Source organism: Caulobacter sp. DWR1-3-2b1 (assembly GCF_049895765.1).
Classification (GTDB): Bacteria; Pseudomonadota; Alphaproteobacteria; order Caulobacterales; family Caulobacteraceae; genus Caulobacter.
This window is the reverse complement of sequence record NZ_JAFCSZ010000011.1, coordinates 1-55740: the sequence shown is the minus strand read 5'-3', so window position 1 is coordinate 55740 and position 55740 is coordinate 1. Positions and strand designations below refer to the sequence as shown.

Here is a 55740-nt window from a genome sequence, read left to right as displayed (position 1 = left end):
CGCCTGGGCGACCTCGGCACGGTCGAGGATCACTGGGCCGAACCCCGTTCCCGCGCCCGTTATGACGGCCAGGAAGTCGTGACCTTCAACATGGTCCGCTCGCGCGGCGCCAGTGAGGTGAAGACCGCCGAGAAGGTGCGCAAGGCCGTCGAGAAACTCGACAAGGCCCACCCTGAGCTCGAGATCAACGAGATCACCTCGAACGTGAAATATATCGAGGACAGCTACCTTGCCTCGATGGAAGCCCTGATCGTCGGCGCGGTCCTGGCCGTGCTGGTGGTGCTGCTGTTCCTGCGCGACTGGCGGGCGACCTTCCTGGCCGCCGTGGCCATTCCGATGTCTCTGCTGCCCACCTTCGCGGTGATGGCGCCGCTGAATCAGTCGCTGAACGGCATCACCCTGCTGGCCCTGTCTCTGACCGTGGGCATCCTGGTCGATGACGCCATCGTCGAGATCGAGAACATGGTCCGCCACATGCGGGGCGGTAAAACGCCCTATGCGGCCGCCATGGAAGCTGCGGATGAGATCGGTCTGGCCGTCGTGGCCACCACCTTCACCATCGTGGCGGTGTTCGCACCCGTCGGGTTCATGCCGGGCGTCGTCGGCCAGTTCTTCAAGGCCTTCGCCCTGGCCGCCTGTATCTCGGTGCTGTTCTCGCTGGTCGTGGCCCGCCTGCTGACGCCGCTGATGGGCGCCTACATGCTCAAGCCCAATCCCAAGCACGAGGACAAGGACCCGCCCTGGATGGGTCCCTATCTGAAGAGCCTGAACTGGGGTCTGAACAATCGCTGGAAAGTCCTCGCGATGGGCATTCCGATGTTCCTGATCTCGGGCTTTCTGGCCACCCGCCTGCCCTTCGAATTCTCGCCCGCGGCCGACCGTGGCCGCGCGCCGTTCTCCGTCGAGCTTCCGCCGGGCGCCACGCTCGACGAGACCGACGCCATCGTCCAGCGCATGGCCAAGGAGCTGCAGGCTCGTCCCGAAGTGGCCGGTGTCTACGCCTCGGTCGGCTCCAACAACGCCGTCAACACCGCGACCCTGAACGCCGACCTGGTGGAAAAAGGCCAGCGCATGGGCCAGCAGGAGTTCAGTCGCCTGATGGTCGACAAGTTCGCCGCCATCCCGGGCGCGCGGATCGGCTCGGGCTCCAATAACGGTGGCGGCCCTAGCGACGGCACCAGCTTTACCCTGAGCCTGCTCAGCGACAACGGCCCCGCCCTGGAAGCCGCCGCCCGCAAGGTCGAGGCCGAGATGCGCGGCGTGCCGGGTCTGGCCCACGTGGTCAACACCGCCTCGATCGCCCGTCCCGAGATCGTCGTCGAGCCCAGGCCCGACCAGGCTGCCCGCGCGGGCGTCTCGGCCGGCGTGATCTCGCAAGCCGTGCGCGTGGCCACCATCGGCGACGTCGCCCAGAACCTGCCAAAGTACAATCTGGGCGACCGCCAAGTGCCGATCCGTCTACGCCTGACCCAGGACGCCCGCGAGGACATGGCGGTCCTGCAGACCCTGCAGGTGCCCACCGCCAATGGCCCCGTGCCTTTGAACGCGGTGGCCGACGTGCGCTTCGGCGCCGGTCCGTCCCAGATCAGCCGTCAGGACCGTTCGCGCGTCGCCACCATCACCGCCGAACTCGACGGCATCGTCGTGGGCGAGGCCAGCAAGCGTGTCCACGCCCTGGCCTCGGTCAAGAACCTGCCCGCCGGCGTCCAGGAGGTGCCGGCCGGCGACGCCGAGTTCATTCAGGAGATGGTCACCGGCTTCGCCGCCGCCCTGATCACCGGCATCCTGCTGATGTACATCGTGCTGGTGCTGCTGTTCCGCAGCTTCGCCCACCCGATCACCATCATGGTCGCCTTGCCGCTAGCCATCGGCGGCGCCTTCGCCCTGCTGGTGCTGGCCAAGTCGAGCTTCTCGATCTCGACCCTGATTGGCATCCTGATGCTGATGGGCATCGCGGCCAAGAACTCGATCCTGCTGGTCGAGTACGCGATCATGGCGATGAAGGAGCACGGCATGAACAAGCGCGAGGCCATCGTCGACGCCGCCCACAAGCGGGCGCGGCCGATCCTGATGACCACCGTCGCCATGGCGGCGGGTATGGCGCCCGTGGCCTTCGGCTTCGGCGCGGATGTCGAGTTCCGGGCTCCGATGGCCATCGCCGTCATCGGCGGCCTGATCACCTCGACCCTGCTGTCGCTGCTCTATGTGCCCGTCGTGTTCATCCTGATGGACGGCCTGAAAGTCCGCGCGGATCGGCTCATGGGTCGCGTGTTCGGCCGCAACGCCCACATCGCTCACCCGCCGATCAACAAATCGACCCTGATCGACGGCTAAAGACGATTCGCGCTGTGAACCGGAATTGTGGTTCGCAGCGCGGACGCCACCGTGGGCGCCAGCCGCTCGGCGATCACCCGCGCGCCGGCAGCGTTGGGGTGGATGCCGTCGCGCTGCATCAGACGCTGCGCGCCGACCACGCCGGTCACGAAATCCGGATGGAAGACCACGCCGGTCTCGCGGGCCAAGGCCGGATAGAGGCCGGTGAACTGCCGCGCATAGGACGCGCCGATCAGGGGCGGAGCCCGCACGCCGGCCAGCACCACACGGATGCGGCGGGCCTTCAGCTTCTCGATAATGCGCTTGAGGTTGGCCTTGGTTCGCGCCGGGTCGGCGCCCTGCAGCAGATCGTTGCCACCCAGGGCCACAACGCAAACGGCCGTCTCGGCCGAGACGCTGAAATCGACCCTGGCCAGACCGCCGCCGCTGGTGTCGCCCGAGACGCCGGCCCCGCGCACCGCCGCCTTCACGCCCATCCGGTCCAGCGCGACCTGCAACTGCGCCGGCAGGGCGTCGCGCGCGGGCAGGCCCAGGCCAGCGGTGATCGAGTCGCCCAGCACCGTGACGATAGGGAGCTTGTCGGCCGCCCCCGCGCTGGATGTGCCGCCTGTCGAAACGGCAGTGGCGGCGGCAAATCCGAAAATGGCCCCACGTCGGGTGGGGTCGGGCGGTGTCATCGTCTTCATGAGTCCCTATGTGGGGTTGGGGCGAGACAACTTAACGCGCGAAACAAGGAAAGTTCATGACCGACGCCACTGCGCCGCTTGCCCTGTCGTCGGTGACCCTGACCCTGCCGTCCACAGCGGGGCCGGTGAACATCCTGCGCGGCGTCGATCTGAATGTGGCGGCGGGCGAGCGCGTGGCCATCATCGGACCGTCGGGCTCGGGCAAGTCGTCGCTGATCTCGGTGGCCGCCGGGCTCGAGCGCCCGACCTCGGGAACGGTCGAGCTGTTCGGGCAGGACCTGGCCAAGCTGGACGAAGACGGCCGCGCCCGTCTGCGCCGGGGCCGCGCTGCCCTGGTATTCCAGAGCTTCCACCTGCTGCCCAACATGACCGCCGAGGAGAACGTCGCCGCGCCGCTGGAGATCGCCCGCGCGGCGAACGCCCTGCCGACCGCCCGGGACTGGCTGGGAAAGGTGGGATTATCCTCGCGCCTGACCCACTATCCGCATCAGCTGTCAGGCGGCGAGCAGCAACGCGTGGCCCTGGCTCGCGCCCTGGCGGCGCGGCCGATGCTGCTGTTCGCCGACGAGCCGACCGGCAATCTCGACTCGCGCAACGCCGGCGCAGTCGCCGACCTGATGTTCGACCTGGTCGCCGAATGCGGCGCGGCCCTGGTGATGGTCACTCACGATCCGATCCTCGCCCAGCGCGCCGACCGCATCGTTCGCATGGCCGATGGCAAGGTCGTCCCCGATGCTACTGGGGCCGCCGAGTGAGCGCCCTTTCGTTCCGCCTCGCCGCCCGTGAACTGCGGTCCGGCGTCCGGGGCTTTGGAATATTCTTGGCCTGCCTCGCCTTGGGCGTCGCCGCCATAGCGGCGGCCAGCTCAACGGCCGAAGCTTTCCGGCGCGGGCTAGCATCCCAAGCCCGTGAGATCCTCGGCGGCGATATCTCCGCCTCGGTCGAGAACCGCGACTTCACCCCGCAAGAGCGCGCCGCCTTCGCCAGGCTGGGCGTGGCCTCCTACACCGCTCGCGTGCGGGTCATGGCTGAGGCGCCGTCAGGCGACCGGCGGCTGGTCGATCTGCGCGGCGCCGATGCTGGCTATCCTTTGACCGGCAAGGTCGAACTGCAAGGCGCAGGCTCGCTCGCAGAAGCTCTGGCCACACGCGACGGCCTGCCCGGCGCGGCGGTCGAGCCCGCCCTGCTGGACCGCCTGAACCTGAAGATCGGCGACCGGTTCGAAGCCGGCCCCCTGACCCTGGTCGTCCGCGCCGCCATGATCCGCCAGCCCGACAGCGTGGCGCGCGGCTTCGTGCTGGGTCCCCGCGTTCTGGTGCGCCGTGAGCTGCTGGATCCAACCGGACTGCTCGCTCCCGGCCTGCCATCGGCCCAGACGGTTCGCATCGCCTTGCCACAAGGCGCCGACCCGGTCGCGGCCGGCAAGGCGCTGAAGAAGACGTTCGGCGAGAACGGGCTCTATATCCGCGACCGCTCCGACGCCGCGCCGGGCGCGCGCAAGCTGATCGACCAGCTGGAATACTTCCTGGGCTTTATCGGCCTGGCTTCGCTAGTGGCCGGCGGTCTGGGCGTGGCGGGCGCAGTCTCGGCCTATCTGGCGACGCGCGAGCCTTCCATCGCCGTGCTTAAAGCCTTGGGCGCGGACGGCGCACTGATCCGCAACACCTATCTGATCCAGATCGGCCTGCTGGCCGGCCTCGGGGTGCTCATCGGACTGGTCATCGGCGCCATCGTGCCGCTAATTCTGGGCCAGATCGCCGGCAGCGCCCTGCCGATCCCGGCCCTGTTCGCGGTCTATCCCCTGCCCTTGATCAAGGCCGGCGCCTTTGGCCTGCTGGCGGCTGCGGCCTTCTCGCTGATCCCCCTGGCCCGCGCCCGCGCCACCCCACCCTCGGCCCTGTTCCGCCGCGCCTTGGGCGTTAGCGCGCCGTTCGGACTGGAGACCCTCGGCGCGGCGATCAGCGGCCTGGGCCTGGCCGCTCTCGCGGTCATCACAGCCCCGACGCCGATCGCCGCAGGGATCATGATCGCCGGCGTGGCCGTGGCCTTCGTCGCGCTCTGGGCGCTGGGCCTGCTGGCCGCGTGGCTGGCGGGCAAGGTCCGCGGCCTGGCGCGCGGTCCCATGCGCATCGGCCTGGCCAACCTGGCCGGCCCCCGCTCCGCCGCGCGGACCGCAACACCGGCCATCGGACTTGGCGTGGCCCTGCTGGCCTGCGTGGTGCTGATCCAGTCGGCCCTGCTGGCCCAGGTTCGCGAGGTCGCGCCCAAGAGCGCCCCGGCCATGGTCTTCACCGAAATCCCCGGCGACGAGGTCACCGCCTTCGACGCCGAGGTCTTTCGCGCCGCCGGCCCGCTGGATGCCGAAAGCTATCTGCGCATCCCCTTCGCCACTGGCCGGATCGTCGCCCTGAAGGGCAAACCCGTCGACCTGCAGGCCATCAAGGCGTCGGAGCGCTGGGCTTTCGACAGCGATGTGAACCTCTCGGTCCTCGAAGCCGAACCCAAGGAAGCAGGGATCGTCGAAGGCCGCTGGTGGCCGGCTGGCTACACGGGTCCGCCGCAGGTGGCGCTGGAGGTCGAACTGGCGCAGGGCGCGGGCCTGAAGGCCGGCGACATGATTACCCTCTCCGTCCTGGGCCGCGACCTGGAAGCCAGGGTCGCAGTCTTGCGCAAGGTCGAGTTCGGCGGCTTTGGCCCCAACTTCTCGATCATCCTGGATCCCAAAAGCCTGGAGGGCGCGGTGCTTCGCAACATCGCCATCGCCAAGATGGACCGCCCCGCCGAGGCCCGCCTGACCCGCGCCCTGGGCAAGAGCTTCCCGGCGGTAAACGTCATCAGCGTGCGAGAGCAGCTGGAGGCCGCCGCCGGCCTGTTCGACCGCCTAGCCCTGGCCATCCGGGGCGCCGCCGCCGTGGCAGGCCTGGCGGGCCTGCTGGTCCTGGCCGGCGCCATCGCCGCCGGAGCGCGAGCCCGGGCTCGCGAGGCCGCCACCTTGAAGGTGCTGGGCGGCACGCGCGCCCAGATCCTGTCGGCCTATGTCGTCGAATATGGCGCGGTTGGCCTGATCGCCGGAGCGGCGGGCGTGCTGCTGGGTCTGGCCGCCGCATGGCCCGTCGTGGTGCTGGTGTTCAAGGCGCAATGGAGTATCGACTGGGCGGGGGTCATGGCCCTGCTGGCTGGCGCTGCGGGCCTGTCGGCGGTCGGCGGCTTGCTGGCCGCGGCCCAGGCTCTTTCGCGACGTCCCGCGCCCGTACTACGTGCGGACTGACGATGGGGAAACTCGACGCGGCCCGGCAATAGTCTAGCGTTCCTTGCGACCCTCCCGCCAAAGAACGCGGAACGCTTCTCAAGCGTTATAGCCGGGTCTCAGGAGAGCCCCATGCCGCGCCTTCGTCACCCCGCCGCGCTCACGGTCACTGCACTGCTGGCGCTGGCCGCCTGTAGCCAGAGCGAGTCACAGACGGCCGCCACTGGCTATGGCCCCAACCCGGCCCTGCCAGCCCCGACCAAGTCGCTGTTTCCGACGGTGAAGGTCGCGCCGGTCAATCGCTGGCCAAACGGCGCAATACCCACCGCCCCGGCGGGCTTCCGGGTCACAGCCTTCGCCTCGGGTCTGGATCATCCGCGCTGGCTGCTGGTGCTCCCCAATGGCGATGTGCTGGTCGCCGAAACCAACGGACCGCCGAAGGAAAAGAAGAAGGGCTTCGATCTCCGGGCTTGGGCCGAAAAGCTGATCATGAGCAAGGCCGGCGCCAGGACGCCTAGCGCCAACCGGATCACCCTGCTGCGCGACGCCGATGGCGACGGTGTGGCCGAGATCAAGACACCCTTTCTGACCGGCCTGAACTCTCCGTTCGGCATGGCCCTGATCGGCGACACCCTCTACGTGGCCAATACCGACGCGGTCGTAGCCTTCCCCTATCAGGCGGGCGCGACAAGCATCGCGGCGCCCGCGCGCAAGATCGCCGACCTGCCGGGCGGCCCGATCAACCACCACTGGACCAAGAGCCTGATCGCCAGCAAGGACGGCTCCAAGCTCTATGCGACCGTCGGCTCCAACAGCAATGTCGGCGAGAACGGCATGCAGAACGAGGAACGTCGCGCCGGCATCCTGGAGATCGACCCCGCCACCGGCGCCAGCCGAGTGTTCGCCTCGGGCATCCGCAATCCCAACGGCATGGGCTGGGAACCTGTGACCGGCAAGCTGTGGACCGCGGTCAACGAGCGCGACGAGATCGGCAACGACCTGGTCCCCGACTACATGACCTCGGTGCAGGACGGCGGCTTCTATGGCTGGCCCTACAGCTATTTCGGCCAGACGGTGGACACTCGCGTGAAGCCGCCCCGGCCCGATCTGGTCGCCAAGGCGATCAAGCCGGACTACGCTCTGGGCGCCCACACCGCTTCGCTGGGCCTGACCTTCTACGAGGGGGCGACCTTCCCCGAGCGCTACAGAAACGGTGTGTTCATCGGCCAGCACGGCTCGTGGAACCGCAAGCCTCAGTCCGGCTACAAGGTGGTGTTCATCCCGTTCCTCGAAGGCAAGCCCGCCGGCCAGCCCGAAGACTTCCTGACCGGCTTTCTCAACGCCAAGGGCGAAGCCCAGGGTCGCCCAGTCGGCGTGATGGTCGACAAGACCGGCGCCCTGCTGGTCGCCGACGACGTAGGCAATGTGATCTGGCGGGTCGGCGCGGCGCGTTAACCCTGACTTACTTGCACAACAAGACTGACCGGCGGTAAGGTCCTCTATCCCTTCGCGAGGTCCGCCATGAAGATCGAACGCCTGCCGCCGGTGCGCACCTCGCTGGAGCCGACCAACCACCCCTATATGACCGGGGCCTGGACGCCGCTGCACGAGGAGGTCGACGCCTGGAACCTGGAGGTGCTGGAAGGCGCGATCCCGACCGACATCGACGGCGTCTATCTGCGCAACACCGAAAACCCCGTCCACCAGCCGCTGGGCCGCTATCACCCGTTCGACGGCGACGGCATGGTCCACCAGATCGAGTTCAAGGACGGCGCGGCCACCTATCGCAACCGCTTCATCCGCACGCGCGGCTTCGAGGCCGAGCAGGAAGCGGGCGAGAGCCTCTGGGGCGGTCTGGCTGATGGTCCGGGCATATCGAAACGCCCGGGCTTTGGCGCGCACGGGGGCCTGAAGGACACCGCCAGCACCGACATCGTCGTCCACGGCGGCGAGGCCATCGCCACTTTCTATCAGTGCGGCGAGGCCTATCGGCTGGATCCGTTGACCCTGGAAAACCTGGGCGTCGCTGCCTGGGCGCCGCTGGACGGCGTCTCGGCCCATCCCAAGGTCGATGAGGCCACAGGCGAGCTTCTGTTCTTCAACTACTCCAAGCACGCGCCCTACATGCACTATGGCGTGGTCAATGCTTCGGGCAAGCGCACCACCTACCAGGCCATCGATCTGCCCGGTCCGCGCCTGCCGCACGACATGGCGTTCACGAAGAACTATTCGATCCTCAATGACCTGCCAGTGTTCTGGGACGCCGCCCTGCTGGAGCGAAACATCCACGCCGTGCGCCTGCACAAGGGCGTGCCCTCGCGGTTCGGCATCGTGCCGCGCCATGGCGGCGAGGTGCGTTGGTTCGAGGCCGCGCCGACCTATGTGCTGCACTGGCTGAACGCCTATGAGGATGGCGACGAGATCGTGCTCGACGGCTACTTCCAGGAAAACCCGACCCCGCGCCCGCTGGAGGACGCGCCCGAGGGTCATGGCCACCTGATGGCCTATCTGGACGAGCACAGCTTCCGGCCGAAGCTCCATCGCTGGCGCTTCAACCTCAAGACTGGCGAGACCACTGAGGGCCATCTGGATGAGCGCATTCTCGAGTTCGGGATGTTCAACCAGCAATATGCCGGCCGGCCCTATCGCTACGCCTATTCCACCACGTCAAAGCCGGGCTGGTTCCTGTTCAACGGCTTCGTGAAACACGACCTGGAAACCGGCCAGAGCTGGTCGATCCAGCTGCCCGAAGGCCGCTACGCCAGCGAGGCCCCGTTCGCGCCGCGCGTCGGGGCGGTGGACGAGGATGACGGGTATCTGGTGAGTTTCATCATCGACGAAAACCGGGGGACGTCGGAGTGCGTGCTGATTGACGCCAAGCGGTTCGAGATCGTTTGCCGCATCGCCCTGCCGCACAAGATCAGCAGCGGGACGCATAGTGTCTGGGCGGGTCGGGAGATGCTGCGCGGTTAGCCACTAGCCTCCTCCGCGCTGCGCGCTCCTCCCCCGGAGGGGGAAGACGATCTCATCTGTCCCCTCCGGGGGTGGACGGTCGCGAAGCGACCCGGTGGGGGCAAGTGGTCGCCGACCTACCCTTTCTTCGGAAACCACGGGACGAACCCCGAGGTCCGCGCCACATAGCCCTCATAATCCGGTCGCTTGCGGCGCATGCGGCCCTCGACCGTCGGAACACCGCTCCACTTGGTCAGCAGGAAGGTCATCAGCACCGGAGCCGGCAGGGTCCAGGCGCCCAGTCCGGTTTCAGCGGCGATCAGATAGAGCCCCCACCAGACGCAGGCGTCGCCGAAATAGTTGGGATGGCGGGTATAGCGCCACAGGCCCTTGTCCATCACCTTGCCGGCGTTTTCGGGATTGGCCTTGAACGCTGCCAATTGCGCGTCGCCGATGGTCTCGAACAAGATGCCGACCACCGCGATGGCGGCGCCGGCACAGGCCAGGGCGCCCAGCGGCGCGGTCGAGCCGTGGCCCAGCTGCACCGGCAGGGCGATGACGAACTGCAAGGCGTATTGCAGGGCGAAGACCAGCAGCAAGGATGCCTTGGCGAAGCTCCAGCCCCGGTTCTGCTGGGCGTGGGCCATCATCGTCACATAGCGGCGGTCCGGTCCGTTCTTACGCCAGCGCCACAGCAGGTAGCCGCCCAGCCGCAGCGCCCAGACAGTGCAGAGCACCAGCAGCAGTGTCCCATGCGGCGTCGGCCCCATCTGGAGCCAGGAGGTCCAGGCGATCAGGGCCATGCCCAGGCCCCACCAGCTATCGACGAAGCTGACGTCCTTGAGACGAAGGCCGATCAGCCACAGCACGACAAAGGCGGCGGCCGAGACGGCGGCGTTGACAGCGAGCAGTTGGAGAATGGGGTTCATGGGCGTCCGGGTGTTGTGGTCGAGTAGATACGAAAGGCGGCGGCGAAAAGATCCTCCCCTGGAGGGGGAGGCGGCCGGAGGCCGGAGGGGGAAGGCCGCAATGAGTCAGCAGGACTTCCCCCTCCGTCGGCGGAGTTTATCCTCGGACCGGCCTCTGGCCGGATCCGGGGAGCGACACCTCCCCCGCCAGGGGGAGGATCTCCCGTACCGTTAAATCCCCACGACGAAGCTCACCGTCGTGGTCGTGGAACCGCCAATGTTCAGCGTCTGCACCGTCTTGGCCCCCTCGACCTGATAATCTCCGGCGGTCCCGGTCACCTGCTTGAAGGCGTCCAACGTCATCCGCACGCCGGTCGCCCCCACCGGATGACCAGACCCGATCAGCCCGCCTGACGGATTGATCGGCAGCTTGCCGCCCACGGCGATGTCGCCGGCCTCGATGGCCTTCCAGCTCTCGCCCGGCGCGGTCAGGCCCAGATGGTCGATGGCCATATATTCGGTGGCGGTGAAGCAGTCATGGGTTTCGACGGCGTCGATGCCGGAGACATCCGGCGCGATCCCCGCCCGGGCGCGGGCGTCGAGGATCGCGCGGCGCACCTGCGGGAAGACGTAGGGCTCGCTCCGGCTGTTCTCGATCTTGCGGGCATAGCTGATCGGCGCCGACCGATGGCCCCAGCCTTTTATGCGGGGAATACTTTCCAGCGCGATCCCGCGCCTGTCAGCATAGGCCCTGGCGCGCTCGGCAGAGGCGAGAAACACCACCGCTGTCCCGTCGGTGACCTGGCCGCAATCCTGCTTGCGCGTGCGACCCTCGACTACCGGATTGGCGACCTCATCTGCCGTGAAGGCCTCGGGCCCGAACCGCCAGTCGCGGGTCTGGGCGTTGGGGTTGCGGCGGCCGTTGGCGAAGTTGAGTTCCGAGATCGCCATCAGGTGCTCGTATTTCAGCCCGTAGCGGCGGTCATATTCCTCGGCCAGATCGGAGAAGGCGGCGGGCCACAGGAACCGCGCGTCCTGAAATTCATGTCCCGCCCAGGCGGCGCTGCCGAGGTTCTCGGCGGCCTTCTGGCCCGGGACGTTGCGCATCTGCTCGATACCGACCACGCAGGCCAGGTCGTAGCGGCCAGCCTCGATCTCGGCCGTGGCGGCCAGGATCGCGACACTGCCCGAGGCGCAAGCCGCCTCATGGCGCGCGGTCGGCAGGCCGTCGAAGGCCGGATGCACCTGACCGAACATGCCGCCCAGCAAGCCCTGCCCCGCAAATAGCTCGCCAGCGAAATTTCCGACGTGGCCGGTCTCTATCTCCTCGGGGTCGAGCTGCGCCGCCGCCAGCCCCTCGCCGACGGCCTCGCCAAAGGCGTCGGCCAGGTCGCGACCCTGCCGGCTCCAATTGGCCGAGAAGTCGCTCTGCCATCCGCCCAGCACATAGACCATGGCCGCCTCCCGCGCCGCGCTCACCAGTCAGTCTGACTATACAAGTGACTAAGGCAGAGTCCATGCCCGGCGTTGACAGCCCGCCGCGCGGCGCCGCACCAAGCCCCATGGTTCAGCCGATCCAGGCCCCGACACTCGTCCGCAACAGCTCGGCCGCCCGCGCGCTGAACCTGATCGGCGACCGCTGGACCCTGCTGCTCCTGTACGCGGCCTTCATGGGCGTGAAGCGCTTCGATGGCTTCATCGCCATGACCGGCATGGCCCGCTCGCTGCTGGTGGATCGGCTGGGGCGCCTGGAAGCTGCCGGGGTGCTGGAAAAGCGCACCTACCAGCTTCGACCCGTTCGCCACGAATACTGCCTGACCGCCATGGGCAAGGACCTCTACGACTCGGCCCTGATGCTGCTGGGCTGGGAGATGCGCTGGCGGCACGATCCCGATTGTCCCTCGCATCAGATTATCCACAGCCCCTGTGGACAATCTCTGCGCCCGGTCCTGGTCTGCCAAGCCTGCGCCGCGCCGGTGAAGGTGCGCGACATCGTCCTGACGCCTGGTCCCGGCGCTGGCCTGGAGTCTGCCCCCCGCGCGCGACATTCGCGCCGGGCCAGCGATGCCCAAGGCTCGGAAGGCGTCGGCGGGGTTCCACTGCACCCGATGCTGGAGCGCTCCATCGAGGTGCTGGGCGACCGTTGGACCGCCTACCTCGTCGCCGTCAGCTTCTATGGCCTGACCCGCTTCACCGATCTGCAGGCCGAGCTGAAGGTGGCCAGCAACATCCTCACCGACCGGCTTTCGCGCCTGGTCGAGCGGGGCATGCTTGAGAAGCATCTCTATCAGAGCCGCCCTGAACGCTGGGAATACAAGCTGACCAAGGAAGGCCGCGACTTCTTCCCGTTGATCGCGGCCCTGATGGCCTGGGGCGACCGCTGGCTCTCCGGCGGTGCCGGCCCACCGGAGATCCTGACCCACGCCTGCGGGGCGCGGTTGGTCCCGGTGGTCCGGTGTGGAGCGTGCGAAGGACCGGTGGATGTGAAGACGACGGCCCTGGCTTACCGCCCAACCATCGCCAGACCGGCCTCGCTGTAGCGCTCGCCCTCAACCGCTGTCTCGGGGACGGCTGCGGCTATGCGGGTCAGATCCTCGGTCGTCAGAACCACGTCGACTGCGCCGAGGTTCTCTTCCAGCCGGCCGATCTTGGTGGTGCCGGGGATAGGCGCGATGTCCGGTCCCTGGTGCAGCAACCACGCCAGGGCCAGTTGGGCGGGTGTAATGCCCTTCTCGCCGGCGATCAGGGTGAGGGCCTCGACCAGCGACAGGTTCTTGGCCAGGGCCTCGCCTTGGAAGCGGGGCAGGCTGCGGCGGAAGTCGTCCTTGGCCAGGCCGGTGTCGCTGGTCAGGGCCCCGGTCAGGAAGCCGCGTCCCAGCGGGCTGTAAGGCACCAGGCCGACACCCAGTTCGCGGATCGTCGGCAGGATTTCGGCTTCGACGCCGCGCGTCCACAGCGAATACTCGCTCTGCAGGGCCGCCACCGGCTGCACGGCATGGGCCTTGCGAATGGTCGCCGCGCCGGCTTCGGAGAGGCCGAAATGCTTGACCTTGCCCTCGGCGATCAGGTCCTTCACGGCGCCCGCGACATCCTCGATCGGCACGTTGGGATCGACGCGGTGCTGGTAGAACAGGTCGATGACCTCGACGCCAAGGCGCTTGAGTGAGGCCTCGGCGACCTCGCGGATGTGCTCGGGACGACTGTCCACGCCGATCATACGGCGTGCGCCCTTCTCGTCGGGCGCAGCGATCTTGAAGCCGAACTTGGTGGCGATCACGACCTTGTCGCGGAAGGGCTTCAGCCCCTCTCCCACCAGCTCTTCGTTGACGAAAGGGCCATAGACCTCGGCGGTGTCGAAGAAGGTGACGCCCAGTTCGACGGCGCGCGCCAGCACCTTGAAGGTTTCGGCCTTGTCGGGGGCCGGACCGTAGGCCCAGCTCATCCCCATGCAGCCCAGGCCGATGGCCGAGACGTCCAGTCCGTCGCCGAGTTTCCGGATCTTCATGGGGTAGCTCCTGTGCCGAGAGAATGAACGCCATATAGGCGCCCTTTTCAGCTAGCGCAGCCCCACCGCCGATGCTCGTCCTGAGCCGTCAGGCCTTCTTGACGAACTCGACGCGCAGAACGAGGCCGCGCACCTTTTCGACATTGGCCTCGATTTCGTCGGTGTCGCCGGTCAGGCGGATGTTCTTGACCAGCGTGCCGCGCTTCAGCGTGACGCCGCCCGAGCCCTTGACCTTGAGGTCCTTGATCAGGGTGACGTTGTCGCCATCGGCCAGGATCGCGCCGTTGCTGTCGCGGGTTTCGTCGGACATGTCGCGTTCCTAAAGAGCGCGGCTTTCTATCAGGCGCTCTGCGAGACATAAACCTGTCATCCCGGGCGTAGCGCAGCGAAGGCCTGGGACCGCGACAGGCTCAAAGCTTCCGGCGGTCCCGGCTCGGCGCGCGACGCGCTTGGCCGGGATGACAACAGAGATCATTTGCGACCCAGCGGATGCTTGGACTTCACCACCTGGGCCAGGTGGTCGCCGGCGACGTGGGTGTAGATCTGGGTGGTGCCGATGTCGGCATGGCCCAGCAGGGTCTGGATCACCCGCAGGTCCGCGCCGCCCTCCAGCAGGTGGGTGGCGAAAGCATGGCGCAGCACGTGCGGGCTGACCTTCTCGCGGTCGATGCCGGCGGCGATGGCGGCGTCTTCCAACAGTTGCGAGACCCGACGCGCAGTCAGGTAGCCGGACGCGCCACGTGAGGGAAAGAGCCATGGACTGTCTTTCGCGCCTTTTGGCAGAAATTGCTTCCTTACCTTTAAATAGGCCTTCACCGCCGTGCGCGCCGGGGCGTTCAGAGGCGCCAGCCGCTCCTTGCCGCCCTTGCCTTTGACGGTCAGGAACGCCGGGTCTCGGGCCAGGGCGTTGAGCGACAGGGCCAGCAGTTCGGAGATCCGCAGGCCCGAGGCGTAGAGCAGCTCGATCATGCAGGTCAGGCGCAGGCCCTGGCCGCCGTCCCTGGCGGCCGCCGCCGCGATCAGGCGGTCGACCTCATCGCGCGACAGCACCTTGGGCAGGGGCCGGCCGGCCTTGGGCGCGGCGACACGGCGCGAGGGGTCGTCGGCCCGCCAGCCCTCTTCCAGCACGAAGCGATAGAACTGCCGCACGGACGAGCGTCGCCGGGCGGCCGTGGCGGGCGACAGGCCTCGCACGCCCAGGTCCTGGAAATAGGCCTCGATGGTCTCGGTCGAGGCGATGTCGAGATCGCCGCCAGTCTTGGCGAGATAGCCCCGCGCGTCCTCAAGGTCCTTGCCATAGGCCGTCAGGGTGTTGCGCGCGGCCGCCCGCTCGACGGCCATCATCTCGAGGAAGGCCTCGACCCAGCCGGCGGCGCTCATTTGGTCAGCTGCAGGGCCAGCAGGCCTTCGACCACCACGGCGCGGGCGTCGGCGGTCAGCCCCACCTTGGCCAGGCTGTGTGCGATACGGGCGCGGTCGGCCGGGGACGGACCAGCGGTCCCGGTCTCGCTCGCGATTGAAAGGGCCAGCAGAGCCGTTTCGCCCTTCAGCCCCATGGCTGCCGCCTCGTCCAGCAGCACCAGACGCGCCGTGGAACCGGCAGGCTTTCCCAGGTCGAAATTAGCGAACTGACCGCGCGCCACCGGGCTCATCACTCCGCCCAGGGAGGCCAGCAACAGGGCCGCCGGCTGGGCTGGCGACTTGGGACCGTTCTGGGCGCCGCGCTCGACCAGCCGGTCCAGGGTCTGGCTGTCGGGCTTGCCCGAGCCGGCGGAGATCATGGCGTCCAGCAAAGCAAGGTCGGTGATCGTCGCGCCGGGAATCTGGTCCTGGGTCAGGCGCGAGCGGATCAGCTGGGCGGTGTCCAGGTCGCCGGCGGCCAGGGCCGCGCGCGCGAACAGCACCGGGTCGCGCAGCGGCGCGTCGGCCCGCGTCAGGGCCGTGATAGACGCCGAAGAAGCCTTGGCCGCCTCGACGAACGCCGACAAGCCCTTGGCCTGTCGCAACAAAGCCAGGTCCGATGTCTCCGCCGCCGTCAGGTCGCCTCCTGATCCCATGGCTGACGGGGCGGCGCGCGGCAGGACCACGGGCTTGAGCGCCGGCGAAGCCGTCCCGGCCCCGGCCGGAATATCCAGGCCCAGCTTGCGCGACAGGGCGTAGTTGATCCCGCTCCGCAGATTGGCCGTCCCGGCCGGGGTTCCGGCCAGCAGAGCGCCCATCAGGCGCGCATAGTCGGCGTCACCTCCCTGCTTGGCGGTCTGTTGTTGGGCCAGGGAGAAGGTCAGCTGCGCGGCGTCGATCTGGCCAGCCCGCGCCTGGCAGAAGGCCCGCAGCCGCAGCCAGTAGCTGGCGCCCCGGTCGATGGTCAGCGCCTCGCCGATCCGGCAGGCCTTGTCGTCGTCGCCCTTGATCAGGGCCGCCTCGGCCGCCGCCAGCGACAGGAGCGCGCTGCTGGCCACGCCTGGCGCGCGGTCGAGCACGGCGTCGGCGCCCACGGCTTCGCCCAGAGCGATCAGGGCCATGGCCCGCGCCGCGCCAAGATCGGGATCGGCGCCCACGCCAGCCGGCCCGTTGGCTCCCGTGGCCAGCACCCGCCGCGCTAGATCGCTGAACGCCGGCGATAGCGGCTTGACGGCCAGCCTGGGCAGCACGTCCCGGGCGATGTCGGGCGCGGTGTCCTTCCACAAATCGGCCCCGAGGTTGGTCTGGGTGGCGGCAGTAGAGAACAGGTCCGGCGGCGCCAGGGACTGCACCTGCACCTGGGCCAGGGTGGGAGCGGCGGCTCCAGCCAGCGGGACGGCCAGCAGAACGGCAAGGATCGGGGCGGCGGCCCGGCGAGGAAGCGAACGCATGCGAGACATCATGCTCCAGTTATGACCCAAGGCCCCCTCCAGCAAAACCGGGTTCAGCGAAACTTGGCGCTGGGGCCAAGCCTCGTGTAAACCCGCGTCCGCATCATGACCGTCGATCCCGCCCCTTCGATTCAGCTCCTGCGCAACCGCACCATCGTACTGGTGGGCCTGATGGGCGTGGGCAAGTCCAGCGTCGGCCGTCGTATGGCCCTGGCGCTGGACCTGCCGTTCCGCGACGCCGACAACGAGGTCGAGGACGCCGCCGGCCGTTCGATCCCCGAAATCTTCGCCGAACTGGGCGAGGCCGCCTTTCGCGACGGCGAGCGTCGGGTCATCGCCCGCCTGCTGGAAGAGCCGCCGCACGTTCTGGCGACCGGGGGAGGCGCCTTCGTCAACGACGAGACCCGCTTCCTGATCAACCAGCACGCCATCTCAGTCTGGCTAAAGGCCGATGTTGAGCTTCTGGCGCGCCGCGTGGGTCGCAAGGACAACCGGCCTCTGCTCAAGAACCGCGACCCGGTCGAGGTGCTTACCGAGCTGGCCAAGATCCGCAGTCCCGCCTACGCCCAGGCCCATGTTCATGTTCAGACCGGCGACACGCCTCACGCCGTGGCGGTGGACGCCGTGATCTCGGCGCTGCGCGATCATCTGAACCAGGAGTCATTCCAGCCATGATCCGCACCGTTCCCGTCGGGCTTGGCGACCGCGCCTATGATGTCGTCATCGGTACGGGGCTGATCGACCGCGCCGGCGAGCGCATCGCGCCGCTGCTGAAGCACAAGCGCACCGCCATCGTCACCGATTCCATCGTCGGCGAGCACCACGGCGAGCGGCTGTCGGTGGCTCTGGAACGCGCCGGGGTCAGCGTCGACATGATCGTCATGGCGCCCGGAGAGGAGACCAAAAGCTTCGAGGGTCTGGCCGACCTGTCCGACCGTCTGCTGCATCTGGGGCTAGAGCGCGGCGACATGATCGTGGCGTTCGGCGGCGGCGTGATCGGCGATCTGACCGGCTTCGCGGCAGCCATTTACAAGCGTGGTGTCGACTTCATTCAGGTGCCGACGACTCTGCTGGCCCAGGTCGACAGCTCGGTGGGCGGCAAGACAGCCATCGACACCCCGCGCGGCAAGAACCTGATCGGCGCCTTCCATCAGCCGCGCCTGGTCCTCGCCGATCTCGACGTGCTGTGCACCCTGCCCGCCCGCGAGATGGCCTGTGGCTATGCCGAGGTGGTCAAGTACGGCCTGCTGGGCGACTTCGCCTTCTTCGAATGGCTGGAGCGTAACGTCCAGGCTGTGTTGGAGCGCGACACCGAGGCCCTTGTCCGCGCCGTTGGCCGTTCGGTGGAGATGAAGGCCGAGATCGTCGCCGAGGACGAGAAGGAAGCCGGCCGCCGCGCCTTGCTGAACCTTGGCCACACCTTCGGCCACGCCATCGAGGCGGAGATGGGCTTTGGCGCCGCCCTCAAGCACGGCGAGGCCGTTGGCGTCGGCATGGCCCAGGCCTTCCGCTTTTCGGCTCGCCTTGGCCTTTGCCCCGGCCAGGACGCCGTTCGCGCCGAAGCCGCCATCAAGGCCGCCGGCCTGCCGACCCGGATGAGCGACGTTATGAGGCAGAGTGGGCGCCCCCAGCCGTTCAGCGCCGACGCCCTGATCGCCCACTGCGGTCAGGACAAGAAGGCCGAGGGCGGCGCCCTGACCTTCGTGCTGGCGCGCGGGATCGGCGACGCGTTCGTCGCCAAGAACGTCGACCGCGCGGCGCTCAGAGCCTTTCTGGTCGAGGACGGCGCCGCCGACTAACGGCCCTACCGCCCTGCGGCGGGGTGGTCTGGACGCGCTGACCGGGCTAACACCCTCTCATGGCACGAACCAAGCAAAGCTCTGAATTTGAGATCGCGGTCGGCGGGGAGCCCTATGTCTGGCGGCTTCATCGCCAGCCCGGCTGGTCCAGCGACAACGGGACCCGTCACGGCATGGCGATCGGCGTGCGTCACAGGGACTGGCAGCGTGAAGCCGTGGTGGAGTTTCCTCCCGGCCCGGAGCCGCGGTACGGCGCGCCGCTCCTGAAGCCCTCGCAGATCGCGCCGGAGCTCGTGTCCAAAGCCATTACATCCGCCATCGAGGCCGGATGGGAGCCGATGTCCCGGGGCAAAACGGTGGCTATCGTGGTGGACGCCAGCGGCGGCTGAAGCCCGCTTGGTGGCGGGGTGATTTTCCCCCGCCATTTGACATTACCTACGGGGCTCCCCATCTGCATCCCACCAGAGGCGAATTGAACGCCGCTGGGCGCCTGAACGCAGGCCTCTCGACCCCGACGCTGACCAAGCGCGGGACGATATTAATAACCCCGGAACGCATCTTTCATCACGCTCCCTAAGGGCCTGCGGCAAGAGCGCCGAGGCTTCCCCAAGAGATCCGCGTCGGACGACGTTCGCGCCACATGGCGCGTCCCATCGAGCCCCCGTAGGCCGCCTCGAACAAAGGCGCCGGGCGAGGCTCAAAACTCCCCAGAAAGCTAATGATGAACTTCCCCACCCAAACCCAAACCCTGCCCCCGGTCTATGTGACCGAGGCCGACCACGAGATCCTGTCCAACCTGGCGCAGGCGGTCGCCGACCGCGCCGCTGGCAGCCGCGTGCTGGCCAGCGAAATGGCTCGCGCCGTGATCGTCGAACCCGGTGACGCGCCGCGCCCGTTCGCCAGCATCGGCTCGACCCTGGAGTACCAGGACCTGTCCAGCGGTCAGGTTCGCCGCGTGCGGCTGAGCCTGCCGCGCGACGCCAGCATCGATGAAGGCCGCATCTCGGTGCTGACCCCGGTGGGCGCCGCCCTGATCGGCATGACCGCCGGCGAGACCTTCCAATGGACCGGCCACGACGGCCGCCCGCGCGGCGTGCGGGCCTTGTCCATCGAGGCCTAGCGCGTACAAGCGTCTCATGATCCTTACCGCCATCCTTGGCCTCGCGCCTATCGTCATCAGCCTGCTGGCGATCTCGGCCCTGTTCTCGGCCGCCGAGACGGCGCTGACCGCCGCCAGCCGGGCGCGGATGCACCAGTTGGAGCGCGACGGAGACCGCGCGGCCAAGCGGGTCAACAAGCTGCTGTCGGATCAGGAGACGATGATCGGGGCGGTGTTGCTGGGCAACAATCTGGTTAATATCCTGGCCTCGGCCCTGGCGACCACGGTGCTGACCGCCGCCATCCCCGGCCCGTGGGGCGTGGCGGTCGCCACCGCGACCATGACCGTGCTGGTCCTGGTGTTCGCCGAAGTGCTTCCCAAGACCCTGGCGATTCTGAAGTCCGACGACGTGGCGCGGTTCCTGTCAGGGCCGACCCTGCTGGTCGTGCGATTGTTCGGCCCGATCATCTACGCCATCCAGTGGATCGTCCGCCGGACCCTGCGGCTGTTTGGCGTCAAGCTGGACATGGCCGTCGACGTCCTGGCGGCACACGAGGAGATCCGCGGGGCCGTCGAGTACCACCACTCCGAAGGCTTGGTCGAAAGCGGCGACCGGCGCATGCTGGGCGGGGTGCTGGACCTGTCGGACATGGACGTCTCGGAGATCATGGTCCACCGCAAGTCGATGGTGATGTGCGACGCCGACCTGTCGCCCCGCCAACTGGTGGCCGAGGCGCTAAAAGCGCCACACACCCGCATTCCGCTGTATCGCGACAATCCCGACAACATCATCGGCGTGCTGCACGCCCGCGACCTGTTGCGAGCTCTCGCCGAGTCCGAAGGCGGCATCGACGCCCTCGACATCGCCGCCATCCTGCGCGAGCCGTGGTTCATTCCCGACACCACCAACCTCAAGGACCAGCTCAACGCCTTCCTCAAGCGCAAGAGCCACTTTGCGATGGTGGTGGACGAGTACGGCGCTCTTCAAGGGCTGGTGACACTGGAGGACATCCTCGAGGAGATCGTCGGCGAGATCGACGACGAGCACGACACCAGCGTCGAGGGCGTGCGCGCCCAGGTCGATGGTTCGGTGCATGTGGATGGCCACGTCACGGTGCGCGACCTCAACCGCGCCATGGACTGGGATCTTCCCGAAGGCGAGGCGGTGACGATCGCGGGCCTGGTGATCCACGAAGCCCAGACCATTCCCGATCCAGGCCAGACCTTCATCTTCCATCAGCACCGGTTCCAGATCCTCCGTCGCCAGAGGAATCAGGTCACGGCCCTGCGCATCAGCGCCAAGCTGGACGAGGGCGTAAATTTCTGACCGAAAGCCGGGAACCCCAGGCGCGCCGGCGCGTTCAACAGCCCGTTCGGGCATGGGCGGGAGAACCAGTTGCATTATTTGTCGTGGTCGTCGGTCGATGGACGGGCGAAAAGTCGGCTGTTCGCGCAACTGTTGCGAGACGCTGGCCTATCCTGTGATAGCGTGAACACGAGCGTTTGCGCGGGGTTTTCCTTGCACGTTACGGAGCTGCCCATATGAAGTCCCTGTCCGCCTTGAAGGTCCTGGTGGTCGAGGACGAGGCTCTGGTCTCCATGCTGGTCGAGGACATGCTCAGCGACCTGGGCTGTTCGGTGATCGGTCCCGCCGCTGAAATCGAGGAAGCCCTCCGCTTGGCCGGTTCGGCCGAGATCGACGCGGCCCTGCTCGACGTCAATCTGGGCGGTCGTCCGATCTTTCCGGTCGCCGACGCCTTGAAGGCCCGCGGCGTGCCGTTCGCCTTCGCCAGCGGCTATGGCGAGGCGGGGCTGTCTGAAAGCCACCGTGGCGCACTGGTTCTGCAAAAGCCCTTCCGCGAGGCCGACCTGCGCCGCGTCCTTGAACAACTGGCCGCCCAGACCGTCTGAGGCCTATTCCAGGTCGCGGGGACCAAAGCTCTCTGGCAACAGGGTCCAAAAGGCCGTGCGTACGGTCGGCGCGCCGTCTTGGACCGAGACGATCTCGCACTGATCCGACGCAAATTCGGCGATGCGCTGACGGCAGGCGCCGCAAGGCTGCACCACGGCGTTGGAACCGGCCGCGATCAGGACCTTGGCGATTCGCCTTGAACCAGCCGTGACCATGGCGCCGATGGCGGTCTGCTCGGCGCAGGTGCCTACCGGATAGGCCGCGTTCTCGACATTGACGCCCAGATGCACACGCCCCTCGACGTCGATGACGGCGGCGGCGACGGTGAAGTTCGAATAGCGGGCGTAGGATCGCGACAGCAGGGCCGGCAAGGCGCCGGCGGTCTCGATTTCAATCATCGTGGCGGTATCGTCGGCGCTCATGCCATCCCTCGTTGATTCAGGGCCCAAAAGGCCCCGCCGGCGGGCCCTTTCGGAGGGATGGGCCGGGGAGGGAGGCAATCAGTCGCGGGGCGGCGGCGCAAGCCCCATCCCAGCGAAAGGACTCAGCTTTCGCCAGGCGCCGTCGCAATGATCGAAAGGGCGTGAACCGGCCCCGCCAGCTCCTCGGCCAACACCTGGTGGACCATGCGCTGACGGGCCACTCGGGCCTTGCCCACAAAGGCGTTGGCCTCGATCACAAGATTGAAATGGCTCTCGCCCGCCCCGGTGTGGCCCGCATGGCCGTGGTGGCGGTCGCTGTCGTCCTTCAGATCCAGCCTGGAAGGCGAAAAAGCGGCTTCGAGCTTGCTTCGAATGGTGTCTGATACGCTGGCCATGTCGCTCTCTTGCATGTCAATCCTTGAACAGAAATAGCTGCGGCTTACTCTAGGGGCCATGGCCCAAGAGTTTGAATACCGCCCGAAGTTTTTCGACATCCGCGTCCGCCCCCCCAAGGAAGGCGAGAGCGCGACGCCGGACGTGCTTGGCCTCAAGCCGGGCGAGAAGCGCTGCGACCATCCCGAGTGCCGTCTGGCCGGATCGGCGAAGGCTCCCAAGGCGCGCAACATGCCCAACGAGCACTACTGGTTCTGCCAGAAGCACGCGGCCGAATATAACAAGAACTGGAACTTCTTCGCCGGGATGAACGAGGCCCAGATCCGCAACGAGCAGGAGACCGAGAAGGTCACCGGCGGTCGCCCGACCTGGAGCATGAAGGCCGACAGCCGCTCACGCGAGGCCGCCGCCATGGCCGCCCGCGACGCGCGTCATATCGCCGACCCATTCGGCCTGTTCCGGGCCCAGCAGCGCAAGGCCGAATCCGACCGCACCGCCGCTGATCGCCATCTGGGCAAGCTGGAACGCGTCGCACTGGCCGATCTGGACCTCGACGCCGGCGCCGACAGCGCCGCGATCCGCGCCAAGTACAAGGAACTGCTCAAGCGCTGTCACCCCGACGTCAACGGCGGCGACCGCAGCGCCGAGCACAAGCTGCAGCGCGTGATCAAGGCCTACAAGACGCTGCAGAAGGCCGGGCTGACAACCTAGCTCGAACCATCGGCGGCCTCTTGCGGCCCGCCCCGGCTGCCGCCATTCTCCCGCCGCGTTCGCTGGGACGAGCGCGAGGGATAGCCGCACCATGACCGACCCCGATTCGGGGCCCAGCCTCGCGAACGCGCCGACCCCGGTGACGCCGACGCCTTTCGGCAAGCCTTGGAGCATCTGGTTCTGGGGCAATATGACCTCAGCGGCTGGCGCAGCGTTGGCTACCGCACCCTTCCACACGGCCCAAGCCTTCAGGTCGCCGCTGGACCCCTCGGCCGAGCCCTGGGCGCGGATGTTCGGCATCATGCTGATTGCCTATTCTCTGGCCTATCACGTCGCCGGTTGGACGGGTCAGCGCACCTATATGCGCGCCTCGGTGGCCCTGCGCTGCGCCTCGCCAGTGGTGCTGGGCGCCCTGGTGTTGACTGGAAACCTGCCGCGCCCGTGGATGCTGATGGGTCTGCTAGACCTTGCCGGCGCGGCGTGGACCTCAGCCGAGCTGGCCTGGCGGCCCAAGACCAAGGCCAGCTAGCATCGGGCTCAATCGGCCCGCCGCTCCTTCGTTGTCATCCCGGCCGGAAGGTCGCGTAGCGGCCTGTAGAGCCGGGACCGATCCGAAGCGCGACGCTCAGGCGTCAGTCCCGGATCCGCGCGCTACGCGCTTGTCCGGGATGACAACCAATTTAAACCTCTGCTTCTTTCGAAATATTTTTTGGGATTGAGCGCGAACGCCAGCGCGTCCAGGCGAAGGCCGCCAGCCAGCAGGCCATGGCCCAGGTCGCGCCCACGCACCAGCCGGCCAGCACATCGCTGGCCCAGTGGACGCCCAGATAGATTCGGCTGAGACCAACCAGCAGCGACAGCGTCACCGCCGCGCCCAGCGCCAGCGCCTTGAGCCTCTTGCGTTCGGCGAAGCGTGCGCCCAGAGCGCCGAGGGTCAGGAACACCACGGCCGACAGCATGGCGTGGCCGGACGGGAAACTGGCGTTCACCGCTTCGACGACCCGGTAGTCCATGTCCGGGCGCTGGCGCCCGAACAGCAACTTCAGGCCCTGGCTGATCGCCACGCCGCCGCCGGCGCCGACCAGCAGCAACAGGCCCTCACCCCAGCGCCTGAGGCAGACCAGGAAGCTGAAGGCCAGCAGAATCAAAAGGCTGAGCACCGCCAGCGAGCCCAAGGAGGTGATGTCGATGGCCGCGACATGCAGCCAGTCGGGTCCGATCAGGTCGCGTGGGCGGCCGGGCTGGCGCAGGGCGTCAAGAATGGCCAGATCGACAACTCGGGTTTCGCCCTCGGCCACCTCTTCGGCGATCGACAGAAAGGCCATGGCCGACAGGGCGGCGACCAGCAAGGCGGCGGTCGCGCCCAGCTCGCGCCCGGCGGCCCTCAACAGGGCGGGCAGGTCGCGGCGCGGATCGAAGGCGAAGGGCAGGTTCATGCCTGCTCAACGCGCAAGGTCAAGCTCGGCTCCCACCGAGAAAAGATGCTGCCGACGTTTCAGGTCGGTTGGAATGTTTCGTCAATGAAACATGAACAACAGCTGACAGGAGCCGTTCATGTCTGGGCCACATCGACTTCAATAGGTTGAGGTCATCGAAAAGGAGACCGCCATGAAGCGCCTAGCCATCACTGCTCTTGCACTGTCGCTGCTGGCCGGAACCGCCGCCACCGCCGCGCCGCAGCGTCACGACGACTATCGTGATAACGGCCGTTACGAGCAAAGCCGTTATGACGACCGACGGGACGATCGCGCCGACCGTCGGGATGATCGCCGTGACTATCGCGACGAGCGTAAGGATGATCGCCGCGACTACCGCGCGGATCGTCGCGACGACCGCCGGGAATATCGTCGCTGGGCTCGCGGCCAACGTCTGGACGCCCGCTATCGCGGCAATAGCTACTATGTCTCGGATTATCACCGTCACGGCCTGCGCGCGCCCCCGCGCGGCTATCGCTGGCAGCGCGTGAACGACCAGTATGTCATGAGCTCCGTCGCCACGGGCCTGATTGCGTCGGTGATCATCGCCAGCCGGTAAAAAGTTAGGCCGAGGGGGGGTCGCGGTGCGGCGCCCCCTTCCCCTACCCTAGGTCAAGGCGCTAATCCGATGGAATGTCCGAGTTCGCCGAAACCAGCTCCGCCGCCGATCCGCTGATCACCCTGGTCCCCGACAAGTGGGTGACGCTTCGCGACGCGTTCGGCGTCGACAGCGACATGAAGGTTCCGTTCTTCAGCCATCGCGACAGCCACGTGCCGGACATCGATCCGGCCTACAAGTTCGAACCGCAGACAACGAAGGCCATCTGCGCCGGCTTCGCCAACGACCGCCGCGTGATGGTCCAGGGCTATCACGGCACCGGCAAGTCGACCCACATCGAGCAGATCGCCGCGCGCCTGAACTGGCCGCTGGTCCGCGTGAACCTCGACAGCCACATCAGCCGCATCGATCTGGTCGGCAAGGACGCCATCGTCCTGAAAGAAGGCAAGCAGGTCACCGAGTTCCGCGAGGGTATCCTGCCCTGGTCGCTGCAGCGCCCGATCGCCCTGGTGTTCGACGAATATGACGCGGGCCGCCCGGACGTGATGTTCGTGATCCAGCGCGTGCTGGAAGCTGGCGGCAAGCTGACCCTGCTGGACCAGAACCGCGTGATCCGCGCCAACCCCTATTTCCGGCTGTTCGCCACGACCAACACCATCGGTCTGGGCGACACCACGGGCCTCTATCACGGCACCCAGCAGATCAATCAGGGCCAGATGGACCGCTGGAACATCGTCACGACGCTCAACTATCTGGAACATGACGTCGAAGCCGCCATCGTGCTGGCCAAGAACCCCTCCTACGACACCGTCGAGGGCAAGCGCACGATCTCGGCCATGGTCCGCGTGGCCGACATGACCCGCAACGCCTTCATGAATGGCGACATTTCCACCGTAATGAGCCCGCGCACCGTGATCACCTGGGCCCAGAACGCCGAGATCTTCGATCACGACATCGCCCTGTCGTTCCGCCTGACCTTCCTGAACAAGTGCGACGAGCTCGAGCGCCCGACCGTGGCCGAGTTCTTCCAGCGGGCGTTCGGCGTGGACCTGCCGGAGTCGGCGGCGCGGGTGAAGGTAGCCTAAATGCGGAAGGCGGCGACATCGAGCTGGCTGGCGCGGGGGCTGATGCTTCTGGGCCTTGTGCTGCTTCTTGCCGCGCCGCTCGCGCCCGCCACAGCCGAGTCGATGGACTGCTGCATGGACGCGCCATGCCACGACATGGGCAAGGCGACCTGCCCTGAAATCTGCATCGTCGCTTGCCAGATCGTGGTGCCGCCGCAGCATCAGGTTTCCAGGCCTGTGGCCCGCTACGCGCCCTTGGCCACGCTGGCGCCCATCGACATGCCTCCGGGTCGCTCGATCGCGCCGGACCTGCCACCCCCCCGTTGACACCCGACTTCAGACGATCGTTCATCACTCTGAAAATCGGAAATTCGACATGAAACGCATCTTCTCCACCGCAGCCCTGATGCTGCTGGCTTCAGCCACCGCCGCCTATGCCGCGGCGCCTGACGCCGTCATCAAGGCCGTCCAGGCGTGCTGCGCTCTCGGCGCAGCCTGCTGCAAAGGCGCTCCTTGCTGCTGATCTAGTTCTCTAGACTAGACTAGACGGGACGCCCGCCTCGCAAGGGGCGGGCGTTTTGCTGTTGGCGCTACAGCTTCAGTCCAAACCTTGGCCCAACCGCCATCATCACCCAATAGAGCCCGATGGTCAGCGCGCAACCGGCCAGCAGGGAGGGCCAGAAGTCGACGCCTCGTCGCAGCAGCACGGGAACGACCAGGAACATCGGAAGGGACGGCAGCACGTACCAGAAGGTGGCCTCGACATGGCTGGCCATGCGGACAGGATCCTGAGTGTCGCGCCACAGCCAGATCATGCCCAGGATCGAAATCAGCGGCAGGGACGCGACCAGCGCGCCAAAGCCTGGCGACTTGCGCGCGATTTCCGAAATGGCGGCGATGATCACGCCCGACAGGGCGGCCTTCAGGACGAGATAAAGCATGATTTGTTGTCCATGCTCCTGCGGCTCGCGACAAGACGCCTAATTCGGAACCGTGCTCACTGACGGCTCGTTGATCCCTCGACGCGATCCAGGAGCCCTCCCCATGACCGACATCACCTACACCATCGTCGAGCACGACGGCGGCTGGGCCTACAGGCTGGGGGACGTGTTCTCCGAGACCTTCGCAAACCATGACGCAGCGCTCGCGGCCGCCCAGCGCGCGGCGGCCGAGCAGCAGGTCGCCGGCGAGACGACCGGCATCAGCTACGAAGACGCCAAGGGCCAGTGGCGCGAGGAGATCGCGGCGGGGGACGACCGACCCACGACCCACGTGGTCGACAGCCAATAACGGCGTTGTGCGGCTGGCGCCTGTCTTGCTCCTGAAAGCTCCGACGAGCCATTTCGAGACAAGGTCGACGCCCATGTTCGCCAAGAAGAAAGACACCTCCGCCCCGGTCGCCTTGGCGCCGTTGGAGCCTTCGCGCGCGCCGGCTGCTCAAGCCGCCGCCGCCGCACCGGTCGCCCGGCCCAAGCCGGCCTCGATGATCGCTCAGGGCGTCACCATCAAGGGCGACGTGGTCGGCGACAGCGAACTGCACCTGGACTGTGTGGTGCTGGGCGACATCCGGGTCGGCAAGCTGATCCTGGGCCCCAACAGCCGGGTCGAGGGCAGCGTCACCGCTCTGGTCGTCGAGATCCACGGCAACGTGCTGGGCAGCGTCACGGCCCAAGCCGTGCGTCTTTACGGAACGTCCCGCGTGGATGGCGACATCACCCACGAACAACTGGCCATGGAAACCGGCGCCGAGTTCCAGGGCCGCAGCCTGAAGTTCCAGCGTCCGGCCCCGGTGGCCCCCAGCGCGGTTCCGCAGATGCAGCAGACCGCTCCCGCCTACGGCGCCTGAAGCCTCCAAAAGTCGTTCGGGCGACTGGAACGGCGAGTTGTGGCGTTCGCGCAACGCCTTGCCGTCTTCTCCTGTTCGGCCGGAACACTGGGGCTTGCAGCGGCTTAGTTAGTGTAGCGGCCGGTCAAACCGGCTTCATTCGAGGAACCCTAACCCATGGTCGGCAAGCCCCTTTCTCTCGTGCCATCCACTGCCCAGGTCGCGGAAATCTATGATCTTGGTCGCGGCCCCGAGACCACGGCGCAGCGAGTCAAACGCCTGCAAGCCGAGGCCCGCATGCTGGCCCGCGAAGAGGTCGAACGGCTGGATCGCGGCATGATCGATCTCGCCGCCTTCGCCGCCGAGATCGCCGCGGGCGGTGACGCCTATCCGGCCGGCATCCGCGAAATGGCCAGCCGCATCGCCGCCGACCTGCCCCAGAAGGCCCAAGGCCTGCGCAGCCTGGTCAGCCGCAACTACTAAGACACTCGAGAGCCCGTCATCGGGGTCCCTCCGCCATCTCTCTGGGAAAGGCGGAAGGACCCCGCGGCCCTCCCGCCGTTTAGTGGGGGGACGGGACGGCGGGCGCGCTCCGGCCGGCTGGTTTCCCATCCGGACGATTACGTGCAAACGCAGCTACGAGTGGTTCCGTACGTTGGATGCGCTGAAATGTCGCGCTGATCGCAGTTAACGATCAGCCCGCCGCATTGGCCATTTTCCGCAGCCGCCGGGCGAGGTCTTCGGGCCGGTCGGCGATCTGGTCGAACAGCGCCTGGACTTCGGCTTCGTGGAACCCGGCGGCCCGCAAGGTGCGCCAAGCGCCGGCCAACACGGCCTCGGCGATCTCGATCCGATCCTCGCTGGAGACCTGCGCGTCATGCCGGCAGGAAAAGGCGCCCGCGAAGGCTGAACCGGGTGCGACAGACAGGATCGAGGCGGCGGACATCGGCATTCTCCCTTGGACGAGATACGATAATGTTCCTCTTTTGTTCGCAATGACAAGCCCCCTCGCGCACGCGGAAAAAAAGCCCCGGAGCGGGGGCTCCGGGGCTTTTCCTGAATCTCGGCGTCCAACAGTCGGAAGATTTCGTTCAGATCCCGAACCTTGGCGCCCTGCTTAGCGGCAGACAGTGCGCTCGTAGATAGCGCCGCTGCGGCGGTCGTATTCTCGGGTAGTCCAGCAATCGTCGCGATATCCCTCGTTATAGGGACGGCCATAGTAGCGGGACGGAGCGGAATCATAGCCATTGCTATAGTTACTGCTATAGCCATTGCTATAGTTACTGCTATAGCCACTACCATACCCAGAACCAGCGCCGTAACCATTCCCGTAACCATTGCCATAGCCATAGCTGCGGTTGGGGCGAGCATAGCGGTCATTACCATTGCTGCTGCTGGCGATCGCCGCGCCAAGAGCCAAGCCTATCACCCCGGCCACAATCGCCGCCTCGGCGCCGTTGTTGTCGTTGCGGTGCTGGCGATAGTAGCGATCGCGCGAATCCGCCGAGGCCGTGGTCGCGGCGGCGACCATCGAAAGCGCGGCGAGGCCGGCTGCGACATGGCCGATCGCGGTGCTGATCTTGCGGGCCATCGGCCCCTCCCTTTCGTCTCGATCCGCCCGGCGGCGGGTCGCTTGGTTACCGTGGGGTTAATCTCGCGCCGCCCGCCTGAACCGCACCTGAACGAAATTCACCGGACATGGCCGGCGCCGGTTTGTTCACTATTTGCCGCCAAGCTCGACTCGTTCGGCGATCGAGGTTTCGCCGGGCAGATCGACCAGCGGAGGCTCCCATGACCAGCAACGTGGCGTACAAGACGGGCGAAGCCCTTCAGGTCCTGTCGTTCGAGGTCGGGACCCAGACCTATTGCGTGCCGGTCAATTCGGTTCGCGAGATCCGTGGCGTCACCCCGCCGACCCAGCTTCCCGACGCCCCGCCCTATGTGCGCGGCGTGATCAACCTGCGCGGCCAGGTCATGCCGGTCATCGACCTGTCGGCTCGGCTGGGCAAGGGCGTGGCAGAGGACGGTCCCCGCCAGGTGATCATCGTCATCGAAAGCGGCGACGACGTCGCCGGCCTGCTGGTCGACGCCGTTTGCGACAGCTTCATCGTCAATGCCGACCAGATCAATCCGCCCCCGTCGATGGGCGAAGAGAACTCACCACTGGTCTCGGCCGTGATTACCTCCGACACCGGCATGACCGTGCTGCTGTCGGTCAGCCACATCATCCCCGAGCGCCCGGCCCCCGCCATCGCCGCCTGAGGCTCTAGAGACGGGCGATGTCGCCCAAAACCTTGACTCTACTTAAGCCTAACTTGTATCGACCCAAATAATAAACTCAGGGGCGATCATGTCGGATTTACGACTTCACTATGCATCGAGCGTTTCGCTCTTCCGTCTAAACGGAATAGGCACAGCCTTGGTCGGCAAGATGAAGTCTGCCCAGCTGGGGTCGTTTCACCTTAAACGGTTTTCTTTTACCTTTCTTTTCATTCCGATTTATTTTGGCCGTTGCTATGTAGTGAGAAGAGATGGCGGCGGATGGGAAATCGCTGGCTGGCTCTCTGGCAAAGAAGAGAAAAGAGCTTTTGGTACGATGAACGTATTGGCTCTTAACGCCGGAGCGTTCTTGTTTCCTGCCTTCTTGTGGCTTCTCGGGATATCAACCTTTACCTTGGCCGTCTTGGACAAACGCGATCCAAACCTCCTATCCGGCATTAAGAGCTTTTTTGCAGCACTACCCGAACTCGCCGGGCGGCTCGCGCAAACGGCCGCAAAGTGGATACAGTAGCGCAATCGAACATTTGTTCGAATAACCTCTTCCGCTCGCCCCTGAGGGGACGCTAGACTCGCTCCAAATCTCAGGGAGTGAGCGAATGAAGGCGGCCGTGCTGCGCGAGGTGGGCAAACCCCTCCAGATCGAGACCGTTTCCATCGGCAAGCCCGGTCCGCGCGAAGTGCTGATCCGCACCAAGGCCGCCGGCGTCTGCCACTCCGACCTGCACTTCGTCGAAGGCTCCTACCCCCACCCCCTGCCCGCCGTGCTGGGCCATGAGAGCGCCGGGATCGTCGAGGCGGTCGGCTCCGAGGTCCGCACCGTCAAGGTCGGCGACCACGTCATCACCTGCCTCAACCCCTATTGCGGCCACTGCGAGGTCTGCCTGACCGGGCACATGAACCTGTGCGTCAGCCCCGAGACCCGCCGCTCCAAGACCGACGAGCCGCGCCTGTTCAAGGAAGACCTGTCCGGATCCGGCGACACCAGGATGGCCCAGTTCCTGAACCTGTCGTCCTTCGCCGAGATGATGCTGGTTCACGAGCACGCCTGCGTCGCCATCCGCCGGGACATGCCCTTCGACCTCGCCGCCCTGATCGGCTGCTCGGTGATGACCGGGGTGGGCGCGGTGATCCACACCTCCAGCGTCCGTCCCGGCGAGACTGTGGCCGTGATCGGCTGCGGCGGGGTGGGCCTGGCCACCGTCAACGGCGCGGCCATCGCCGGGGCCGGCCGTATCATCGCCATCGACCGCGTGCCGGCCAAGCTGGAGCTGGCCCGCCAGTTCGGGGCCACCGACCTGATCAATGCCGACGACGGCGACGTGGTCAAACAGGTGCAGGAACTGACCGGCGGCGGCGTTCAGCACAGCTTCGAGGCCATCGGCCTGAAGGTCACCGCCGAGCAGTCGTTCAAGATGCTGCGCCGGGGCGGCACCGCCAACATCATCGGCATGATCCCGGTCGGCACCAAGATCGAGCTCACGGGCTCCGACTTCCTGGGCGAGAAGCGCATCCAAGGCAGCTATATGGGCTCCAACCGCTTCCCGGTCGACATGCCCCGACTGGTCGACTTCTACATGTCGGGCAAGCTGAAGCTGGACCAGATGATCTCGCGGCGGATCAAGCTGGAGGAGATCAATTCGGCGTTCGACGAGCTGAAGCGCGGGGAGCTGGCGCGGTCGGTGATCGTGTTTGACTGAGGGGTCTCTGAGACCTTTCGTACAGACTTTTTCGCCCCCTCACCCGACCCCGGCCATCGCCGGGGTCACGGCCTCCTGCAAGCGGAGAGGGGGCGGGGTATCCGGCGCATGGCCACAGAGATTCGCCCCCTGTCGGGCGTCGTTAAGGGCTCATCTGCGCCGGTGCGACAAAATGCCCGTTTCAGCTGCTCCCAAACAGATTGGCTATATCCAAACAGCAAGTGCAAATTTTTTCACCCAAACACCCGCGACCAAATTGGGTGTTTTTTCGACATATTGAATATATCACATACCCTACTCAGAAATAAGAATGCGCACATCTCCGGATCCGCAACACTATAAAATCCGCCTCGTAGAGTTTGGCCATTTGCATAGCGAAATATAGACACTAAGCAAGTCCAATAGTTGATTTCAACTCGCTGAATACTTCTAGTTTAGGCCCGAAGAGACGGGGCGCGGAAGCCCGATAATTTCCTGTTTACCAATCTCGTCCTTCTCTCCCTCTCAAAGGAATCCGGTGGAACCCGGGCAGAGGAGCAATAGACATGTCGAAAACCACCAAGCCGGGCGCCCTCGTAGCCTGCGTCCTGGCCCTCGCTGCGGCGCCGCTCAGCGCCCACGCTGATGCCGCCAAGGACATGCAGGTTGCGGGCCGGGCCCTGACCTTCCTCGAAAACGCTCCGACCGGCAAAGCCACCCTCGGCGTGGTCTTCGATCCGTCCAAACCCGCCTCGGTGGCCGAGAAGAATGCGGTCATGGCCGCGATCGGCGGCGGACTGAGCGCCGGCGCCCTGACCCTCACCGGCAAGCCTGTCGACGCCGGCGACATCGCCGGCGTTTCGGGTGTCGCGGCGCTCTACATCACCACCGGCGTCAATGCCGGCCCAGTCGGCGCCGCCGCCAAGGGCAAGAAGATCATTACCATCGGTTCGGACATGGCCTGCGTCACCAGCGGCGCCTGCGTGATGAGCGTCTCGGCCGATCCCAAGGTGGAAATCGTGGTCAGCCGCTCGGCGGCTGCCGCAGTCGGCGCGGTCTTCAAGGCCGCCTTCCGCATGATGATCCGCGAAGTCTGACCCCCGCCTAGGAAAGAGAAAAACTCATGAAAAGCAATCTCTTCGCCAGCGCTTCGGTCGGCATCATCCTCCTCGCCTCGGCCACCGCCGCCTCGGCCCAGTCGATCGACTACGGCGCGATGGAACAGCTGTTCAACGAGCCCGTCACCACCTCGGCAACCGGCTCGCCGCAGCGCTCGAGCCAGGCCCCGGTCGATATGACCATCATCTCGGCCGCCGACATCAAGCGCTCCGGCGCGACGGACATTCCCACCATCGTGTCGCGCGCCGCCGGTGTCGACATCCTGGCCTTCGCCGCCGGCGCGGCCGAGCTGAGCGTGCGCGGCTATAACCAGGCCCGCTCGCCGCGGATGCTGGTCCTGATCAACGGCCGCCAGGTCTATCTCGACCACTTCGGCTATACCGACTGGGCCACCCTGCCGATCGCGCTGGAAGAGATCCGCCAGATCGAGCTGGTTCGCGGACCCAACAGCGCCCTGTTCGGCTTCAACGCCGTCTCGGGTGTGATCAACATCATCACCTACAACCCCAAATACGACGACACCAACAGCATCACCGTACAGGCCGGCACGCTTGGCTATGCCTCGGGCAATATCGTCAAGACCATGGCTCTGGGTCCGGTAAAGGCCCGCGTCTCGGTCGGCGCCAACCAGCAGGACGAGTGGAGCAATGCTGGCTCGACAGTCCCCCTGTCACTGCTGTCCGACCCCTGGAAGATCTATGCCGCGTTCGACGCGGTGACCGAACTGTCGCCGAAAACCGACCTGCGCATTGAAGGCAACTGGTCCAATTCGGGCCAGTCTGAAATGCTGTCCGGCTACAGCTATGTCGGCCACAAGGTGAAGACCGACTCCATCAAGGCCACCCTGAACGCCGACACGCCCTATGGCGCGATGGAGGCCCAGATCTATCTGAACCAGCTCGACTCGACCGCCCTGCCCCTGCGCTACGAAAACAATATCTGGGTCGCCAAGGTTCAGAACCTGGTCAAGATCGGCCCGAACCACACCCTGCGCGTTGCCCTCGAATATCGTGACAACGAGGTCAATACGACGCCGGTCCGCGGCGGCATGGTCCGCTACAAGGTCCTGGCACCGTCGGCGATGTGGAACTGGGCCGCTACGGACAAGATCACCCTGACCGCCGCCGCCCGCCTCGATAGCCTCAAGCTTAGCCGCATAGGCGTGTTCCCGGCCGGCGTCAGGCGGATCAGCAACAGCGACTGGGACCAGTCGATCAAGGAGGTCAGCGTCAATCTCGGCGCCGTAGTCCTGCTCTCGGAAGAAGGCACCCTCCGCCTGCTGGCCGCGCGCGGTGTTCAGGCCCCGACCCTGGTTGAACTGGGATCGCGTCAGGTCCTGCCGACCACCGCGCCACCGGTCGGCATCGCCACCCTGGGCAACCCCGAGCTGCAGCCGGCCATCATCACCAGCTATGAGGCGGCCTACGAGCACGCCCTGACCAAGCTTGACGCCCGCGTGGCGGTCAAGCTGATGGTGCAAACCACTGAAGACGTGAAAAGCGGCGTTTCCAGACTGCAGATCGACGTTCCGGCCACGGCCACCACCTATGCCGCCCTGACCTATTTCAACATCGGAAAGTCCGAAATGAAGGGCTTCGAGGTCTCGGGATCGGGCAAGTTCGGCGATGGGTTCCGCTGGAACGCCGACACCACCTATGTCGACATCACCGACACGACCCTGCCCGGCTACAGCGCGGTCCGTCGTCTGATCGCCTTTGGCGACAGCTCACCCAAATGGCGGAGCAATCTGGGTCTGGGCTGGACCAACAGCAGTTGGACCGTGGACGGCTACGTCAAGCGGGTGTCCAAGTTCAACTCCTACACCTCGACCCAGACGCTTGAACCGGTCAAGGGCTACACCACCGTTGCCGGCCGGGTTGCCTATGACCTGAAGTCGGGGATCACCCTGGCCTTGAACGGCCAGAACCTGATGCGCGAGAGCCAGGCCCAGACCAAGGGCATCAGCGGCCTGCGGGCAGAGCGCCGGGTCATCTTCGGCGTGACCAAGAGCTGGTAGGCGCCAACTGACGCTGGAGAGCCAAGGGCCCCGCCGCAAGGCGGGGCCCTTTTCCGTTGCCCATCCGCCTGGGCGAGGGACCTGGGGCCGACAAGGTCCCGACCGCCGCCTTGGCCCGCAAGCCCTGGCCCACCCGGGGCGGCATTGACTGAGTCCGAGCTTGAATCCCTCTCTCTTTGCGAAAGGGTTACGAGAAGCCGACCGGATTCTATCCCCGTGCCCGCATGAGCATAACCCCCCTCGCCCCCAACTAATTCAACGCCCTAACCGCCCCACCCACCGTCACGATCCAAAATCGACGCAGCCCCCTCCAGAACGCCCGCATACTTCTCCTCGCCCCGTCACTGGGGAGGCCGTCCAGCTGGCGACCTGACGGGTGGCGGGGGCGGTTGTGCGGGGCCGCCGGTCGGACGACTGTCCGGGCCGGACGGCTTAAAATGAGGACAGGGGACGTAAACCTGTCCATCGGGGGAAAGCCAAAGCCCCCGCCCGTCCGAAGGTTCGCTCCGGGTCCTCCGGAATCGGCGTGGCTTGCAGCTTCAGGGCTGGGTCCGTCGCGAGGAGGGATAAGCCCGGGTGGGGCAAAAGGTTGAACTAGACCTGCGCACCCCGGCCAGAGGGATAACGACCGCGCGGAGCGCTCCGGCCACGGCCGAAACGGTACTCCACTAAAAACCCATCCGGGCCTGGCCCGGACGCTCCGCCGCCTCCCCAAATCTCGCTGGTGAAACCGGCGAGGGCGCGAACCTGTGTCCGCGCGACGTCTGCGGGATGACACCGCGCGGCGCGCCCCCTAGGCTGGGTCGCTCAAGGTTTCGGGGATTCCCAATCATGCCCAATACGCTCCGCCGCTCGGCCTCGATGATCGCTTTCGGCGCGGTGCTGCTCGCCGCGCCCGCCCTCTCCTCTGAAGCCCTGGCCGCGCCTCCCACGGCGGGCAAGGCCGATCACGCCGGCAAGGTTCGCAAGCTGGTCGGCTCGCCGGCCTTCAAGAAGGCGGTCGCCAAGCTGGACGCCGACTTCGACCGCACCATCGCCGACGTCGTCACCCTGACCGAGATCCCCGCCCCGCCCTTCAAGGAAGAGGCGCGGGCCAGGGCCTATCTGGAAATGCTGAAGGCTCACGGCCTGAGCGACGTCGCCATGGACGCCGAGGGCAATGTGATGGGCGTGCGCCCCGGCACGGCGACCAGGGGCAAGGGTCCGTTCGTGGTCATCGCCGCCCACCTCGACACCGTCTTTCCCGAAGGCACCGACGTAAAGGTTCGCCGCGAGGGCACGAAACTGATGGCTCCCGGCATCGGCGACGACACCCGCTCGCTGGCCACCCTGCTGGCCTATGTGCGGGCCATGGACGCCGCCGGCATCAAGACCAGAAGCGACATCCTGTTCGTCGGCAATGTGGGCGAGGAAGGCCCGGGCGACCTGCGCGGCGTGCGCTACCTGTTCAACAAGAGCAGCTATACGGGCCGGATCACCGCCTTCTTCTCGATGGACGGCTCGGACCCGTCGCGCCTCGTCGACGCCGGCACCGGCTCCAAGCGCTATCACGTCACCTTCAAGGGCCCGGGCGGCCACAGCTACGGCGCCTTTGGCACGGTCAATCCGATGACGGCGATGAGCAAGACCGTGGTCGATCTCTATGCCGTGGAGCCGCCCAAGGACCCAAAGACCACCTATTCGGCCAGCGTCACCGGCGGCGGCACCTCGGTCAATTCGATCCCCCACGAGGTGTATATGGAGTTCGACATGCGTTCGGAGAGCGCCGACGAACTGGCCAGGCTGGACAGGACCCTGATCGGCATCCTCGACGGCGCGACGGCGGCCGAGAACGCGGCGCGATCGACCAAGTTCGGCAAGATCAGCTACGACCCCAAGGTGATCGGCGAGCGCCCGGCGGGCAGCACGCCGGCCAGCGCGGCCATCGTCGGCCTGACCGACGCGGCGATCAGCGCCTTCGGCTTCACACCCCAGCATGGAGCCTCGTCCACAGACTCCAACCTCCCCATGAGCCTGGGCATCCCGGCCGTGACGATCGGCTCGGGCGGCAAGGCCGGCCGCGCCCATGCGCTGGACGAATGGATCGATGTCGAGAAGGGCGAGAGCCTGAAGGGCATGCAGGTCGGCCTGGCGGCCCTGCTGGCCGTGGCCGGCGTGGACTAACGGGCGCTACGGCTTCAGCAACCGCGCCCGCTCTTCCGGCGTATTGGCGCCCCGCAGCCGCGCCTCGGCGTCGGCAGCGAGGCCCACGGTCAAAAGCCCCGCCCGCTCGACCAGCCGCCGCAGCGGCCAGCCCGCCTCGACGCCCTCGGGCACGGCCGCGAAACTCAGTACCATCGGCAGCGGCAGGCCGTCATAAGCCGCCCCGGGGACCACCGCAGCCAGCAACGGCGCGAGGTCCTCGGCGGTGAGGGTCGGCGCGTCCACCGCCAGGATCAAGGCCCGCCCCAGCCCCAGCGCTCGCAGCGCCTCGACGCCGGCCAGCACGCCGCCCACCGGCCCCGCGCCAGGCTCGGGGTCGGGAACCCATGGCAGGCCAAGGTCGGCGCCGACGGTCAGGACTTCCCGCGCTCCGACAGCCCGCGCCAGCTCGGCTACGCGGTCCACGGCGCGGACACCGCCCCACTCCAGGACGGCCTTGTCGCGGCCCATGCGACGCGAACCGCCGCCGGTGAGGATCAGAGCGCCGAAGGGTGTCATGGCCGATCCCTACATCCTTCCGCCCCCGTCTTCCAACCGCGCCCCGAAACGGTCTAGTCTCCGCGCCCAAAGGGACGGGACCATCCATGAGAGAGCCGACGGAACGCCAAAGGCGCCGCACGACCCAGAGCGCGACGATCCGCGATGTCGCGGCGCGCGCCGGCGTGTCGCCCATGACCGTCTCGCGGGTCATCAACCGCGAGACCACCGTCAAGGAAGAAACCCGGGCCCTGGTCGAGCAGGCGATCACCGACCTGAACTACGCGCCCAACCCGGCGGCGCGCAGCCTGGCCGGCTCGGCTCCGTTTCGCATCGGCCTGCTCTATGACAACCCCTCGACCGGCTATCTGTCGGAGTTCCTGGTCGGGGCGCTGGACGAAAGCAGCCGCACCGGCGCCCAGGTGGTCATCGAGAAATGCGCGGAGCCCGAACTGGCCGGCGCCACTCTGACCCGCCTGCTGCGCACCGGGGTCGACGGCCTGATCCTGCCGCCGCCGCTGTGCGAGTCGCCCCAGGTCCTAGCCGAGGTGAAGGCCGCCGGCGCGGCCGCCGTCGGCGTCGCTCCTGGCATGACCAGCACCGACATGGCCACCATCCGCATCGACAACGAAGCCGCCGCCTATGAGCTGACCCAGCACCTGCTGGGCCTGGGCCACAAGCGTTTCGGCTTCATCAAGGGCCACCCCAACCAGACGGTCAGCCAGCAGCGTCTGGACGGCTTCATGACGGCGCTGAAGTCCGCCGGAATCCCGCAGGAGAACGTGCGGGTCGAGCAGGGCTATTTCACCTATCGCTCCGGCCTGGACGCGGCCGAGCGGCTGCTGGCCAGCGATGACCGTCCCACCGCGATCTTCGCCTGCAACGACGACATGGCCGCCGCCGCCGCGGGCCTGGCCCATCGCCTGGGCCTGGACGTGCCGGGCGATGTCTCCATCGTCGGCTTCGACGACACCTCGATCGCCGCCAATATCTGGCCCGCCCTGACCACCGTGCACCAACCCATCGCCGCCATGGCCCGCGCCGCGGTGGACCTGGTGCTGGAGGAAATCCGCCGCAAGCGCGATGGCTCGGGCGAGCCCCGGCAACTGATGCACCCCCATACCCTGATCGTGCGGGACTCCAGCGGGCCGGCGCCAAAGTAGCGTTTCACGCCCTTCACCGAACGATGTGACAATTGGTCTGGCAGACCCTTGCCGCCCCCTCATGTTAGCGCTAACAAGTGCGCGAGCATCAACGAGCGCGGCCGCCAAGGTTTGGTGAGGCTCAGACGCTTGAACGGGGAGATGGCGCCGTGGGCGTGACGCAATTCCTTCCAGACGACTGGCAAGACGCGACCCTGCTGGGCCGCGTCGACTTCGGTGATGGCCCAACGCCCGTCATGGTGCGCGGCGGCCGCATCGAGGACATGTCCAGGGTCGCTCCCACCGTCGCCGATCTGATGAACATTTACGCGCCCGGCGAAACGATCCCGCGCGGCGAGGATCGTGGCCCGCTTGAAGCCTTGGATGTGCGCCCGGTCTGGGCCGACGCGTCGGGAGAGGCCGCCGCCAAGCTGCTGGCCCCCGTCGATCTGCAATGCCTGAAGGCCGCCGGCGTCACCTTCGCGGTCTCGACCCTGGAGCGGGTGATCGAGGAGCGCGCCCGGGGCGACGCCGCCGCCGCCGTGAAGATCCGCGAGCAGCTATCCGAAAGCATGGGCGGTGATCTGCGCAGCGTCGATCCGGGCTCGGAGGGCGCCGAGCGCCTGAAGCAGACCCTGATCAAGGACGGCCTGTGGTCGCAATATCTGGAAGTGGCCATCGGCCCCGACGCCGAGATCTTCACCAAGGGTCCGACCCTGTCGTCGATGGGCTGGGGCGACCATGTGGGCGTCCGCTCCGACAGCCACTGGAACAACCCTGAGCCCGAAGTCGTGCTGCTATGCGATGGCTCCGGCCAGATCCGTGGCGCCTCTCTCGGAAATGACGTCAATCTGCGCGACTTCGAGGGCCGATCGGCCCTGCTGCTCAGCAAGGCCAAGGACAATAACGCCTCGTGCGCCATTGGCCCGTTCGTGCGGCTGTTCGACGACGGCTTCAGCCTCGACGACGTGCGCATCGCCGAGGTCGAGCTGAAGATCACCGGCCGCGACAATTTCGTGCTGGATGGTCACTCCAATATGAGCCTGATCAGCCGCGACCCCGCCGCGCTGGCTGGCCAGGCGTTTGGCAAGCAGCATCAATATCCCGACGGCTTCGCGCTGTTCCTTGGCACCATGTTCGCTCCGATCCAGGACCGCGACACCGCCGGCCAAGGCTTTACCCACAAGGTCGGCGACCGCGTGCGGGTGTCCACTCCCAAGCTGGGCGTTCTCGAGAATGAGGTGACCACCTGCGACCAGGCCAAGCCCTGGACGTTCGGGATCTCCGCCCTGATCCGCAATCTGGCCGGCCGCGGCCTGCTTTAACGCTTTTGTTTTTCGAGGACCTCGTCCCATGACCGATACCCTGCGCCATTACATCGGCGGCGAACGCGTCGCTTCCGACGCCCCGACGCAAAGCCTGAACCCGTCCAACACCAATGACGTCGTCGCCCGCGTGCCCAACGGCGGGTCGGCCGAGGTCGACGCTGCTGTCGGCGCCGCCCGCACCGCCTTCCCGTCGTGGTCGGAAAGCTCGCCGGAGGTCCGCTCGGACCTGCTGGACAAGGTCGGCACGATGATCATCGCCCGCAGCGCCGACATTGGCCGCCTGCTGGCCCGCGAAGAGGGCAAGACCTTGGCCGAGGGCATCGGCGAAACCGTCCGCGCCGGCCGCATCTTCAAGTATTTCGCCGGCGAGGCCCTGCGCCGCCACGGCCAGAACCTGGAAAGCACCCGTCCGGGCGTCGAAATCCAGACCTATCGCCAGGCTGTCGGCGTGTTCGCCCTTGTCACGCCCTGGAACTTCCCGATCGCCATTCCGGCCTGGAAGGCGGCGCCCGCTCTGGCCTTTGGCAACACCGTGGTCATCAAGCCGGCCGGCCCGACGCCCGCGACGGCCTCGGTGCTGGCGGACATCATGCAGGAATGCGGCGCTCCGGCCGGTGTGTTCAACATGCTGTTCGGCCGTGGCTCGATGGGCGACGCCCTAGTCAAGCACAAGGACGTCGATGGCGTCTCGTTCACCGGCTCGCAAGGCGTTGGCGCTCAGGTCGCGGCCGCCGCCGTGGCCCGCCAGGCCCGCGTGCAGCTGGAGATGGGCGGCAAGAATCCGCTGATCGTGCTGGACGACGCCGACCTGGAACGCGCCGTCGCCATTGCGCTGGACGGCTCGTTCTTCGCTACCGGCCAGCGCTGCACCGCCAGCTCGCGCCTGATCGTCACCGACGGCATCCATGACCGCTTCGTGGCCCTGCTGGCCGAGAAGATTGCCGCGCTACGGGTGGGCGACGCCCTCGACGCCAACACCCAGATCGGTCCGGCGATCTCCGAAGACCAGATGGAGACGAGCTACAAGTACATCGACATCGCCACCGGCGAAGGCGGCCGGGTGGTCACCGGCGGCGAGCGCCTGAAGCTGGAAAATCCCGGCTGGTACGTGCAGCCGACCCTGATCGCCGACACCGACCGCAACATGCGGATCAACAATGAGGAAGTCTTCGGCCCCGTCGCCTCGACCATCCGGGTCAAGGACTATGAGGAAGCCCTGGACGTCGCCAACGGCGTCGAGTTCGGCCTCTCGGCCGGCATCGCCACCACTTCGCTCAAGTACGCTCGCCACTTCCAGCGTCACGCCAAAGCCGGCATGACCATGGTCAATCTGGCCACGGCCGGCGTCGATTATCACGTGCCGTTCGGCGGTTCGAAGAGCTCGTCCTACGGTGGCCGCGAGCAGGGCTTCGCAGCGGTCGAGTTCTTCACCCAGACCAAAACCTCGTATTCGTGGTCGTAAGCCGAATGACTTCAGCCATCTATCCCAGCCTGAAGGGCAAGCGGGTCGTCGTCACCGGCGGCGGCTCGGGCATCGGGGCCGGCCTGACCGCTGGCTTCGTGCGCCAGGGCGCCGAGGTGATCTTCCTCGATATCGCCGACGAGGACTCCAAGGCCCTGGTCGAGCAGCTGTCAGGCGCGGAAATCCCGCCCGTCTACAAGTCCTGCGACCTGATGGATCTTTCGGCCCTGCAGGCGACCTTGGCCGAGATCGGCGACATCGACGTGCTGGTCAACAACGCCGGCAATGATGACCGCCACAAGCTGGCCGACATCACGCCCGCCTACTGGGACAACCGCATCGGCGTCAACCTGCGCCACATGCTGTTCGCGGCCCAGGCCGTGGCGCCGGGCATGGCCAAGCGCGGCGGCGGGGCGATCATAAATTTCGGCTCGATCAGCTGGCACCTGGGTCTGGAGGACTTGGTCCTCTACGAAACCGCCAAGGCCGGCATCGAGGGCATGACCCGGGCCCTGGCCCGAGAGCTTGGTCCCGACGACATCCGCGTCACCTGCGTGGTGCCCGGCAACGTCAAGACCAAGCGCCAGGAGAAGTGGTACACGCCCGAAGGCGAGGCCGATATCGTCAAGGCCCAGTGCCTGAAGGGCCGCCTGCTCCCCGATCACGTGGCGTCGTTGGTGCTGTTCCTGGCTTCTGATGACGCGTCGCTGTGCACGGGCCATGAATACTGGATCGACGCCGGCTGGCGGTAGGAGCAACGCCAGAACCACTGGTATTCCACCGCTAAATTACCTCGTCATCCCGGAAGCCTCGCAGAGGCTATCCGGGACCCAGGGGCCGGCGTAAAGCGGTTGCCCCTGGGTCCCGGCTCTGCGCTACGCTACGGCCGGGATGACGAAAATTATGGATGCGAACATGCCGACCCCCACCTGCGTCTGGGATCTGAAAGCCACCCTTGGCGAAGGCCCGATCTGGCATCGCGACGCCGTCTGGTTTGTCGACATCAAGGGTCACGCCGTCCACCGCTATGATCCTGTCAGCGGCGCGACCGAAAGCTTTGTCGCTCCGGAACAGGTGACCTTCGTCGCCCCAATCGCTGGTGAGGAGGGCTTCATCGCCGGGCTGAAAAGCGGCCTGCACAGCTTCGATCCGGCAACGGGCGAGTTCGCCTTCCTGGGCGAAACCGAGGCGCCGGAACTGGACAACCGTCCCAACGACTCCACCATCGACGCCCAGGGCCGGCTGTGGTTTGGCACCATGCACGACGGCGAGGAGGCCGCCAGCGGCGCGCTCTATCGCCTGACCGGCGCCGGCGACACGGTGAAGCAGGACGACGGGATCTGCATCACCAACGGCCCGTGCGTCAGTCCCGACGGCAAGACCTTCTACCACACTGACACCTTGGCCAAGACCATCTGGGCCTACGACATCGACGCCGACGGCGACCTGACCAACAAGCGCCTGTTCGCCCAAGTCGAGATCGGGAACGCCTGGCCCGACGGCTCGGTCGTCGATTCCCAAGGCTACCTCTGGACCGCCCTTTGGGGCGGCGCATCGGTTCTGCGCATCTCGCCGGAGGGTGAGATCGTCGACAAGATCGCCCTGCCCGTCCCCAATGTCACCAAGCCGTGCTTTGGCGGTCCGAACCTGAAGACCCTGTATTTCACCACCGCCCGCAAGGGATTGAGCGACGAGATCCTCGCCGCCCATCCCGAAGCCGGCGGCCTGTTCGCCGTCGATGTCGATGTTGCCGGCCAGCCCCAGTACGAGGTGCGCCTTGACCGCCCATAGTCACACCCCATTGGGTAGACAGCCCCGCCGGTTCCGCTCGCGCGACTGGTTCGACAATCCCGACCACATCGACATGACCGCCCTCTATCTGGAGCGGTTCATGAACTACGGGATCACGCCGGAAGAGCTGCGCAGCGGCAAGCCGATCATCGGCATCGCCCAGACCGGCAGCGACATCTCGCCGTGCAACCGCATCCACCTGGATCTGGTGACCCGCGTCCGCGACGGCATCCGCGACGCTGGTGGTATTCCGATGGAGTTCCCGGTCCATCCGATCTTCGAGAACTGCCGTCGCCCGACCGCGGCGCTAGACCGGAACCTGTCGTATCTCGGCCTGGTCGAGACTCTGCACGGCTACCCCATCGACGCCGTCGTGCTGACCACCGGCTGCGACAAGACCACCCCGGCGGGCATCATGGCCGCCACCACGGTCAACATCCCGGCGATCGTCCTCTCCGGCGGTCCGATGCTGGACGGCTGGCATGACGGCGAGCTGGTCGGTTCGGGCACGGTGATCTGGCGCTCGCGCCGCAAGCTGGCGGCCGGCGAGATCAACGAGGAAGAGTTCATCCAGCGGGCCGCCGACAGCGCGCCCTCGGCCGGCCACTGCAACACCATGGGCACGGCCTCGACCATGAACGCCGTGGCCGAAGCCCTGGGCCTGTCGCTGACCGGCTGCGCGGCTATCCCCGCGCCCTATCGCGAGCGGGGCCAGATGGCCTATCGCACCGGCCAGCGGATCGTCGACCTGGCCTATGACGACGTAAAGCCGCTCGACATCCTGACCAAGCAGGCCTTCGAAAACGCCATCGCCCTGGTGGCGGCGGTCGGTGGCTCGACCAACGCCCAGCCGCACATCGCGGCCATGGCCCGCCACGCAGGTCTGGAGATCACCGCAGACGACTGGCGGGCGGCCTATGACATCCCGCTGATCGTCAACATGCAGCCGGCCGGCAAGTATCTGGGCGAGCGCTTCCACCGGGCCGGCGGCGCGCCCGCTGTCCTCTGGGAGCTCCTGCAGCAGGGCCGCCTGCACGGCGACGTCCTGACCGTCACCGGCAAGACCATGGCGGAGAACCTTGAGGGTCGCGAGACCAAGGACCGCGAGGTGATCTTCCCGTACGCCCAGCCCCTGGTGGAGAAGGCCGGGTTCCTGGTGCTGAAGGGCAACCTGTTCGACTTCGCGATCATGAAATCCAGCGTCATCGGCGCCGATTTCCGCGCCCGCTATCTGAGCAAGCCCGGCCAGGAAGACATCTTCGAGGCCCGCGCCATCGTGTTCGACGGCTCCGGCGATTACCACAACCGAATCAACGATCCGGCCCTGAACATCGACGAGCACTGCATCCTAGTGATCCGGGGCGCAGGTCCGATCGGCTGGCCGGGTTCGGCCGAGGTGGTCAACATGCAGCCGCCGGACGCCCTGCTGAAACGCGGCATCATGAGCCTGCCGACACTAGGCGACGGCCGTCAGTCGGGCACCGCTGACAGCCCTTCGATCCTGAACGCCTCGCCCGAGAGCGCCATCGGCGGCGGGCTGTCTTGGTTGCGCACCGGCGACACCATCCGCATCGACCTCAACACCGGCCGCTGCGACGCCCTGGTGCACGAGGCGGTCATCGCCGAACGTCGCAAGGAGGGCATCCCGGCCGTCCCCGAGACCATGACCCCCTGGCAGGAAATCTACCGCGCCCACACGGGCCAACTGGACACCGGCGGGGTGCTGGAGTTCGCGGTCAAGTACCAGGACCTGGCGGCCAAGCTGCCGCGCCACAACCACTGACGATCAGGAGGCCCTAGGAGTCATCCGGGGGTCTTTGTCTCGCCGCAGCAAGAGCGTAGGGAAGCCATCACGACGCGGTTTCGAGGCCGCGCGATTCGGCGGAACAGACGGCTGACCAAGTTCTACAGGACCCGGGTGAACACCTTCGCCTTTCGTCGTCAGCCTCGCTGGCGGACGGCGACGGCGGTTCTCGCCCTGGTCGCCGCCGTCGGGGCGGCTGGCTTGGCGGTGTCCCGATGCGCGGGGCCGAAAAGGCCTGATCAGATCGCCGCGACGCCCGCCGCGCCTGCGCCTCCTCTCCCCCCGCCCCAGGCGCCTGAAGGCTGGCGTGGCGAGATCGACTATCGCGCCCTGGACGCCCGCATCCAGGCGATGATGGCCGACAGGACGATGCAGGGCCTGGCCATCGCCGTGGTCGAGAACGGGCGTCTATCGTTCGTGCGCGGTTATGGCCGCACCGCGCCTCAGGACGGCGAGCCGGTCAGGCCCGAGACCATTTTCCGGTGGGCCTCTCTGTCCAAGACGGTGGCGGGAACGCTCAGCGCCCGCCTGGCTCAGGACGGGGTGCTTTCGCTGACCGACCCCTTGGGCAAGTTCGGCACCAGCCTGCGCCTGCCCGGCGACGCCCAGCTCACCCTGACGGTCGAGGAGCTGCTGTCCCAGCGCACGGGCTTGCCCAAGAACGCCTATGACGGCTGGCTGGAAGGCGGACGGGACCCCAAGCTGATCCGCGAGAGCCTGGCGGCGGTGGCGCCCCAGTGCCCGCCGGGCGTTTGCCACAGCTACCAGAACATCGCCTATGACACGATCCGCGAGGTCGTGGAGACCGCCACCCAGCGCTCCTACGCCGACGAGGCGCGCCAGCGTCTGTTCCTGCCGCTCGGGATGACCAGCACGACCATGGGCATGGAAGGTTTGCAGGCGGCGAAGCATTGGGCGCGCCCGTCCCGTGGGGGCCACGCCGCCACGCTGGTCGATGCCTATTACCGGGTGCCTGCCGCGGCGGGGGTCAATTCCAACATCCTGGATCTGGCGCGCTGGATGGAGGCCCAGATGGGCCTGGCGCCCGCCGTCCTGCCGGCCGGGGTGCTGGCCGAGATCCAGCGTCCGCGCGTCAATACCAGCAGGCCCTATGGCAACTCACCGTTTGGCCGTTCGCTGGAACGTCCCGGCTATGGCCTGGGCATGCGCAGTTTCACCTACAAGGGCCACCGGCTGGTCGGCCACAGCGGCGCGGTCACCGGCTATCGCTCGACCATGATGTTCGACCCCGCGGCCAAGACCGGCGTGGTGATGCTGTGGAACAGCGAAGGCAGCCTGCCCTTCAAGCTGCAGGCCGAGGTCTTCGACCTGGCCTACCGCGAACCATTCACCGACTGGCTGCAGCTGAAGAGCGGCGACGGGTCGATCATCGCGCCATGAAGGCTTCTAGTCGGTCTTGCCGATCAACGGCAGCACTCTGGTCTTCAGTATTTCCAGCTGCGCCGCCGCCATCGCCGGATTGGGGTCGTGGCCGGTGCGGGGCAGAAGCACAAATGCCTTATCGGGCGCCTGTAACGTGTCGAACCACGCGCGGGCGACCTCGGGGGTCGAGACCAGATCCTGCTCGCCCAGGATGACGTAAACCGGCAGCTCGAACTTTGGTCCCAAGGCATAGAGGTCGGTGGTCGAGTACATGCCCTCGCCCTGCATTCCGACGAACTCGATATAGGAATAGTCCTCGCCGCCCTCGTAGTCGGCCAGGGCCTTGGGCGTGGCGTAGGCCGGGGCGCGCGCTATCCATTCGGCGGGCGCGGGATCGGTGCGGGCGGCTTCGTACTTGCGGGTGATGCGACGGCTGATCCCGAAGTTGCGCGGATTGGTCCACGGGGGCGGCCCCATGGACTCCAGCTTGCCGATCGCGTCCTGGTCGGCGGCGGCGCGCGCAAGGCTCAGCGTGCGATCATAGGAAGCCGTCAGATTGTCGGCAGATCGCGCGAGGTGCGAGGAACCGACATAGGCGTAGAACAGGTCCGGTCGCGCCTTGGCCATGTGCGTGCCCAGGATCGAGCTCCAGGAGCCACCCATCAGGATCAGCCTTGGCTTGCCCAGATGCCGGGTGAGGTGAGTCGCTACCTCGATCCCGTCGTCGCGCAGTTGCTGGACCGTCAGGCGCTCGCCTTCGGCCGGAGGGTTTCGGCCATAGGTCATGCCGGCCGCCCTCTGGTCCCACTGGGCGATGACGAAGTCCTTCTCCCACGCCTTGAAGTAGGGGTTGGCGTAGGGAGTCATCGGATTGCCCGGCCCGCCGTGCGCCATCAGGATCACCGGCTTGGATCGGTCGTCGCCGTGGATGGTGATCCACTGCTCAATGCCGCCGATCCGGACGAAGCCTTCTTCGTGGATGCTGCGGGCCGGTGCGACCGCGGCGGGCGCTGTCAGGGACTGGGACTGGGCGACGGCGACGCCAGGCCCGCTGGCCAGCACCAGGGCCGCGATCGGCCCAAGAAACTTCGACATCACGCCACCTCTTGATACGGGCACTGATGGTCTTCGACTCACCTCGCCGCCTACACCCCACCTAGAGGTTAAGTAGGCCGAGCGATATGACCCGCTGCCAGCCGGTCCTGATTGGCTGCGTGGCGTTCGTCGCGCCCCTAGCCGCCCACCTGAGCGCCGCCGAAGTCGAAGCCGGGCTCGCGCTGCTTGCCGCCGCCGAACAGGTAGGTGAAGCCGAAGAACACCGCCCGCACCTTCGGCCGGCGCTCGGTGCGGTCGCGCAGCAGCGGGGTTTCGATGATCGAGTCGTCCTTGAACGAGTTCAGCACGTCGTTGGCCGTCACCACGAAGGACAGCTTGTCGTTCATCTTCCTCCGGTAGCCCAGATTGATCATCTGGTGCGGCTCTCGGTAGCCCTGCGGCGTCAGGCGTTTGCCGGATGTGAAGCCATTGATCTGCAGGAAGTCCTTGGGCGTGACCTGCCAGTTGACGTTGGCGCGGCCCGACAGGGTCGTGCCCGACCGCGTTCCGGTGAAGCCCAGCGCGTTGGCGTCGATCTCGTTCCAGAAGGCGTTGGCGCTGACATTGTAGGTGATCTTGGGCGTCAGCTTGCCGTTGGCCACCAGTTCCAGACCGCCATTGCGGCTCTCGCCCAGGTTTTCGCGCGTGGTCAGCAGCACGCCGCCGCCAAGGTCGCGGGTCACGCTGGTCACGGCCTTGTAGCTCTGACGGAAATAGGCGGTGGCCAGATAGGAGGCGGGGCCCTTCCGGTACTGGTAGCCCAGCTCGTAGGAGTGAGTTTCCTGCGGCTTCAGGTTCGGATTGCCCGCGAAGTAGTTCTGCGGGTCTTGGTAGATGGGGTAAGGGTTCAGGTCCTGCGGTTGGGGCCGCTGCACACGGTGGCTGTAGTTGGCGCTCAGGGTCTGGGTTTCGCTGAGCTTGTAGCCCATGTGCAGGCTGGGATAGGCGCGGAAGTAGTCGTTCTGGCCCTTCAGATTGGCCGTCACCTGACTGGTCTCGATCTCTACCTGCTCCAGACGCAAGCCACCCTGCACCGTGAAGTCGCCGAACGGCTTTTCGTAGGTCAGATAGGCCGCATAGACGTTCTGGTCATAGAGGAAGCGGTTGGTGCGATTGGCATCGACGATCAGTCCGCCGGGCGTGGGTCCCCGCGCGCCGTGGTTGTCGTATTCGTTGCGTGCCGCTTCCAGGTCGACCCCGGCCTTCAGCTTGGACTCGCCCGGCAGAGACCTTGTGTAGTCGAGCTTGAAATTGGCGCGCGTCTGGTCTGAGCCGAAGCCATAGACCTCGTATTCGTCGGCAGCCGGCGTGTTGTCGGCGAAGGCGCGGGAGTCGCGAGAGAAGTCGGTGAGCTCATATTCAACATGGGCGGCCAGCTCATGTTCGGCGCCCTTGAGCTGTCGGCGCCAGTCGCCGGTGATCGCAGCGTTCTTGCGACTCATATCCGCCATGGTAGCGCGGCGGAAGGCGCGGTTTACCGCCCCGGCGACGTTCTCGCCCTCAAAGGTCTCGACGCCCTCGGTGTCGAAGCTGAAGCCGCGATAGCGGATTTCGGTGCTGAGGCGGTTTTGCTTGTCCAGATCGTAGTCGAGCCCGCCGCGCAGGTTCAGCCCGCCGCCCTTGTTCTCGAACTTGGCGGCCTGGCGGCTTTCGACGAAGGTCTGGCTGGGTGTGTCGAACACCGCCCGTTCAACGGTCTGAGAAAATTCCTGATTGTCGAAGCGATAGCCGGCGTCGCCCGACAGGGTCAGCTTTCCCGCCCGGCGCGAGCCGCTGATCCCGCCGTTATAGCGACCGTCCGGCCCGATATTGGCGCGGATCGAGCCGGTGGTTCCGGGCTTGGCGTTCTTCTTGGTGATCAGGTTGATTACCCCCGCCGAGCCGTCGGGACGGAAGGCGGCCGAAGGGTTGGTCATCACCTCGACGCGGTCGATCTGGTCGGCCGGCAACTGCTGCAGGGCGTCGGCCTTGCCATCGCCGTTGAACATGCCCGAGGGCTTGCCGTCGATCATGATGGTGACATTGGGGTCGCCGCGCAGGCTGACATTGCCCTGCACGTCGACCTCGACCGACGGGATGTTGCGCAAAGCGTCGCTGATCGAGCCGGTGCGGGCCGACAGGTCGTTGGCGACGCTGTAGCTGCGGCGGTCGATGGACGTGCGCATGGCGGTGGAGTCGCTGGTCACCGTTACGCCCTCGACGGCCGTCGCGGCCTCGCCCGGCTTGGCGGCCGGCTTGGGCGCGGCGGTTGACGCGGGCGCCTGGGCCACCGGCGTCTGGGCCATGGCGACGCCCGTCGGCATGATCATCGCGGTCGCCGCGAGCAGGAGTTTGAAGCGCAAGACGCATCTCCGAACTGATGGCGCCTGGCAAGGCGCCGGACGCAAAGGCATTACGTTTGTAAATATTTACCGTTGCTTTGCTGTAGAACCCGCCCTGACACCGGGATCAAATGTCTTTTCGGCAATGTTTCGCTTGGATCCGGCACTGCGTTTTCCGCGCAACGCTCAGAGAGGCGAGCAGCGAGGCTGCCCTCAGACCTTGATGATCCGAGCGTTGTAGGACGCCATGACGGCGTCATGAGTCACCAGCATAAAGGCGTCGCTCAGGCCCTGAGCGATCAGCAGCCTGTCGAACGGATCGGCGTGGAAGCGCGGCAGGGTTTCGACGATCACCGCCTGCTCCGGCGTGATCGAGATCAGCGAATAGCCGGATGCGGCGAACAGGACCTGGGCTTCCTGCGCCGAGACCGGCATGGCGCCCGCACCTTCGCGGCCAAGGCCATGCTTAATGGCGATCTCCCACAGGGTCACGGCGCTGACGCAGACCTCGTTGGCGGGATCAAGGATCAGCGCGCGCGCCTGACTGGTCAGGCGCGGATCGTCGGTCAGGGTCCAAAGCGCGACGTGGGTGTCGAGCAGCAGCCTCAATCGCGAGACTCCAGAAAGAGCGCCTCGACCTCTGCATCTTGGGCGTCCGGATTGGCCGGCGCCACGAATAACCCCTTGGCGACCCCGATCCGCACGGGCGTGCGAACAGCCGAGATCATCGGCACCAGCCGGGCGGCCGGACGGCCGTTGCGCGCAATCACTACCTCGTCGGTCTCGCCGCTCTCTACGGCGTCCACCAACTTGGAAAGTTGCGACTTGGCGTCGTGCATGTTGACTGTACGCATGGCCGAGCTCGTTATTAGCTAATCTTAGCTAGCATAAATAGCATGGGACCGAAAGACCGACCAGACGAGTGCCCGTCTCGCGCTTGCGCCCTGATACCGGTAACACTAAGGTTGCCGTCAACGAGCGCTTCATCAAGGTCGCTCCGGGATTGAACACGGCCTTCGGGCCACGGGGAGGAAACCAATGGCTTCAGTATCCAGCGCCGGACCCAGCGCGGGCATGAGCGCCGACGGCGGCAAGGTCAATATGGGCTTCATCGCCGCGATCGTGGCCGTCGCCACCATCGGCGGCTTCATGTTTGGCTACGACAGCGGCGTCATCAACGGCACGCAGGAAGGGCTGGAAAGCGCCTTCAACCTCAGCAAGCTTGGCACCGGCCTGAACGTCGGCGCCATCCTGATCGGCTGCGCCATCGGCGCGTTCGCCGCCGGCCGCTTGGCAGACGTCTGGGGCCGCCGCACCGTGATGATCATCTCGGCGCTGCTGTTCCTGGTCAGCGCCATCGGCACCGGCGCGGCGGACTCCTCGATGGTGTTCATCGCCTTCCGCCTGATCGGCGGCCTTGGCGTGGGCGCCGCCAGCGTGCTGTGCCCGGTCTATATTTCGGAAGTCACGCCCGCCAACATCCGTGGTCGCCTGTCGTCTGTGCAGCAGATCATGATCATCACCGGCCTGACCGGCGCGTTCGTGGCCAACTATGTGCTGGCCCACACCGCCGGCAGCTCGACCGCAACCTTCTGGATGGGCTTCCCGGCCTGGCGCTGGATGTTCTGGATGCAGGTCATCCCCGCCGCCATCTTCTTCTTCAGCCTGCTGTCGATCCCGGAAAGCCCGCGCTATCTGGTGGCCAAGGGCAAGGACGCCGAGGCTTCCAAGATCCTGTCCCGCCTGTTCGGCGAAGGTCAGGGCGACAAGAAGGTGGCCGAGATCCGCGCCTCGCTGTCGGCCGACCACCACAAGCCCAGGATGAGCGACCTGGTCGATCCGATCACCCGGAAACTGCGCCCGATCGTCTGGACCGGCATCGGTTTGGCCGTCTTCCAGCAGCTCGTGGGCATCAACATCGTCTTCTATTACGGCTCGGTGCTGTGGCAGTCGGTGGGTTTCTCGGAAGACGACAGCCTGAAGATCAACATCCTGGGCGGCTCCCTGTCGATCCTGGCCTGCCTGCTGGCCATTGCCCTGATCGACAAAATTGGCCGAAAGCCCCTGCTGCTGATCGGCTCGGCCGGCATGGCCGTCACCCTGACCACGGTGGGCTACTGCTTCTTCCAGGGCTCGATGGTTGATGGCGCGCTTAGCCTGCCGGGCAATTTCGGCCTGATCGCCCTGATCGCGGCCAACGCCTATGTGGTGTTCTTCAACCTCAGCTGGGGTCCGGTCATGTGGGTCATGCTGGGCGAAATGTTCCCCAACCAGATCCGCGGTTCAGGCCTGGCCGTCGCCGGCTTCGCCCAATGGATGGCCAATTTCGCCATCGTGGTCAGCTTCCCGGCGATGGCCGACAAGCTGGGCCTCCCGGTCACCTACGGCTTCTACGCGGCCAGCGCCCTGATCTCGTTCTTCTTCGTTCAGAAGATGGTTCGCGAAACGCGCGGCAAGGAGCTGGAAGACATGCAAGGCTGAGCCGCCTCATCCTTCCATCCAAGGATGGGATCTATCAAAGCCAAGCGCCCGGGAGGTTCCGCCTCCCGGGCGTTTTCGTTTGCCGATTTCGCTTTCCCGAACGCTGTCGCGGTGACAGCGTTGTCCCGCCACGAGCGTAATGACACCGGTGGACACGGTCAGAAACTTGCCGCTAGGTGACCGGTAACATCACCGACGCGACGCAGTGCGCGCGGTTCGAGTAGCTTGGGAAGGAAACGGAATGGTCGACATCAGCCGACGCGGAGCCCTTGGCTCCCTTCTGACCGGAGCCGCAGTCGTCGCCATTCCCGCCGCCGGTCACGCCCAGATGGGGACCCTGCCCGGCCCTGCTCCCGCCGGAACTCCGACCTGGGCCAAAGGTGTCGAGAACCAGCGCAAGGCCGACCTGGGCAACGGGACCTTCCTCAATCCGATCCTGGCCGGCGATCGGCCTGACCCGTCGATCCTGATGGACGGCGACGATTACTACATGACCCACTCGTCGTTCGACGCCTATCCGGGCCTGCTGATCTGGCATTCGAAGGACCTGGTGAACTGGGCTCCGGTGGTCGCCTCGCTGAAAACCAATGTCGGCTCGATCTGGGCGCCCGAGCTCTGCAAGCACAAGGGCCGCTACTACATCTATCTGCCGGCCAAGTTGCCGGGCAACAACACCAGCTATGTGATCTGGGCCGACAAGATCGAAGGCCCGTGGTCGGAGCCCCTCGACCTGAAGCTCCCGCGCTATATCGACCCCGGCCACGTGGTCGATGAGAACGGCGTGCGCTGGCTGTTCCTGTCGGGCGGCGACCGCATCCAGCTTGCGCCGGACGGCCTCTCAACCGTCGGCAAGCCCGAGCACGTCTATGACCCTTGGCACTATCCGGAAGATTGGGATGTCGAGGGCTTCTCGCCCGAGGGCCCCAAGGTGATGAAGAAGGGTGACTACTACTACATGATCACCGCCGTGGGCGGCACGGCTGGTCCGCCGACCGGCCACATGGTCATCGTCGCCCGCGCCAGGTCGCTGGCCGGTCCGTGGGAGGACGATCCGCACAATCCCATCGTGCGCACGACGGACAATTCCGAAAAGTGGTGGTCGCGCGGCCACGCCACCCTGGTCAAAGGCCCGGCGGGCGACTGGTGGACCGTCTATCATGGCTACGAAAACGGCTTCTACACCCTGGGCCGTCAAACCCTGCTGGCGCCGGTCAAGTGGACCAAGGACGGTTGGTTCACGGTCGGGGGCGGCGATCTGGCCAAGCCCCTGGCCAAGCCCAAGGGCGGCGAGGCCGTGCCGCACGGCATGGCGCTGTCGGACGATTTCAGCACCGACAAGCACGGCGTCCAGTGGAACTTCTTCGACCCCAAGCCCGGCGAGCAGGACCGCATCAAGCGCGAAGGCGGCGTCCTGACCTTGAAGGGTTCGGGCGAGGCCCCCAGCAGCGGCCCGCCGCTGATCTTCGTCAATGGCGACCAAGCCTATGAGATCGAATGCGAGATTGATATCGACCCGGAAACCCGCGCTGGCCTGATCCTGTTCTACGACCGCCAGCTCTATTGCGGGCTGGGCTTTGACGCCAAGAACTTCGTCACCCACCAGTACGGCATCGAGCGCGGCCGCCCGGCCAATCCCCATGGCTCCAGGCTGCTGATGAGGATGCGCAACACCCGGCACATCGTCAGCTTCCACACCAGCGGCGACGGCGGAAAGACATGGAAGCGCTTCGACCGGGGTATGGAGGTCTCGGGCTACCACCACAATGTGCGCGGCGGGTTCCTGATGCTGAAGCCGGGCCTTTACGCCGCCGGCAAGGGCTCGGCGCGGTTCCGGAACTTCAAGTACCGGGCGCTGGCATAAATTTGTCATCCCGGCCAAGCGCGAAGCGCGCCGAGCCGGGACCGCCGGAAGCTCTGAGTTTGTCGCGGTCCCGGGTCTTCGCTGCGCTGCGCCCGGGATGACAATAAAAATTGGACAAGAAAATGAGCCCGAAGTCGCTTCTCCTCGCCGCCGCTCTGCTCGCCGCGCCCGTGGCCGCCTTGGCCCAAACCGCCGACCCCGCCCCGTTCAAGGCGCCGAAGATCGTGCTGGTCGGCGACTCGACCACCGCCGTGCAGGGCGGCTGGGGTCCAAGCTTCTGCGGCAAGCACGTCACCTCGGTGGTGGCCTGCATCAACCTGGCGCGCGGCGGTCGCAGCAGCGGCAACTATCGCGCCGAAGGCTCGTGGGCGCTGGCGATGCACGAGATCAGGTCGGGCGGCTTTTCCGACACCTATGTGCTGATCCAGTTTGGCCACAACGACCAGCCGGGCAAGCCGGGCCGTTCGACGGAACTCGCCACCGAATTTCCGGCCAACCTCAAGCGCTATGTCGAAGAGGTCCGCGCGGCTGGCGGCAAGCCGGTGCTGGTCACGCCCCTGACCCGCCGCCAGTTCAAGGACGGCAAGCTGGTGGACGACCTGGGTCCATGGGCTGAAGTCACCCGCAAGATCGCCACCGAGACCCAGACGCCGCTGGTCGATCTGCACGCCCTCAGCACCGCCGCCGTCCAGGCCATAGGCCCGGTCGAGGCGATGCGGTTCGCGCAGAGCGCGCCTGATCCCCGGGTGCGCGAGGCCGCCCGGTCGGGCACCACCATCGAGGCCCGGTTCTACGAGCCGGCGATCCCCGGAGCGACGGTTCCTCCAGCGCCCCCGCCGGCCCCGCCGCCGCCCGTTCAAAACAACGCTGCCGCCGAACCGATGGGGACACCCAAGGCGGCGTTCGACTACACCCACCTGGGTCACGAGGGCGCTGACTATTTCTCGACCATGGTCGCCAAGGCCTTGGCCGACGCCGTCCCGACGCTGAGAAGGCAATTGTTGCCGTAGCGCCCAAGAAAAAGGGCGGGCCCGCGAGGACCTGCCCTTCTTCTTGGCCGAAAAGCCTAGGCTTAACGGAACAGGCTCAGGATCGACGACGACGATTGGTTCGCGATCGACAATGCCTGCACACCGAGCTGCTGCTTGGTTTGCAGCGACTGCAGCTTGGCGCTTTCCTTGGCCAGGTCGGCGTCGACCAGGTTGCCCACGCCGGCGTCGAGGGCGTCTTGCAGCTTGCCGACGAAGGTCAGGTGGGTGTCCAGGCCGGTCGAGCTGGTGCCCAGCGAAGCCAGCTTGTTGGTCGCGGTGCCCAGAGCCGTGGTCACCGTGGCGATCATCGTCTTGGCGCTTGCGGCGTCAGTGAAGGTGGACGTCGCCGACAGGCCCAGGCCGGCCAGCGACAGGGTCTTGGCCGTCACCGTGAAGCCCGAGCCGTCCTGGTTGGCCAGGAAGGTCAGCTTGGTGGTCGAGCCATCGGCGATGCTGACGCCATTGAACTTGGCGTTCGTCGCGGCCTTGGTCACCTGATCGCGCAGGGACTCAAAGTCGGCCTTCAG

56 protein-coding genes and 1 pseudogene (1 of these 57 only partly in view) are annotated in these 55740 nt (G+C 66.5%); 37 read left to right on the top strand and 20 right to left on the bottom strand.

The features are described 5' to 3' along the window. Positions 1–2334, top strand: the 3' portion of a protein-coding gene (locus tag ACP69S_RS12055) for an efflux RND transporter permease subunit (RefSeq protein ID WP_425997502.1). Its footprint begins 762 nt before the window's first position; only the last 2334 of its 3096 coding nucleotides appear in the window; its start codon lies off the left edge, out of view; it ends in the stop codon at positions 2332–2334. On the opposite strand, the gene ACP69S_RS12050 is transcribed toward ACP69S_RS12055, so the two are convergent. Next, positions 2331–3020 (bottom strand): arylesterase, encoded by a 690-nt coding sequence (locus ACP69S_RS12050; protein ID WP_425997500.1) that lies wholly within the window; start codon positions 3018–3020, stop codon positions 2331–2333. The two genes, ACP69S_RS12055 and ACP69S_RS12050, sit on opposite strands and share 4 nt — an antisense overlap. Positions 3021–3076: 56 nt before the next feature. On the opposite strand from ACP69S_RS12050, the gene ACP69S_RS12045 reads away from it, so the two are divergent. From ACP69S_RS12045 to ACP69S_RS12030, 4 genes are all read left to right on the top strand, one after another. After that, a complete protein-coding gene (locus ACP69S_RS12045; protein WP_425997498.1) occupies positions 3077–3775 on the top strand; it encodes an ABC transporter ATP-binding protein in 699 nt (232 codons plus the stop codon). Then, positions 3772–6288: an ABC transporter permease gene (locus tag ACP69S_RS12040; protein WP_425997496.1), complete on the top strand. Its 2517-nt coding sequence runs from the start codon at positions 3772–3774 to the stop codon at positions 6286–6288. Before ACP69S_RS12045 ends, ACP69S_RS12040 begins: the two co-directional genes overlap by 4 nt. Before the next feature lie 111 nt (positions 6289–6399). Beyond that, positions 6400–7722, top strand: a complete 1323-nt coding sequence (locus ACP69S_RS12035) for a PQQ-dependent sugar dehydrogenase (RefSeq protein ID WP_425997494.1) — start codon at positions 6400–6402, stop codon at positions 7720–7722. A gap of 66 nt (positions 7723–7788) precedes the next feature. Continuing rightward, complete coding sequence (locus ACP69S_RS12030) at positions 7789–9240, top strand: carotenoid oxygenase family protein (RefSeq protein ID WP_425997492.1); 1452 nt, start codon at positions 7789–7791, stop codon at positions 9238–9240. Between the two features lie 116 nt (positions 9241–9356). On the opposite strand, the gene ACP69S_RS12025 is transcribed toward ACP69S_RS12030, so the two are convergent. Then, positions 9357–10148 (bottom strand): DUF1295 domain-containing protein, encoded by a 792-nt coding sequence (locus tag ACP69S_RS12025; protein ID WP_425997490.1) that lies wholly within the window; start codon positions 10146–10148, stop codon positions 9357–9359. 210 nt (positions 10149–10358) lie between these two features. Further along, positions 10359–11582 (bottom strand): acetyl-CoA acetyltransferase, encoded by a 1224-nt coding sequence (locus ACP69S_RS12020; RefSeq protein ID WP_425997607.1) that lies wholly within the window; start codon positions 11580–11582, stop codon positions 10359–10361. Positions 11583–11644: 62 nt separating this feature from the next. Here ACP69S_RS12020 and ACP69S_RS12015 point away from each other — a divergent pair, with 62 nt between their 5' ends. Next, positions 11645–12667 carry a winged helix-turn-helix transcriptional regulator gene (locus ACP69S_RS12015; RefSeq protein ID WP_425997488.1) on the top strand — a complete coding sequence of 341 codons (1023 nt, stop codon included), beginning with the start codon at positions 11645–11647 and terminating at the stop codon, positions 12665–12667. Here the strand turns inward: ACP69S_RS12015 and ACP69S_RS12010 are convergent. From ACP69S_RS12010 to ACP69S_RS11995, 4 genes are all read right to left on the bottom strand, one after another. Then, the gene (locus ACP69S_RS12010) at positions 12631–13632 is read right to left on the bottom strand and encodes an aldo/keto reductase (protein WP_425997486.1); all 1002 of its coding nucleotides are present in this window, start codon (positions 13630–13632) and stop codon (positions 12631–12633) included. The two genes, ACP69S_RS12015 and ACP69S_RS12010, sit on opposite strands and share 37 nt — an antisense overlap. An 88-nt stretch (positions 13633–13720) precedes the next feature. Next, a complete protein-coding gene (locus ACP69S_RS12005; RefSeq protein WP_425997484.1) occupies positions 13721–13942 on the bottom strand; it encodes an alkylphosphonate utilization protein in 222 nt (73 codons plus the stop codon). A gap of 161 nt (positions 13943–14103) precedes the next feature. Further along, positions 14104–15012, bottom strand: a complete 909-nt coding sequence (locus tag ACP69S_RS12000; RefSeq protein WP_425997482.1) for a site-specific tyrosine recombinase XerD — start codon at positions 15010–15012, stop codon at positions 14104–14106. Then, the gene (locus ACP69S_RS11995) at positions 15009–16484 is read right to left on the bottom strand and encodes a hypothetical protein (RefSeq protein ID WP_425997480.1); all 1476 of its coding nucleotides are present in this window, start codon (positions 16482–16484) and stop codon (positions 15009–15011) included. Before ACP69S_RS11995 ends, ACP69S_RS12000 begins: the two co-directional genes overlap by 4 nt. Positions 16485–16589: 105 nt before the next feature. Here ACP69S_RS11995 and ACP69S_RS11990 point away from each other — a divergent pair, with 105 nt between their 5' ends. From ACP69S_RS11990 to ACP69S_RS11965, 6 genes are all read left to right on the top strand, one after another. Continuing rightward, the gene (locus tag ACP69S_RS11990) at positions 16590–17159 is read left to right on the top strand and encodes a shikimate kinase (protein WP_425997478.1); all 570 of its coding nucleotides are present in this window, start codon (positions 16590–16592) and stop codon (positions 17157–17159) included. Beyond that, entirely contained in the window at positions 17156–18283 is a 1128-nt protein-coding gene (gene aroB / locus ACP69S_RS11985) for a 3-dehydroquinate synthase (RefSeq protein ID WP_425997476.1), read from the top strand. Before ACP69S_RS11990 ends, aroB begins: the two co-directional genes overlap by 4 nt. A gap of 59 nt (positions 18284–18342) precedes the next feature. Then, a complete protein-coding gene (locus tag ACP69S_RS11980; RefSeq protein ID WP_425997474.1) occupies positions 18343–18672 on the top strand; it encodes a hypothetical protein in 330 nt (109 codons plus the stop codon). 332 nt (positions 18673–19004) lie between these two features. After that, entirely contained in the window at positions 19005–19403 is a 399-nt protein-coding gene (locus ACP69S_RS11975) for a GreA/GreB family elongation factor (protein ID WP_425997472.1), read from the top strand. A gap of 19 nt (positions 19404–19422) precedes the next feature. After that, positions 19423–20709, top strand: a complete 1287-nt coding sequence (locus ACP69S_RS11970) for an HlyC/CorC family transporter (RefSeq protein ID WP_425997605.1) — start codon at positions 19423–19425, stop codon at positions 20707–20709. Between the two features lie 215 nt (positions 20710–20924). After that, positions 20925–21293 carry a response regulator gene (locus tag ACP69S_RS11965; protein WP_425997471.1) on the top strand — a complete coding sequence of 123 codons (369 nt, stop codon included), beginning with the start codon at positions 20925–20927 and terminating at the stop codon, positions 21291–21293. A gap of 3 nt (positions 21294–21296) precedes the next feature. Here the strand turns inward: ACP69S_RS11965 and cdd are convergent, their stop codons facing one another. After that, positions 21297–21716: a cytidine deaminase gene (gene cdd, locus ACP69S_RS11960; RefSeq protein ID WP_425997469.1), complete on the bottom strand. Its 420-nt coding sequence runs from the start codon at positions 21714–21716 to the stop codon at positions 21297–21299. A 122-nt stretch (positions 21717–21838) separates the two neighbouring features. Continuing rightward, positions 21839–22111, bottom strand: coding sequence for a BolA family protein (locus ACP69S_RS11955; RefSeq protein WP_425997467.1), 273 nt, complete (start codon positions 22109–22111; stop codon positions 21839–21841). A gap of 58 nt (positions 22112–22169) precedes the next feature. Here ACP69S_RS11955 and ACP69S_RS11950 point away from each other — a divergent pair, with 58 nt between their 5' ends. Together ACP69S_RS11950 and ACP69S_RS11945 are read left to right on the top strand one after the other, a co-directional pair. Further along, the gene (locus ACP69S_RS11950; protein ID WP_425997465.1) at positions 22170–22820 is read left to right on the top strand and encodes a J domain-containing protein; all 651 of its coding nucleotides are present in this window, start codon (positions 22170–22172) and stop codon (positions 22818–22820) included. A 91-nt stretch (positions 22821–22911) separates the two neighbouring features. After that, entirely contained in the window at positions 22912–23349 is a 438-nt protein-coding gene (locus tag ACP69S_RS11945; RefSeq protein ID WP_425997463.1) for a hypothetical protein, read from the top strand. A 151-nt stretch (positions 23350–23500) separates the two neighbouring features. On the opposite strand, the gene ACP69S_RS11940 is transcribed toward ACP69S_RS11945, so the two are convergent. Further along, positions 23501–24256, bottom strand: coding sequence for a phosphatase PAP2 family protein (locus ACP69S_RS11940; RefSeq protein WP_425997461.1), 756 nt, complete (start codon positions 24254–24256; stop codon positions 23501–23503). 172 nt (positions 24257–24428) lie between these two features. Between ACP69S_RS11940 and ACP69S_RS11935 the strand changes: the two genes are divergently transcribed. The 4 genes from ACP69S_RS11935 (at position 24429) to ACP69S_RS11920 (ending at position 26441) form a co-directional block, all read left to right on the top strand. Then, positions 24429–24854, top strand: coding sequence for an RcnB family protein (locus ACP69S_RS11935; RefSeq protein WP_425997459.1), 426 nt, complete (start codon positions 24429–24431; stop codon positions 24852–24854). Between the two features lie 74 nt (positions 24855–24928). Beyond that, the gene (gene cobS / locus ACP69S_RS11930) at positions 24929–25939 is read left to right on the top strand and encodes a cobaltochelatase subunit CobS (protein WP_425997457.1); all 1011 of its coding nucleotides are present in this window, start codon (positions 24929–24931) and stop codon (positions 25937–25939) included. 42 nt (positions 25940–25981) lie between these two features. Beyond that, the gene (locus ACP69S_RS11925; protein ID WP_425997455.1) at positions 25982–26245 is read left to right on the top strand and encodes a hypothetical protein; all 264 of its coding nucleotides are present in this window, start codon (positions 25982–25984) and stop codon (positions 26243–26245) included. A gap of 49 nt (positions 26246–26294) precedes the next feature. After that, a complete protein-coding gene (locus ACP69S_RS11920) occupies positions 26295–26441 on the top strand; it encodes a hypothetical protein (protein WP_425997453.1) in 147 nt (48 codons plus the stop codon). 67 nt (positions 26442–26508) lie between these two features. Here ACP69S_RS11920 and ACP69S_RS11915 read toward each other — a convergent pair whose 3' ends face one another. After that, complete coding sequence (locus ACP69S_RS11915; RefSeq protein ID WP_425997451.1) at positions 26509–26859, bottom strand: DUF3147 family protein; 351 nt, start codon at positions 26857–26859, stop codon at positions 26509–26511. A 103-nt stretch (positions 26860–26962) separates the two neighbouring features. Between ACP69S_RS11915 and ACP69S_RS11910 the strand changes: the two genes are divergently transcribed. From ACP69S_RS11910 to ACP69S_RS11900, 3 genes are all read left to right on the top strand, one after another. Continuing rightward, a complete protein-coding gene (locus ACP69S_RS11910; RefSeq protein ID WP_425997450.1) occupies positions 26963–27208 on the top strand; it encodes a DUF2188 domain-containing protein in 246 nt (81 codons plus the stop codon). A 73-nt stretch (positions 27209–27281) separates the two neighbouring features. After that, complete coding sequence (locus ACP69S_RS11905) at positions 27282–27764, top strand: bactofilin family protein (RefSeq protein WP_425997448.1); 483 nt, start codon at positions 27282–27284, stop codon at positions 27762–27764. A gap of 156 nt (positions 27765–27920) precedes the next feature. Continuing rightward, a complete protein-coding gene (locus ACP69S_RS11900) occupies positions 27921–28226 on the top strand; it encodes a hypothetical protein (protein ID WP_425997446.1) in 306 nt (101 codons plus the stop codon). A gap of 211 nt (positions 28227–28437) precedes the next feature. Here ACP69S_RS11900 and ACP69S_RS11895 read toward each other — a convergent pair whose 3' ends face one another. Continuing rightward, on the bottom strand, positions 28438–28689 hold the full coding sequence (locus ACP69S_RS11895; RefSeq protein WP_425997444.1) for a hypothetical protein: 252 nt from the start codon (positions 28687–28689) through the stop codon (positions 28438–28440). Positions 28690–28860: 171 nt separating this feature from the next. Continuing rightward, on the bottom strand, positions 28861–29334 hold the full coding sequence (locus ACP69S_RS11890) for a hypothetical protein (protein WP_425997442.1): 474 nt from the start codon (positions 29332–29334) through the stop codon (positions 28861–28863). 200 nt (positions 29335–29534) lie between these two features. Here ACP69S_RS11890 and ACP69S_RS11885 point away from each other — a divergent pair, with 200 nt between their 5' ends. The 6 genes from ACP69S_RS11885 (at position 29535) to ACP69S_RS11860 (ending at position 36998) form a co-directional block, all read left to right on the top strand. After that, complete coding sequence (locus tag ACP69S_RS11885) at positions 29535–30005, top strand: chemotaxis protein CheW (RefSeq protein WP_425997440.1); 471 nt, start codon at positions 29535–29537, stop codon at positions 30003–30005. A gap of 157 nt (positions 30006–30162) precedes the next feature. After that, complete coding sequence (locus tag ACP69S_RS11880) at positions 30163–30534, top strand: hypothetical protein (protein ID WP_425997438.1); 372 nt, start codon at positions 30163–30165, stop codon at positions 30532–30534. 85 nt (positions 30535–30619) lie between these two features. Further along, entirely contained in the window at positions 30620–31720 is a 1101-nt protein-coding gene (locus ACP69S_RS11875; RefSeq protein WP_425997437.1) for a Zn-dependent alcohol dehydrogenase, read from the top strand. Positions 31721–32265: 545 nt separating this feature from the next. Next, positions 32266–32796: a hypothetical protein gene (locus ACP69S_RS11870; RefSeq protein WP_425997435.1), complete on the top strand. Its 531-nt coding sequence runs from the start codon at positions 32266–32268 to the stop codon at positions 32794–32796. 26 nt (positions 32797–32822) lie between these two features. Then, positions 32823–34835 carry a TonB-dependent receptor plug domain-containing protein gene (locus ACP69S_RS11865; protein WP_425997433.1) on the top strand — a complete coding sequence of 671 codons (2013 nt, stop codon included), beginning with the start codon at positions 32823–32825 and terminating at the stop codon, positions 34833–34835. 831 nt (positions 34836–35666) lie between these two features. Further along, entirely contained in the window at positions 35667–36998 is a 1332-nt protein-coding gene (locus tag ACP69S_RS11860) for a M20/M25/M40 family metallo-hydrolase (RefSeq protein ID WP_425997431.1), read from the top strand. Positions 36999–37004: 6 nt separating this feature from the next. Here the strand turns inward: ACP69S_RS11860 and mobA are convergent, their stop codons facing one another. Then, entirely contained in the window at positions 37005–37535 is a 531-nt protein-coding gene (gene mobA, locus ACP69S_RS11855; protein ID WP_425997429.1) for a molybdenum cofactor guanylyltransferase, read from the bottom strand. An 86-nt stretch (positions 37536–37621) separates the two neighbouring features. Between mobA and ACP69S_RS11850 the strand changes: the two genes are divergently transcribed. The 4 genes from ACP69S_RS11850 to xylB all read left to right on the top strand — a co-directional run bounded on the left by ACP69S_RS11850 (position 37622) and on the right by xylB (position 42198). After that, positions 37622–38677, top strand: coding sequence for a LacI family DNA-binding transcriptional regulator (locus ACP69S_RS11850; protein ID WP_425997427.1), 1056 nt, complete (start codon positions 37622–37624; stop codon positions 38675–38677). A 149-nt stretch (positions 38678–38826) separates the two neighbouring features. After that, positions 38827–39981 carry a fumarylacetoacetate hydrolase family protein gene (locus ACP69S_RS11845; protein ID WP_425997425.1) on the top strand — a complete coding sequence of 385 codons (1155 nt, stop codon included), beginning with the start codon at positions 38827–38829 and terminating at the stop codon, positions 39979–39981. Between the two features lie 28 nt (positions 39982–40009). Further along, on the top strand, positions 40010–41446 hold the full coding sequence (locus tag ACP69S_RS11840) for an aldehyde dehydrogenase family protein (protein WP_425997424.1): 1437 nt from the start codon (positions 40010–40012) through the stop codon (positions 41444–41446). A gap of 5 nt (positions 41447–41451) precedes the next feature. Beyond that, entirely contained in the window at positions 41452–42198 is a 747-nt protein-coding gene (gene xylB, locus ACP69S_RS11835; protein ID WP_425997422.1) for a D-xylose 1-dehydrogenase, read from the top strand. Between the two features lie 70 nt (positions 42199–42268). Here the strand turns inward: xylB and ACP69S_RS11830 are convergent. After that, positions 42269–42340 (bottom strand): annotated as a pseudogene (locus ACP69S_RS11830) (hypothetical protein); the annotation flags it as partial. Between the two features lie 21 nt (positions 42341–42361). Between ACP69S_RS11830 and ACP69S_RS11825 the strand changes: the two are divergent. The 3 genes from ACP69S_RS11825 (at position 42362) to ACP69S_RS11815 (ending at position 46442) form a co-directional block, all read left to right on the top strand. Continuing rightward, positions 42362–43237: an SMP-30/gluconolactonase/LRE family protein gene (locus tag ACP69S_RS11825; RefSeq protein WP_425997420.1), complete on the top strand. Its 876-nt coding sequence runs from the start codon at positions 42362–42364 to the stop codon at positions 43235–43237. A gap of 10 nt (positions 43238–43247) precedes the next feature. Further along, positions 43248–45020, top strand: coding sequence for a xylonate dehydratase XylD (xylD, locus tag ACP69S_RS11820; protein ID WP_425997603.1), 1773 nt, complete (start codon positions 43248–43250; stop codon positions 45018–45020). A 135-nt stretch (positions 45021–45155) separates the two neighbouring features. Next, the gene (locus tag ACP69S_RS11815; protein ID WP_425997418.1) at positions 45156–46442 is read left to right on the top strand and encodes a serine hydrolase domain-containing protein; all 1287 of its coding nucleotides are present in this window, start codon (positions 45156–45158) and stop codon (positions 46440–46442) included. A 6-nt stretch (positions 46443–46448) separates the two neighbouring features. Here the strand turns inward: ACP69S_RS11815 and ACP69S_RS11810 are convergent, their stop codons facing one another. The 4 genes from ACP69S_RS11810 to ACP69S_RS11795 all read right to left on the bottom strand — a co-directional run bounded on the left by ACP69S_RS11810 (position 46449) and on the right by ACP69S_RS11795 (position 50694). After that, positions 46449–47519 carry an alpha/beta fold hydrolase gene (locus ACP69S_RS11810; protein WP_425997416.1) on the bottom strand — a complete coding sequence of 357 codons (1071 nt, stop codon included), beginning with the start codon at positions 47517–47519 and terminating at the stop codon, positions 46449–46451. Between the two features lie 137 nt (positions 47520–47656). Further along, a complete protein-coding gene (locus ACP69S_RS11805) occupies positions 47657–49861 on the bottom strand; it encodes a TonB-dependent receptor domain-containing protein (protein ID WP_425997414.1) in 2205 nt (734 codons plus the stop codon). A gap of 192 nt (positions 49862–50053) precedes the next feature. Continuing rightward, positions 50054–50449: a type II toxin-antitoxin system VapC family toxin gene (locus tag ACP69S_RS11800; RefSeq protein WP_425997412.1), complete on the bottom strand. Its 396-nt coding sequence runs from the start codon at positions 50447–50449 to the stop codon at positions 50054–50056. Beyond that, complete coding sequence (locus ACP69S_RS11795; RefSeq protein WP_425997410.1) at positions 50446–50694, bottom strand: type II toxin-antitoxin system Phd/YefM family antitoxin; 249 nt, start codon at positions 50692–50694, stop codon at positions 50446–50448. The genes ACP69S_RS11800 and ACP69S_RS11795 overlap by 4 nt, the downstream gene beginning before the upstream one ends. 184 nt (positions 50695–50878) lie before the next feature. Here ACP69S_RS11795 and ACP69S_RS11790 point away from each other — a divergent pair, with 184 nt between their 5' ends. From ACP69S_RS11790 to ACP69S_RS11780, 3 genes are all read left to right on the top strand, one after another. Then, positions 50879–52321 carry a sugar porter family MFS transporter gene (locus tag ACP69S_RS11790; protein ID WP_425997408.1) on the top strand — a complete coding sequence of 481 codons (1443 nt, stop codon included), beginning with the start codon at positions 50879–50881 and terminating at the stop codon, positions 52319–52321. A gap of 241 nt (positions 52322–52562) precedes the next feature. Beyond that, positions 52563–54182, top strand: coding sequence for a family 43 glycosylhydrolase (locus ACP69S_RS11785; protein WP_425997406.1), 1620 nt, complete (start codon positions 52563–52565; stop codon positions 54180–54182). Between the two features lie 122 nt (positions 54183–54304). Continuing rightward, positions 54305–55192, top strand: coding sequence for a rhamnogalacturonan acetylesterase (locus ACP69S_RS11780; protein WP_425997404.1), 888 nt, complete (start codon positions 54305–54307; stop codon positions 55190–55192). A gap of 62 nt (positions 55193–55254) precedes the next feature. Here the strand turns inward: ACP69S_RS11780 and ACP69S_RS11775 are convergent. Beyond that, a partial coding sequence (locus ACP69S_RS11775) for a flagellin (RefSeq protein ID WP_425997402.1) occupies positions 55255–55740 on the bottom strand: 486 nt, incomplete at its 5' end.

Bases quoted from the DNA above. Each gene is read 5' to 3' on its own strand.
- ACP69S_RS12050 (WP_425997500.1), bottom strand. From the start codon at position 3,020: ATGAAGACGATGACACCGCCCGACCCCACCCGACGTGGGGCCATTTTC.
- ACP69S_RS12045 (WP_425997498.1), top strand. From the start codon at position 3,077: ATGACCGACGCCACTGCGCCGCTTGCCCTGTCGTCGGTGACCCTGACC.
- ACP69S_RS12035 (WP_425997494.1), top strand. From the start codon at position 6,400: ATGCCGCGCCTTCGTCACCCCGCCGCGCTCACGGTCACTGCACTGCTG.
- ACP69S_RS12030 (WP_425997492.1), top strand. From the start codon at position 7,789: ATGAAGATCGAACGCCTGCCGCCGGTGCGCACCTCGCTGGAGCCGACC.
- ACP69S_RS12025 (WP_425997490.1), bottom strand. From the start codon at position 10,148: ATGAACCCCATTCTCCAACTGCTCGCTGTCAACGCCGCCGTCTCGGCC.
- ACP69S_RS12020 (WP_425997607.1), bottom strand. From the start codon at position 11,582: ATGGTCTATGTGCTGGGCGGATGGCAGAGCGACTTCTCGGCCAATTGG.
- ACP69S_RS12015 (WP_425997488.1), top strand. From the start codon at position 11,645: ATGCCCGGCGTTGACAGCCCGCCGCGCGGCGCCGCACCAAGCCCCATG.
- ACP69S_RS12010 (WP_425997486.1), bottom strand. From the start codon at position 13,632: ATGAAGATCCGGAAACTCGGCGACGGACTGGACGTCTCGGCCATCGGC.
- ACP69S_RS12005 (WP_425997484.1), bottom strand. From the start codon at position 13,942: ATGTCCGACGAAACCCGCGACAGCAACGGCGCGATCCTGGCCGATGGC.
- ACP69S_RS12000 (WP_425997482.1), bottom strand. From the start codon at position 15,012: ATGAGCGCCGCCGGCTGGGTCGAGGCCTTCCTCGAGATGATGGCCGTC.
- ACP69S_RS11995 (WP_425997480.1), bottom strand. From the start codon at position 16,484: ATGCGTTCGCTTCCTCGCCGGGCCGCCGCCCCGATCCTTGCCGTTCTG.
- ACP69S_RS11990 (WP_425997478.1), top strand. From the start codon at position 16,590: ATGACCGTCGATCCCGCCCCTTCGATTCAGCTCCTGCGCAACCGCACC.
- aroB (WP_425997476.1), top strand. From the start codon at position 17,156: ATGATCCGCACCGTTCCCGTCGGGCTTGGCGACCGCGCCTATGATGTC.
- ACP69S_RS11980 (WP_425997474.1), top strand. From the start codon at position 18,343: ATGGCACGAACCAAGCAAAGCTCTGAATTTGAGATCGCGGTCGGCGGG.
- ACP69S_RS11975 (WP_425997472.1), top strand. From the start codon at position 19,005: ATGAACTTCCCCACCCAAACCCAAACCCTGCCCCCGGTCTATGTGACC.
- ACP69S_RS11965 (WP_425997471.1), top strand. From the start codon at position 20,925: ATGAAGTCCCTGTCCGCCTTGAAGGTCCTGGTGGTCGAGGACGAGGCT.
- cdd (WP_425997469.1), bottom strand. From the start codon at position 21,716: ATGAGCGCCGACGATACCGCCACGATGATTGAAATCGAGACCGCCGGC.
- ACP69S_RS11955 (WP_425997467.1), bottom strand. From the start codon at position 22,111: ATGGCCAGCGTATCAGACACCATTCGAAGCAAGCTCGAAGCCGCTTTT.
- ACP69S_RS11950 (WP_425997465.1), top strand. From the start codon at position 22,170: ATGGCCCAAGAGTTTGAATACCGCCCGAAGTTTTTCGACATCCGCGTC.
- ACP69S_RS11945 (WP_425997463.1), top strand. From the start codon at position 22,912: ATGACCGACCCCGATTCGGGGCCCAGCCTCGCGAACGCGCCGACCCCG.
- ACP69S_RS11940 (WP_425997461.1), bottom strand. From the start codon at position 24,256: ATGAACCTGCCCTTCGCCTTCGATCCGCGCCGCGACCTGCCCGCCCTG.
- ACP69S_RS11935 (WP_425997459.1), top strand. From the start codon at position 24,429: ATGAAGCGCCTAGCCATCACTGCTCTTGCACTGTCGCTGCTGGCCGGA.
- cobS (WP_425997457.1), top strand. From the start codon at position 24,929: ATGTCCGAGTTCGCCGAAACCAGCTCCGCCGCCGATCCGCTGATCACC.
- ACP69S_RS11925 (WP_425997455.1), top strand. From the start codon at position 25,982: ATGCTTCTGGGCCTTGTGCTGCTTCTTGCCGCGCCGCTCGCGCCCGCC.
- ACP69S_RS11920 (WP_425997453.1), top strand. From the start codon at position 26,295: ATGAAACGCATCTTCTCCACCGCAGCCCTGATGCTGCTGGCTTCAGCC.
- ACP69S_RS11915 (WP_425997451.1), bottom strand. From the start codon at position 26,859: ATGCTTTATCTCGTCCTGAAGGCCGCCCTGTCGGGCGTGATCATCGCC.
- ACP69S_RS11910 (WP_425997450.1), top strand. From the start codon at position 26,963: ATGACCGACATCACCTACACCATCGTCGAGCACGACGGCGGCTGGGCC.
- ACP69S_RS11905 (WP_425997448.1), top strand. From the start codon at position 27,282: ATGTTCGCCAAGAAGAAAGACACCTCCGCCCCGGTCGCCTTGGCGCCG.
- ACP69S_RS11900 (WP_425997446.1), top strand. From the start codon at position 27,921: ATGGTCGGCAAGCCCCTTTCTCTCGTGCCATCCACTGCCCAGGTCGCG.
- ACP69S_RS11895 (WP_425997444.1), bottom strand. From the start codon at position 28,689: ATGTCCGCCGCCTCGATCCTGTCTGTCGCACCCGGTTCAGCCTTCGCG.
- ACP69S_RS11890 (WP_425997442.1), bottom strand. From the start codon at position 29,334: ATGGCCCGCAAGATCAGCACCGCGATCGGCCATGTCGCAGCCGGCCTC.
- ACP69S_RS11885 (WP_425997440.1), top strand. From the start codon at position 29,535: ATGACCAGCAACGTGGCGTACAAGACGGGCGAAGCCCTTCAGGTCCTG.
- ACP69S_RS11875 (WP_425997437.1), top strand. From the start codon at position 30,620: ATGAAGGCGGCCGTGCTGCGCGAGGTGGGCAAACCCCTCCAGATCGAG.
- ACP69S_RS11870 (WP_425997435.1), top strand. From the start codon at position 32,266: ATGTCGAAAACCACCAAGCCGGGCGCCCTCGTAGCCTGCGTCCTGGCC.
- ACP69S_RS11865 (WP_425997433.1), top strand. From the start codon at position 32,823: ATGAAAAGCAATCTCTTCGCCAGCGCTTCGGTCGGCATCATCCTCCTC.
- ACP69S_RS11860 (WP_425997431.1), top strand. From the start codon at position 35,667: ATGCCCAATACGCTCCGCCGCTCGGCCTCGATGATCGCTTTCGGCGCG.
- mobA (WP_425997429.1), bottom strand. From the start codon at position 37,535: ATGACACCCTTCGGCGCTCTGATCCTCACCGGCGGCGGTTCGCGTCGC.
- ACP69S_RS11850 (WP_425997427.1), top strand. From the start codon at position 37,622: ATGAGAGAGCCGACGGAACGCCAAAGGCGCCGCACGACCCAGAGCGCG.
- ACP69S_RS11840 (WP_425997424.1), top strand. From the start codon at position 40,010: ATGACCGATACCCTGCGCCATTACATCGGCGGCGAACGCGTCGCTTCC.
- xylB (WP_425997422.1), top strand. From the start codon at position 41,452: ATGACTTCAGCCATCTATCCCAGCCTGAAGGGCAAGCGGGTCGTCGTC.
- ACP69S_RS11825 (WP_425997420.1), top strand. From the start codon at position 42,362: ATGCCGACCCCCACCTGCGTCTGGGATCTGAAAGCCACCCTTGGCGAA.
- ACP69S_RS11810 (WP_425997416.1), bottom strand. From the start codon at position 47,519: ATGTCGAAGTTTCTTGGGCCGATCGCGGCCCTGGTGCTGGCCAGCGGG.
- ACP69S_RS11795 (WP_425997410.1), bottom strand. From the start codon at position 50,694: ATGCGTACAGTCAACATGCACGACGCCAAGTCGCAACTTTCCAAGTTG.
- ACP69S_RS11790 (WP_425997408.1), top strand. From the start codon at position 50,879: ATGGCTTCAGTATCCAGCGCCGGACCCAGCGCGGGCATGAGCGCCGAC.
- ACP69S_RS11785 (WP_425997406.1), top strand. From the start codon at position 52,563: ATGGTCGACATCAGCCGACGCGGAGCCCTTGGCTCCCTTCTGACCGGA.
- ACP69S_RS11780 (WP_425997404.1), top strand. From the start codon at position 54,305: ATGAGCCCGAAGTCGCTTCTCCTCGCCGCCGCTCTGCTCGCCGCGCCC.